40 protein-coding genes and 1 tRNA gene are annotated in these 49,149 nt (G+C 53.7%); 21 read left to right on the forward strand and 20 right to left on the reverse strand.

Annotated elements, in window-relative coordinates; translation table 11 throughout:
* Positions 1-225 precede the first annotated feature (225 nt).
* Both WKJ04_RS04945 and WKJ04_RS04950 read left to right on the forward strand, forming a co-directional pair.
* A complete protein-coding gene (locus WKJ04_RS04945) occupies positions 226-1,365 on the forward strand; it encodes an efflux RND transporter periplasmic adaptor subunit (protein ID WP_337879383.1) in 1,140 nt (379 codons plus the stop codon).
* Positions 1,366-1,368: 3 nt separating this feature from the next.
* Complete coding sequence (locus WKJ04_RS04950) at positions 1,369-4,491, forward strand: efflux RND transporter permease subunit (protein WP_337879384.1); 3,123 nt, start codon at positions 1,369-1,371, stop codon at positions 4,489-4,491.
* A gap of 38 nt (positions 4,492-4,529) precedes the next feature.
* Here the strand turns inward: WKJ04_RS04950 and WKJ04_RS04955 are convergent, their stop codons facing one another.
* Positions 4,530-6,332 carry an ABC transporter transmembrane domain-containing protein gene (locus WKJ04_RS04955; protein WP_337879385.1) on the reverse strand — a complete coding sequence of 601 codons (1,803 nt, stop codon included), beginning with the start codon at positions 6,330-6,332 and terminating at the stop codon, positions 4,530-4,532.
* Positions 6,333-6,335: 3 nt separating this feature from the next.
* The gene (locus WKJ04_RS04960) at positions 6,336-6,734 is read right to left on the reverse strand and encodes an MAPEG family protein (protein ID WP_337879386.1); all 399 of its coding nucleotides are present in this window, start codon (positions 6,732-6,734) and stop codon (positions 6,336-6,338) included.
* A gap of 257 nt (positions 6,735-6,991) precedes the next feature.
* Between WKJ04_RS04960 and WKJ04_RS04965 the strand changes: the two genes are divergently transcribed.
* The 5 genes from WKJ04_RS04965 (at position 6,992) to WKJ04_RS04985 (ending at position 11,369) form a co-directional block, all read left to right on the forward strand.
* Positions 6,992-7,267, forward strand: coding sequence for a hypothetical protein (locus WKJ04_RS04965; protein WP_337879387.1), 276 nt, complete (start codon positions 6,992-6,994; stop codon positions 7,265-7,267).
* Between the two features lie 17 nt (positions 7,268-7,284).
* Positions 7,285-8,019 carry a 5-oxoprolinase subunit PxpA gene (locus WKJ04_RS04970; protein ID WP_337879388.1) on the forward strand — a complete coding sequence of 245 codons (735 nt, stop codon included), beginning with the start codon at positions 7,285-7,287 and terminating at the stop codon, positions 8,017-8,019.
* The gene (gene pxpB, locus WKJ04_RS04975) at positions 8,012-8,731 is read left to right on the forward strand and encodes a 5-oxoprolinase subunit PxpB (RefSeq protein ID WP_337879389.1); all 720 of its coding nucleotides are present in this window, start codon (positions 8,012-8,014) and stop codon (positions 8,729-8,731) included. Before WKJ04_RS04970 ends, pxpB begins: the two co-directional genes overlap by 8 nt.
* Complete coding sequence (locus WKJ04_RS04980) at positions 8,728-9,669, forward strand: biotin-dependent carboxyltransferase family protein (RefSeq protein WP_337879390.1); 942 nt, start codon at positions 8,728-8,730, stop codon at positions 9,667-9,669. Before pxpB ends, WKJ04_RS04980 begins: the two co-directional genes overlap by 4 nt.
* A 74-nt stretch (positions 9,670-9,743) precedes the next feature.
* Positions 9,744-11,369: a methyl-accepting chemotaxis protein gene (locus WKJ04_RS04985; RefSeq protein WP_337879391.1), complete on the forward strand. Its 1,626-nt coding sequence runs from the start codon at positions 9,744-9,746 to the stop codon at positions 11,367-11,369.
* 38 nt (positions 11,370-11,407) lie between these two features.
* Here the strand turns inward: WKJ04_RS04985 and mltA are convergent, their stop codons facing one another.
* Positions 11,408-12,505: a murein transglycosylase A gene (gene mltA / locus WKJ04_RS04990; RefSeq protein ID WP_337879392.1), complete on the reverse strand. Its 1,098-nt coding sequence runs from the start codon at positions 12,503-12,505 to the stop codon at positions 11,408-11,410.
* A gap of 150 nt (positions 12,506-12,655) precedes the next feature.
* Between mltA and WKJ04_RS04995 the strand changes: the two genes are divergently transcribed.
* Positions 12,656-13,963, forward strand: a complete 1,308-nt coding sequence (locus tag WKJ04_RS04995; protein WP_337879393.1) for an SDR family oxidoreductase — start codon at positions 12,656-12,658, stop codon at positions 13,961-13,963.
* 14 nt (positions 13,964-13,977) lie between these two features.
* Here WKJ04_RS04995 and WKJ04_RS05000 read toward each other — a convergent pair whose 3' ends face one another.
* Positions 13,978-16,956, reverse strand: a complete 2,979-nt coding sequence (locus tag WKJ04_RS05000) for an EAL domain-containing protein (protein WP_337879394.1) — start codon at positions 16,954-16,956, stop codon at positions 13,978-13,980.
* A gap of 128 nt (positions 16,957-17,084) precedes the next feature.
* Here WKJ04_RS05000 and WKJ04_RS05005 point away from each other — a divergent pair, with 128 nt between their 5' ends.
* Complete coding sequence (locus WKJ04_RS05005; protein ID WP_337879395.1) at positions 17,085-17,972, forward strand: HTH domain-containing protein; 888 nt, start codon at positions 17,085-17,087, stop codon at positions 17,970-17,972.
* 5 nt (positions 17,973-17,977) lie between these two features.
* On the opposite strand, the gene WKJ04_RS05010 is transcribed toward WKJ04_RS05005, so the two are convergent.
* On the reverse strand, positions 17,978-18,382 hold the full coding sequence (locus WKJ04_RS05010) for a GNAT family N-acetyltransferase (protein ID WP_337879396.1): 405 nt from the start codon (positions 18,380-18,382) through the stop codon (positions 17,978-17,980).
* Between the two features lie 255 nt (positions 18,383-18,637).
* On the opposite strand from WKJ04_RS05010, the gene WKJ04_RS05015 reads away from it, so the two are divergent.
* Positions 18,638-18,714, forward strand: a tRNA-Val gene (locus WKJ04_RS05015).
* Between the two features lie 51 nt (positions 18,715-18,765).
* Here WKJ04_RS05015 and WKJ04_RS05020 read toward each other — a convergent pair.
* Positions 18,766-19,947, reverse strand: a complete 1,182-nt coding sequence (locus WKJ04_RS05020) for a CaiB/BaiF CoA-transferase family protein (RefSeq protein WP_337879397.1) — start codon at positions 19,945-19,947, stop codon at positions 18,766-18,768.
* 140 nt (positions 19,948-20,087) lie between these two features.
* On the opposite strand from WKJ04_RS05020, the gene WKJ04_RS05025 reads away from it, so the two are divergent.
* The 4 genes from WKJ04_RS05025 to WKJ04_RS05040 all read left to right on the forward strand — a co-directional run bounded on the left by WKJ04_RS05025 (position 20,088) and on the right by WKJ04_RS05040 (position 24,036).
* Positions 20,088-21,017, forward strand: coding sequence for a hydroxymethylglutaryl-CoA lyase (locus WKJ04_RS05025; protein ID WP_337879398.1), 930 nt, complete (start codon positions 20,088-20,090; stop codon positions 21,015-21,017).
* Complete coding sequence (locus WKJ04_RS05030; RefSeq protein ID WP_337879449.1) at positions 21,014-22,420, forward strand: 3-isopropylmalate dehydratase large subunit; 1,407 nt, start codon at positions 21,014-21,016, stop codon at positions 22,418-22,420. Before WKJ04_RS05025 ends, WKJ04_RS05030 begins: the two co-directional genes overlap by 4 nt.
* Complete coding sequence (leuD, locus tag WKJ04_RS05035) at positions 22,420-23,049, forward strand: 3-isopropylmalate dehydratase small subunit (protein WP_337879399.1); 630 nt, start codon at positions 22,420-22,422, stop codon at positions 23,047-23,049. The genes WKJ04_RS05030 and leuD overlap by 1 nt, the downstream gene beginning before the upstream one ends.
* A 96-nt stretch (positions 23,050-23,145) precedes the next feature.
* Positions 23,146-24,036 carry a DUF4437 domain-containing protein gene (locus tag WKJ04_RS05040; RefSeq protein ID WP_337879400.1) on the forward strand — a complete coding sequence of 297 codons (891 nt, stop codon included), beginning with the start codon at positions 23,146-23,148 and terminating at the stop codon, positions 24,034-24,036.
* A 266-nt stretch (positions 24,037-24,302) separates the two neighbouring features.
* Here the strand turns inward: WKJ04_RS05040 and WKJ04_RS05045 are convergent, their stop codons facing one another.
* The 6 genes from WKJ04_RS05045 to WKJ04_RS05070 all read right to left on the reverse strand — a co-directional run bounded on the left by WKJ04_RS05045 (position 24,303) and on the right by WKJ04_RS05070 (position 31,833).
* Positions 24,303-26,951, reverse strand: a complete 2,649-nt coding sequence (locus WKJ04_RS05045; RefSeq protein ID WP_337879401.1) for a TonB-dependent receptor — start codon at positions 26,949-26,951, stop codon at positions 24,303-24,305.
* A gap of 470 nt (positions 26,952-27,421) precedes the next feature.
* Positions 27,422-28,072, reverse strand: coding sequence for a glutathione S-transferase family protein (locus WKJ04_RS05050; RefSeq protein ID WP_337879402.1), 651 nt, complete (start codon positions 28,070-28,072; stop codon positions 27,422-27,424).
* A 26-nt stretch (positions 28,073-28,098) separates the two neighbouring features.
* Positions 28,099-28,773 carry a hypothetical protein gene (locus WKJ04_RS05055; protein ID WP_337879403.1) on the reverse strand — a complete coding sequence of 225 codons (675 nt, stop codon included), beginning with the start codon at positions 28,771-28,773 and terminating at the stop codon, positions 28,099-28,101.
* A 67-nt stretch (positions 28,774-28,840) separates the two neighbouring features.
* Positions 28,841-30,298 (reverse strand): sodium/proline symporter, encoded by a 1,458-nt coding sequence (locus tag WKJ04_RS05060; protein WP_337879404.1) that lies wholly within the window; start codon positions 30,296-30,298, stop codon positions 28,841-28,843.
* A 27-nt stretch (positions 30,299-30,325) separates the two neighbouring features.
* Positions 30,326-30,817 (reverse strand): flavin reductase family protein, encoded by a 492-nt coding sequence (locus WKJ04_RS05065; RefSeq protein ID WP_337879405.1) that lies wholly within the window; start codon positions 30,815-30,817, stop codon positions 30,326-30,328.
* 26 nt (positions 30,818-30,843) lie between these two features.
* The gene (locus WKJ04_RS05070) at positions 30,844-31,833 is read right to left on the reverse strand and encodes a hypothetical protein (RefSeq protein WP_337879406.1); all 990 of its coding nucleotides are present in this window, start codon (positions 31,831-31,833) and stop codon (positions 30,844-30,846) included.
* Between the two features lie 248 nt (positions 31,834-32,081).
* Between WKJ04_RS05070 and WKJ04_RS05075 the strand changes: the two genes are divergently transcribed.
* The 5 genes from WKJ04_RS05075 (at position 32,082) to WKJ04_RS05095 (ending at position 37,327) form a co-directional block, all read left to right on the forward strand.
* A complete protein-coding gene (locus tag WKJ04_RS05075) occupies positions 32,082-32,759 on the forward strand; it encodes an isochorismatase family protein (RefSeq protein ID WP_337879407.1) in 678 nt (225 codons plus the stop codon).
* Between the two features lie 33 nt (positions 32,760-32,792).
* Positions 32,793-33,773: a polysaccharide deacetylase family protein gene (locus tag WKJ04_RS05080; RefSeq protein ID WP_337879408.1), complete on the forward strand. Its 981-nt coding sequence runs from the start codon at positions 32,793-32,795 to the stop codon at positions 33,771-33,773.
* Entirely contained in the window at positions 33,773-34,747 is a 975-nt protein-coding gene (locus tag WKJ04_RS05085) for a polysaccharide deacetylase family protein (RefSeq protein WP_337879409.1), read from the forward strand. The genes WKJ04_RS05080 and WKJ04_RS05085 overlap by 1 nt, the downstream gene beginning before the upstream one ends.
* 65 nt (positions 34,748-34,812) lie before the next feature.
* Positions 34,813-35,766 (forward strand): D-2-hydroxyacid dehydrogenase, encoded by a 954-nt coding sequence (locus tag WKJ04_RS05090; protein ID WP_337879410.1) that lies wholly within the window; start codon positions 34,813-34,815, stop codon positions 35,764-35,766.
* A 397-nt stretch (positions 35,767-36,163) separates the two neighbouring features.
* Positions 36,164-37,327, forward strand: a complete 1,164-nt coding sequence (locus tag WKJ04_RS05095; protein ID WP_337879411.1) for a PIN domain-containing protein — start codon at positions 36,164-36,166, stop codon at positions 37,325-37,327.
* Between the two features lie 418 nt (positions 37,328-37,745).
* On the opposite strand, the gene WKJ04_RS05100 is transcribed toward WKJ04_RS05095, so the two are convergent.
* From WKJ04_RS05100 to WKJ04_RS05135, 8 genes are all read right to left on the reverse strand, one after another.
* Positions 37,746-38,993, reverse strand: a complete 1,248-nt coding sequence (locus tag WKJ04_RS05100) for an NAD(P)/FAD-dependent oxidoreductase (RefSeq protein ID WP_337879412.1) — start codon at positions 38,991-38,993, stop codon at positions 37,746-37,748.
* Between the two features lie 20 nt (positions 38,994-39,013).
* Complete coding sequence (locus WKJ04_RS05105; RefSeq protein ID WP_337879413.1) at positions 39,014-39,625, reverse strand: isochorismatase family protein; 612 nt, start codon at positions 39,623-39,625, stop codon at positions 39,014-39,016.
* Positions 39,626-39,635: 10 nt separating this feature from the next.
* On the reverse strand, positions 39,636-40,478 hold the full coding sequence (locus WKJ04_RS05110; RefSeq protein ID WP_337879414.1) for an alpha/beta hydrolase: 843 nt from the start codon (positions 40,476-40,478) through the stop codon (positions 39,636-39,638).
* 1 nt (position 40,479) lies between these two features.
* Positions 40,480-41,940: an aldehyde dehydrogenase family protein gene (locus WKJ04_RS05115; RefSeq protein ID WP_337879415.1), complete on the reverse strand. Its 1,461-nt coding sequence runs from the start codon at positions 41,938-41,940 to the stop codon at positions 40,480-40,482.
* A 46-nt stretch (positions 41,941-41,986) separates the two neighbouring features.
* Positions 41,987-43,423 carry an aldehyde dehydrogenase family protein gene (locus WKJ04_RS05120; protein ID WP_337879416.1) on the reverse strand — a complete coding sequence of 479 codons (1,437 nt, stop codon included), beginning with the start codon at positions 43,421-43,423 and terminating at the stop codon, positions 41,987-41,989.
* 15 nt (positions 43,424-43,438) lie between these two features.
* The gene (locus WKJ04_RS05125) at positions 43,439-44,707 is read right to left on the reverse strand and encodes an acyl-CoA dehydrogenase family protein (RefSeq protein WP_337879417.1); all 1,269 of its coding nucleotides are present in this window, start codon (positions 44,705-44,707) and stop codon (positions 43,439-43,441) included.
* A gap of 66 nt (positions 44,708-44,773) precedes the next feature.
* Entirely contained in the window at positions 44,774-45,514 is a 741-nt protein-coding gene (locus tag WKJ04_RS05130) for a hypothetical protein (RefSeq protein ID WP_337879418.1), read from the reverse strand.
* Between the two features lie 49 nt (positions 45,515-45,563).
* Entirely contained in the window at positions 45,564-47,246 is a 1,683-nt protein-coding gene (locus WKJ04_RS05135) for a nitrilase-related carbon-nitrogen hydrolase (RefSeq protein ID WP_337879419.1), read from the reverse strand.
* A 158-nt stretch (positions 47,247-47,404) separates the two neighbouring features.
* Between WKJ04_RS05135 and WKJ04_RS05140 the strand changes: the two genes are divergently transcribed.
* Both WKJ04_RS05140 and WKJ04_RS05145 read left to right on the forward strand, forming a co-directional pair.
* The gene (locus WKJ04_RS05140) at positions 47,405-48,121 is read left to right on the forward strand and encodes a hypothetical protein (RefSeq protein WP_337879420.1); all 717 of its coding nucleotides are present in this window, start codon (positions 47,405-47,407) and stop codon (positions 48,119-48,121) included.
* A gap of 8 nt (positions 48,122-48,129) precedes the next feature.
* The coding region (locus WKJ04_RS05145) for an MFS transporter (RefSeq protein ID WP_337879421.1) at positions 48,130-49,149 on the forward strand (1,020 nt) is incomplete at its 3' end.

Consider the following 49,149-nt stretch of genomic DNA (forward strand, 5'->3'; position numbering starts at 1 on the left):
GCCATCTGTTGCTCCTTGATTTTTTGTTTTGCCAGCAGTTTGCCTGAAGCCGCCGGAGGTTGCCAGCCATAATCAGTCTATCTGACTGATCTGTTGAGTATTTATTCAGCAGTCACAGTGGATCTCCTGGTTACAACTTGTAACTTATTTCCGAGGTTTGTAATGGGCCACTGATTTATAGTGCAGGCAATAAAAAAGGTTTTAAATTCGGGTTGGGTACTGATAATGAAAAAATTAACACTCTCTGCGCTGACACTGGCGTTAACCTGCACCCTGGCGGCGTGCTCCAAGCCAACAGCGTCACCGGCAGCGACCGAAGCAGAACTGCCACTGCAGCTGGTCAGTCAGGACTTATTGCAACTGACACAGGCACAGCTGGCCTTAGGCCCGGTCATTTCCGGCTCGTTGCAGCCGGTGACCAAAGCGGCGTTGAACGCCGAAGTGTCAGGCATCGTCATGCAAGTGCTGAAAGACAATGGCGATGCAGTGCAGGCCGGCGATGTGCTGGTGAAATTAGACCCCACCATTTATCGCGACAAATTGCTGTCTGCCCAGGAAGCGGTGCGCTCTGCTGAAGTCAGCCTGGCGCAGGCCAATCGTCAGCTCAAACGTATGCAGTCCCTGTCCAAACAGAATCTGGTCACGCAGGAAGGGCTGGAATCCGCCGAAAACAAAGCCAATCAGTCGCAGTCAGACCTGGCGTCCGCGAAAGCGCGGCTGGTCGAAGCCCGTCAGCAGCTGGAAAAAACAGAGGTGCGTGCGCCATTTTCCGGAGTGGTGGCGCAGCGGTATGCCTCAGCCGGTGACACAGCGCAGGTGGGGAAAAGCCTGATGCTGTTGATTGACCCGGCCAGTATCCGTTTTGAGGGCTTTATTGCTGCCGACCGGGTAGGCCAGGTGAAGATGGGTCAGCAGGTCCGCTTTAAAGTGAATGGCTACCAGGGCAAATTTTTCACGGGCACAGTCGAACGTATTAATCCGCTGGCCAATGAAAACACCCGGCAGGTACAAATTCTGGTACAGATGGAAAAAACCGCCGAACCTCTGGTGGCTGGTCTGTATGCCGAAGGCCATATCGAGTCGGATAACCGCCAGGCACTGATGGTGCCGCAGTCGGCTTTGGTGAAAGAAGGTGACCATGCCTATCTGTGGCAACTGAAAGACAACCAGCTGAACAAAGTGCCGGTGGAGCTGGGTGAACAGGACATGCGTCTGGGCACTCAACAAATTCTCTCTGGCATCAGCGCTGGTGCCACTGTGCTGCGTCATCCCCAGGGGGCGTTAAAAGAAGGGGCTAAAGCTGAACTGGTGCCCGCGTCCGGTGCCGCCAGCCAAACTGCGGCTCAGTCTGGTTCAGGGGTATAAGCCATGTTTTTATCCGATTTCAGTATAAAACGCCCTATGGTGGTGGTGGCGGTGACGCTGGCCATGATGCTGTTTGGTTACTTTGCAATGACCAACTTAAAAACCAACCAGTTTCCGGATGTGCAGCCACCTGTGCTGGTGATGACCATTCCATACCCTGGCGCGTCGCCTGAAACAGTGGAACGGGAAATTCTCAACCGGGTCGAAGACTCGATGGCGACTATTACTGGCATGCGGGAGCTGCGCTCCTATGCACGCGATTCCAACGCGGTGATTGTCGCTATTTTTGAGTTTGATAAAGATCTGATTGAAGCGTCGCAGGAACTGCGCGACGCCGTGGCGGTGGTGCGGGATAAACTGCCAACCGAAATGAAAGAGCCGTTTTTGCGGCGTGAAGACCCGAATGCGATGCCCATTTTATCCTTGGCACTGTCGGCGACTTCCATTGATGCGATAGAGCTGTCGCAAATTGCTGAACACCAGATAGCCCGGGAAATCCGGGCTGTGCCAGGGGTGGCGCTGGTCAACCTGGAAGGTGAAAAAGAGCGGGAAATGACCATTTTCCTCAACTCCAACGCCATGCGAGAAGCAAACGTCTCGGCGATGGAAGTGGTGAATGCATTAAGGGCACAGAATATTGCCGCACCGGTCGGCCGGGTGGTCAATGGCATGCAGGAGCAGGGCATTCGTATTCAGGGCCGGCTGCGTGACGTGCGTGAATTTGAACAGATGGTGGTCAAACGCAATGGCGACCAGGCCATTCGTTTAGCCCAGGTCGCCGATGTAGTGGATGGGGCCGCTGAACAGCGCCGCATCTCCATTTTTAATGGGGTGGCTTCGCTTGGCATTAATGTGGTGAAAGCCCGGGATGCCTCGACCATTGCCGTGACCAACGAAATTAAAGCCAAACTGGAAGCGCTGAAAAAAACCTTACCGGCCGACTTTGAGCTGGTGGTGGTGCGTGACTCCGGTGAAGATGTGTCTGCCAGTATGCGCAATGTCACCGAAGCTTTGTCGGTTGGGGCCTTGCTGACCATAGTGACGGTTTTTGTGTTTTTAAACAGCTGGCGGTCCACCCTGATCACCTCACTGGCGCTGCCCACCTCGGTACTGGCGTCTTTTATAGCGGTCTGGGCTTGCGGTTTTACGCTGAATTTTATGACCTTGCTGGGGTTGTCTCTGGCCATAGGTATTCTGATTGACGATGCCATCGTCGTGCGGGAAAACATTGTGCGCCATATGGAAATGGGCAAAGACAATATGACAGCAGCGCGTGACGGCACCAAAGAAATTGGCATGGCGGTCATCGCCACAACCATGTCCATTATTGCGGTGTTTATTCCTATCGCTTTTATCGACGGCATTACCGGCCAGTGGTTTAAACCTTTTGCGCTGACGGTTGCGTGCTCGGTGCTGGTTTCGTTGTTTATCTCTTTTACGCTGGACCCGATGATGTCGGCTTACTGGCATGACCCGGATCACGATAAAAATGCCAAACGCCGCGGTATGGGCGCTGTGCTGCAAAAGTTTAATCTTTGGTTTGACCGCCAGGCCGAAGGCTATTCCCGGGTGATCCGCTGGGCCTTGGGGCATCGCAAATCCATGTGGCTGCTGGCGTTTGTTGCCTTCTTTGGGGCCTTAGTGGTGCAGGGCAAATTTGGCGGTTTTGGTTTTATGCCGGAAACCGATGATGGCGGTGTGATGATTTCGGTGCGGGCACCGTCTGAAGCCAGCCTGGATTACACCAGCATTAAGGCCGAACAGGCAGCCGCTATGGCCAGAGCCTTGCCGGAAACTCAGTACACTCAGACCACAGTGGGCACTTCGGGGAATATCACCAGAGCGCAGATTTTTGTCCGGCTGAAAAAAGAATACGAGCGAGACCGTTCGTCGCGTGAAATTGCGGCTGAACTGCGCAGCAAAATAAAAACCCTGGTGGGTGCTGAATATTCAGTGTCAGCTGATCTGAACGGGGGCGGCGGGGATGGCAAGCCATTGCAAATCCAGTTCCGTGGCCCGGACAGCAAAGTGCTGGAAGCGCTGGTGATGGATTTTGTCGGCAAATTAAAAACTGTACCAGGTGCAGTGGACGTCGGTTTGTCTGCTCAGGATCCAAAACCTGAACTGCAAATTGAATTTAACCGCGGCCTGGCATCCAGTTTGGGCTTGTCGATGGGGGACGCCACCAATGCATTACGTCTGGCCTTTGCCGGTGCTGAAATTGGGGATTGGATAGATCCAACCGGTGAAACCCGTAATGTGTATGTGCGCATCCGGCCAGAAGAGCGTATGACAGTGCAGGATCTGGAACGTTTGCCGCTGCTGTCCAGCAGAACTGGGGCCATGATCCCGCTGGAGCAGGTGGCCACAGTGACTGTGGGCAAAGGCCCGGCCGTGATTGAGCACTTAGACCGCGAAAGTATGATGGCGGTCAGTGCGAACGTGCAGGGCCGCAGTTTTGGTGAAGTGGACGCCGATGCACGTAAACTGCTGAAACAAATTCCGTTTCCACCGGGTTATGACGTGATTCGTGGCGGTCAGAGCCGGGACCAGGAAGAAGTCTTTGGCGGTATTCTGTCGGCTCTGGGGTTGGCGGTGTTGCTGATGTACCTGATTTTAGTGGTGCAGTTCCACAGCTTCCTGGCACCTGTCTCTATTATGATGTCGTTGCCATTGTCATTGATCGGCGTGGTGCTGGCGCTGTTGATTGCCGGTTCCACCCTGAACCTGATGAGTCTGATTGGGGTGGTAATGCTGATGGGCATAGTCGTGAAAAACGCCATTCTGTTGATTGACTGCGCCCGTAAAAAGGAAGCCGAAGGCTATAGTCTGGACGAGTCTCTGGTGATGGCTGGCCGCGAACGCCTGCGGCCCATTCTGATGACCACCTTTGCACTGGTGGCAGGTATGCTGCCGGTTGCTATCGGCTTTGGTGAAGGTTCCGCCTTTTACAAACCTTTGGGGATCGCCGTCATTGGGGGCGTCATTACATCCACCATCCTGACCTTGCTGGTGGTGCCAACTTTCTACGATAGCCTGGAAACGGCCAAGCGTAAGTTGAAAGCCCGTTTCAGCAGGAAGCCGGCCACACCACAAGCCAGTCACAGTAGCGCGCTGGGGTATTAACCAGCGCCATCTGGCCAGATGACTGTGACTCACTAACGCTAATGACTAAACTGCAAAGCGGCCAAACGGGCATAGAGCTCACTGCTTTGCAGCAGTTCGCTATGAGTGCCCTGTGCCACCATGTGGCCGGCGTCCAGTACCACTATGCGGTCGGCCGCCAGCACGGTCGCCAGCCGGTGCGCTATTACCAGGGTAGTACGGTTTTGCGCCGCGTTATTCAGCGCCTGCTGCACCTGGCGTTCACTTTCAGCGTCCAAGGCACTGGTGGCTTCATCCAGCAATAACACCGACGGGTTACTTAAGATGGCGCGTGCTATGGAAATACGCTGGCGCTGACCACCGGATAACCGCACACCCCGTTCGCCTAAATAGGTGTTATAGCCTTCAGGCAAGGCCGAAATAAAGTCATGGGCTGCTGCCATTTTTGCTGCATCCTGTACTTCTTGCTCAGACGCGTCAGGGCGGGCATACCGGATATTCTCCAGCACAGAGCCTGCAAAAATCACAGTATCCTGCAGTACGATGCCAAAAGGCTGACGGGCATCCGTTAAACGTACATCTTTTAAATCTGTGCCGTTAAACTTCACCTGGCCACTTTGTGGGTCGTAAAAACGCAGCAGTAACTGGAACAAGGTGGTTTTGCCAGCGCCCGAAGGACCTACCAGGGCGATATGTTCACCGGGTCTGATTTGCAGCGAAAAGTCTTTTAAGGCCAAAGTGTCGGGCCGGGCCGGGTAGCTGAAATTCACCGCGTTAAACTCAATGCCGCTGCCGGCCAGATGATGTTCAGGCACAATCAACGGCAGAGGGTCGGCTTTTTCCACCACAGGGGACTGTACATTCAGCAGTTGCATTAAGCGCTCGGCCGCACCGGCAGCGCGCTGTAAGTCGCCCCAGACCTCGGCAACAGCACCAATAGCTCCTGCTGTTAATACCGCATACAGAATAAACTGCGATAACTCGCCGCCTGTCATTTCATTGGCCAGCACCGCCTGGGCCCCTAACCACAGCACAAAAGAGATGGCACCAAATACCAGTATGATAGCGACCAGCGTCAGCACGGAGCGGGCGCGAATACGGGATAAAGCGGTGGTAAAAGCCGTTTCGACCGCAGCGGTAAAACGCTCCGTTTCACGCTGTTCCTGCCGGTACGACTGCACTGTGGGAATCGCGTTTAACACTTCACCGGCCACAGCGCTGGCATTGGCAATACGGTCCTGACTGTCGCGCGATAATTTGCGAACTGTGCGGCCCACTAAGAAAATCGGCACAATCACCAGCACTAAGGTCAGCAGAATATAAGCGGCTAAGGTGGCACTGGTGACAAAGAGCATCACCAGACCGCCGAGTAACAAAAAGCTGTTGCGCAAACCCATCGACAAACTGGTGCCGACCACAGCCTGAATTAAGGTGGTGTCTGTGGTCAGGCGTGACAAGACTTCGCCGGTTTTGGTCAGTTCAAAAAACTGCGGGCTCATTTTCACCACGTGGGCATACACGGCGCTGCGCACATCCGCCGTGACCCGTTCACCCAGCCAGGACACATAATAAAACCGCAGCGCTGTCGCGACAGCCAGCACCACAGAAAGGCCAAACAAGGCCAGAAAGTACTGGTCGATATGGCCTGCCTGATCACTGGAAAACCCGGCATCAATCAGATAACGAAACGCCACAGGCAAGGTCAGAGTGGCGATGGCGGCGACAGTTAAAGCAATAAAAGTCAGGACCCAGCGGCCGGCGTAAGGGGTTAAAAAAGGCAGCAAGCTTAACAGTGGGCCCATTTTTTTGGCAGGAACCACCACGTCAGGCTGTGCTTCAGTCACGAGGGATGTGCTGCTCATGATTTATAAACCCGCCATCATACGCAGCACTGCAGCGACAGCAGTCCCCAGGAGCAGTAACATTGAGGCGATAAAACTTATGATAAACCCAGGGCCCCGGCTTTTTGGGTTCTTCATATAACTGACAGCATACAAGACCCGACCCGCTAACCAGACGAACCCCAACAACCCGGCCCAGAGTGGACTGACATAGTGACTGAATAACCAAAGTGCAGGTAAAAACAACACCAGCTGCTCCAGTGTATTCATCTGCACCCGGTACACCAGCTCAAATGCGGCATGGCCTGTGGTCGCAGGCGCTGCGACGCCATATTTCCTGCGCGCCGCACCAACAGCCAGAACGCTGTAAACAAAGAATAAAAGTGCCAGCACAGTCACCAGTGCAGGAAGATGTAAAGCCATGATAAACCTTCAGTCAGGGATGGCGGATTGCCTTTGATGGTTATGGGGCTGCGGCCTGATGAATTCAACAGCCCCGGAGCCCGGCGCCAAACACAGCTGGTGTCCACAAGCACTGCGAAAAGGTGCGGGTTTTATGGTTCCACCGGCCATTTCACGGCCATGTGGCGGGGAAGGCGTGTAGTCAGGCAGTGTTCATTCCCCGTGGATTATTGCTTTTAGCGAAGTGCTTGATTAAGGTGTGAAAAAAGGAGATTACGATGAAAACGAAAAATTTAAAGCCGGGCAGAGCACTGGATAAAATTCAATGGAACCGTGAGATGACGACGCTGAAGATCCTGCTGGTGCTGATCCCCTTATTGGTGGTGCTGGTCGGTATAGCCGTTGGTGCCCTTGTTGCGTATTACCCGGTGAATGAGATGCCTTTGACCTTACCTTATCTCTATGCGGCAGTACTGCTGATTGCCGGGCTGGCACTGTCCTGTGGTTACCCGGTCGTGAAGTTAAATCAGCTGTTGCGTCAGCAGCCTGTCTAAACCGAAACCAATACAGCATGCTGAAACTGAACTGCGACCTGGGCGAAAGTTTTTCCCTGTACCGGCTTGGTCAGGATGAGGCCGTTATGCCGTTGATTGATCAGGCCAATATCGCCTGCGGCTTTCATGCCGGAGACCCGTCCGTGCTGCGAAAAACGCTGGAGCTGGCGGTAGTGCATCAGGTGGAAATTGGTGCGCACCCCAGTTATGACGATAAAGCTGGTTTTGGCCGCCGTTCCGTGGCTATGGCTGCGGATGAACTCAGAGATTTGCTCTGGTACCAGATCGCGGCTGTCGACGGGGTTGCCCGTAGCCTCGGTAGCAGGGTCAGTTATGTCAAACCCCATGGCGCTTTGTACAACGATATGATGCGCTCGCCGCCGCTGCTGCAAACGGTGATGACCGCTGTGGCGGCGTATCACAGCCAACCGGCCCTGATGCTGCTGAGTGACAGCCACAGAGACAGCTATCAGCAACAGGCGGATCAGCTTGGGCTCAGGCTCTACTTTGAAGCTTTTGCCGACCGCCGTTATCAGGCCGATGGCAGCCTGACACCACGCAGTCAGCCCGGCGCCGTGCTCACTGAACAGCAGGCGCTTTCCCAGGTACAGTTGCTGTTAACCCAAGGGCAGGTCGAAGCGTCGGATGGCAGCAAAATGAGCTTGCAGGCTGACAGCCTCTGCGTGCATGGCGACACCCCTGCTGCTCTGGCCATGTTGCAACAGATCCGTCAGAGCCTTTGCCGTGATTGAACTGAAGGCCTGTCTGGCGGGCGAAGCGGCGGTGATGCTTTACCTGCAGCAAAGGCCAGGCCCTGAATGCCTGCATACGCTGCACGTTTTCTGTCAGCAACTGCGTGACCGCTATGCCGACGCCATTACCGAAACGCAGCCCAGTTACCACTCTTTGCTTGTTCAGCTGAATCCTGCCCTGTTGGATCCTTTGGAATTTATAGCCGGTTTGCCAAAAACACTGACGCCTGTCAGGCATCAGGCAATATCCACCGGGCGGTTGATTGAATTGCCTGTCTGTTATGGCGACGAGCTTGACGGCGGTCCGCTGGATTTAGTCGAGGTCAGCGCCTTTACCGGCCTGACTGTGCCGCAGGTGAAGGCGCTGCATCAGAGCCAGCGGTATCTGGTGTACGCCATTGGTTTTGCACCGGGTTTTGCTTACCTGGGCCAATTGCCACAACCACTGCGAATGCCAAGACGGGCTACACCCAGAGCCCAGGTTCCGAAAGGCGCTGTGGCCATTGCCGAGCAGCAGACAGCTGTGTATCCGGCGGTATCACCCGGAGGCTGGAATTTGCTTGGGCTTTGTCCAGTGCCGCTGTTTCAGCCACAGCGGGCAGGCCAGGATGAAGCCATGCCTTTTAGCCATGGCGACGAAGTCAGGTTTTATGCCATCAGCCAGCAGGAATTTTTCGCCTTGGGTGGACCCCGTGACTGGGTGTTGAAATGAGCGGCTTTGTGGTAGAGCACGCAGGCATTCTGACCACTTTGCAGGATGCTGGCCGTGTCGGCGGTGCCCGTTACGGCCTGACCCAAGGTGGCGCTGCGGACAGCTTTGCGTATCAGGTTGCAGATGTACTGCTGGAGCAGCAATCCAGCTGCCAGCTGGAAATCACCTTGGGTGGCTTGCAGCTTCAGGCATTGCAAAACATGGTGATCGCAGTGACAGGTGCAGAATTGCCGCTTTGGTGTGACGACGCGCCTTTAGCCTGGTGGCGCAGCCATCGTATTCAAGCCGGGCAGCGGCTGCACTTTGGCATGGCACGAACCGGTGTCCGAAGCTATCTGGCGGTGGCAGGGGGGATCCGGCTGCCCAAGGTGCTTGGCAGCAACAGCACAGTGCTGCGTGAAGGTGTGGGTGGCATTGCTGGCAAGCCGCTGCAGGCCGGGCAGTTTTTACCGGTCAAAGCCCGGCTTCTGCCAGGCTGCTATGGGTTACCCCGTTCGCTGTGGCCTGATTACACTGCGCCTTTAACCCTGAGGCTGATCCCCGGATTTCAGGCCGATCTGTTCAGCCAGAGCCAATGGCAACAACTGATGGAACAAAGTTATACCATCAGTGCAGCCGCTGACCGGATGGGGTACCGGCTGACAGCGCCGCAACCCTTGCTGTTGCCGGCCATGCCACTCTGGTCTGAAGGGACTGTCTATGGTGCGGTGCAGTGCCCGCCGGATGGTCACCCTATTGTGTTGCTGAATGACCGCCAGACCCTGGGGGGGTATCCCAAACCCGGTGCGATACTTCCACTGGATGCCGCCTGTCTGTCCCAGCGACGCAGCGGACAATCACTCAGATTTACCCTGCTCGTACCCACGGAACTGCCAGCGCTGCGCGCCTCACAGCATCAGTTGTGGCAAGAATTGCGCCTGCAGCTGTTCTGCTGTTAACCCATTCAGGGTTGCACTTGCCTGACGTTGCATTAATGTTATAGCCATGAAAATGCGATAAAGGAGACACACTGATGTGGTTACGACAATTCAGGATTGGGGCCCGTTTGATCGGGGGTTTTGCTATTCTGGGCTTACTGGTGCTGTTACAGGGCAGCCTGGCGCTGGTGAATATGAGCCAGATGCGTCATACAGCGGAAGAAATTGAAAGCAATGTTATCCCCACGCTGAATGCGCTGTCCGGACTGAATACCCATATGATGCGGGTGCGGATCTTTACCTTCAGGTTGATGCTCTCGGAAACGCCTGAACAGCAACAACAGAATCTGGCCATGCTGGAGTCTATTAAAGCTGAAGTGGCCGATGAAGAAAAACGTTATCAACAATTGATTTCGCTGGACGGAGAGCAAGCTCTGTACGATGAATTTCACGAAGCCAGGCAGGCCTATATGAACGGCCAGCAACGGCTGATTGAACAGGTGCTGTCAGGAAACCGAACTGAGGCTATCAGGATCAGCAATGAGGAACTGTCCGGTCACTCGGACCGGATGACCAAAGCGCTGCTTGCGCTGAGCACTCTGAACAGCACCCATGCCACTGAGCAAACTGACATCTCGGCGGCTAATTTCAGCAATGCGCGCCTGCTGATCATCGTGGCGATCGTTGTGGCACTGTTGTTGGCAACAGTGATTGCCACGGCTCTGACGGGCAGCATTAACAAACCCATGCTGCAGGCTGTTGAGGCGGCGGCAGTGGTCGCTGAAGGTGATTTAACCCAAACGATCAGGACGGAAGGGAAAGATGAAGCCACGCAGCTGATGGCGGCATTACACAAAATGCAGCAGAACCTGCGGGATGCGTTGTCGCATATCCGTTCATCGTCGGCTCAGCTGGCCTCAGCGTCGGAAGAGCTGAACTCGGTGACTGAAGATTCCAGCCGAGGGCTGCAGCAACAAAATGATGAAATTCAGCAGGCGGCCACCGCCATTACTGAAATGAGTTCAGCGGTGGATGAAGTGGCTGCGACGGCCACTCAGACCGCAGAAGACTCCAGTGAGTCGGCCCGGTTGGCGCAGCAGGGACAGCGTCAGGTCAATGAAACAGCCAGTGCCATCGGCCTGATGAATGAAGACGTTGCACAGACATCCGCCCTGGTGAAGGAGCTTGCTGTGCAGGCGCAGGATATAGGCAAGGTGCTGGATGTTATCCGCGCCATTGCTGAACAAACCAACCTGCTGGCGCTGAATGCCGCTATTGAAGCGGCCAGGGCCGGTGAAGCGGGCCGCGGTTTTGCGGTGGTGGCCGATGAAGTGCGGGCTTTGGCTCATCGTACCCAGGTATCGACCAAAGAAATTGAAGCAATGATAGCCAGGATCCGCGGAGGGACCAATGATGCGGTCAGTTCCATGCAGCACAGTGCGGAAAAGGCAGCACAGGCGCTGCAGGTTGCCCGGGCCGCCGGCGATGCGTTGTCGGTGATCACCGAACGTATCAATAAAATCAGTGACAGCAATCTGGTGATTGCATCGGCCGCAGAAGAACAGGCCAAAGTGGCGCGGGAGATTGACCGCAACATTGTCAATATCAGCGACCTGGCCGCTCAAACGGCAGCAGGTGCCAACCAGACCAGTGCCTCTGCCCATGAGTTGTCACGGCTGGCTGTGGATCTGAATGGACTGGTGACCCGGTTTAAAGTGTGACAGCAGGGCCCCGCAAGGGGCCTCGCTTCGGCCCGGCCTTAATTGGGGCCGGTTAATAACCAGATTTTGCCATAGTGCTTCAATGCATCGGCACGGTGCTGCGCCTGCTCCCCAATGCCCTGATATAAATCGATCCGGCCCGGAGTTTTAATGGCGGCACCTTTGTCCTGAGCCAGCAGCAATTGATACTGATGCCGCAGCAGCTGCCCTTTATTGTCCAGCACGGGAATTTGCGCCAACAGCACCGAACCGAGCGGAATATAAGCCGGGTCTACTGCGATTGAATGCAAAGGCGTCAGCGGTACGTTGGCGGCGCCGACCGGTTGACTCGGTCCCTGTTGGAAAAAAGTGTAACTGGGGTTTTGCCGCATCAGCTCACGCTGACGATCCGGATGGCGGCTTAACCAGTCTTTAATTGCGCTGGCCGACATCTGTTCTGGTGTGTATTCCCCCATTTCGATCAGCACTTTGCCCAGACTGCGGTAAGGCTGGCCGTTACCGCCTCCATAACTCAGCAGGTGCTGCCTGCCGGTTTCGTCCTGCACCATACCAGAGCCTTGCACCTGCATAAAAAAGTTATCCACCAGGCTTGGACTGTAAAACAGCTCCAGTTGCATGCCTTGTAAAGCACCGTCGAAGTCTATCTGCTCGCGAGTGGGCAGCGGTGACAGGCCTGCAGGCTTGCGGTAAATCGGGTACTTGTAGCGGGCAGTGGCTGTGCGGCTGACCTGAAAAACCGGCACATAATAACCGGTGAATTGCACATTGCCGCGGCCATCTTCGCCAGCCAGTTGCCAGGCGGTCATGCGGGTCTCTGCCCCCAGTTCCGCCTGCCGCTTGAGTTGCAGCAGGCTTTGTTGCAGCTGAGCTTTACTGAGTGACAGACCCGGCAGCTGGTAGTCGGCCGGTACTGACGGTTTGCCAAGGTAAATCAGTTGTTGGTCAATGCCCGCTAACAGCTCCGGCGTCAGCCAGTCTGTTTTGATTTGGATGCTGCTGGCCTGATAAGTAGCAGGCAAGCGGGCTGCCCGCTGATCAAGGCCATTGTTGGCAAATTGATTCGACTGATGAATACCGGAAGAACCGGCACAACCGGCCAGCACAGCAGCCAGGGCACACAGAATGACTTTTTTCATCGTTTATCCTTTTTTTGCCCGCAGTCTAGGGGATTTTTCCTGTGGATGGAATGGGGGCTTGGCTGCAGCACTGACTCGGGAAGCGCACACTCGTCAGACCTGTACGGATTCTGTTAAGCTGAAGCCCATTTTTCCGCTTAGGGTTTGAGCATGCTTGAAACTTTGGTGTACAAACTGATGGGGCGGCGTCCGCCTGTGGTATTACAACGTTCGGCCAACACTGAGCTCAGGGCCGGTGACTATGGTTTTTACAGCCATCAGCAGCGGCTGGCGCTGAACGATTTACCCCAGATGGATCCGGTCACCTGGCGGTTGCTTGAGCCTGACAACGCCAAAGCGCTGCAGTCCACAACAGGGCTGGTTGCTGTGTTGCTGGATTGCCGCCAGATCCAGCAGGTGGATGAATTGCAAACACTGCTGGTTTTGGTGCAGCAGTTGTTGCCTGTCCTGCAGAACCAGAGTCCGATCCTGCTGGTGTCAGACAGTCAGGCTGCCATAAGTGCGAGCCACAGTGCCTGCCAGTCGGCGCTGACAGGTTTTGTCCGATCTCTGGCCAAAGAGCTGGGTACCAAAGCGTGCCGGGTGAATCTATTGGATCTGTACGGCACGGATTGGCCTGCGGCCAGTGCGTCGGTGCAGTTTTTTTTAAGCCCGGCGTCGGCCTATATCAGTGGGCAGGTGCTAAAGCTGGGGGAAGAAGCACAGGCACCAATGCAGTGTTCAGTGCAGCCTCTGGCCGGTAAAACGGCCTTGGTCACAGGTGCTGCCAGGGGCATTGGCAAAGCCATAGCCAGCCAGCTGGCTGCCGAAGGGGCTTTGGTGGTTGGCTTGGATTTACCTGCGGCGGCGCCAGCGCTGGACGCGGTGATGCAATCGTTGCGGGGGCAAAGCATTGCATTGGACCTGACCGGTGCTGAGGCGCCTGCCCAACTGCTGGCGCAGCTGCAAGAACGTCGCCTCAGTCTGGATCTGGTGGTGCATAACGCCGGGGTGACACGTGACAAGACCCTGAAGAATATGGCACTGGCCGACTGGCAACTGGTGCTGGAATTGAATTTAAATGCGCAAATCCGCCTGAATGAAGCGCTGTTGGGCTCGGCCCAGTTAGCTGCAGCCGCATCTTTTGTCAGTCTGTCGTCCATTAATGGCCTGGCCGGGCAACGTGGGCAGTGCAATTATGCCAGTGCCAAATCAGCATTGGGTGGTTATATCCAGCGCATGGCGCGCACCTACCCGATGCATAGGTTTAATGCGGTGGCGCCAGGTTTTATCCGCACTGAAATGACGGAAAAAATGCCCTGGCTTATTCGCGAAATAGGTCAGCGTTTTAATTCGTTGGGGCAGGCGGGCGAACCATCGGACGTGGCTCATGCCGTCTGTTTTTTACTGCGCCCGGACAACAAGGCCTGTAATGCACAGGTGCTTCGGGTGTGTGGCCAGAGTTTAGTGGGCGCCTGAACAGCGCCTCTGGTTCAGGGGGCGCCTGTGCAGCGCCATTCGGCGGGCGGTAGCCAGTGATGGCGCCAGTGCTCAAAATCGGCGGCTGGCATGGGTCTGGCAATGCCATACCCCTGGGCCAGTTCACAGCCAAGCGCCAGCAGCGCCTCGCCGTGCTCCGTGGTTTCCACCCCTTCAGCCACAATATCCCGTTTAAACTCGGCAGCCAGCACCAGAATGCCCCGTAAAATAGCCAAATCATCCGGGTCAGTCAGCATGTCGCGGACAAAGCTCTGGTCAATTTTCAGCACCTGAGCCGGTAAACGTTTCAGGTAAGTCAACGACGAATACCCGGTACCAAAGTCGTCCAGTGCAAAACTGACACCGGCGCGCAAGCAGGCCTGCATCACCGCCTGCACATGGCCCAAATCGTTTAATGCGCCGGTTTCCAGTATTTCCAGCTGCAACAGTGCAGGGGAGACCTGCTGGTAACGGCGTAGCAATTGCTGCAGCCGGTTGACGAAATCCGGTTGCTGTAAATGGTAAGCCGAGATATTGACGCTGACCGGCAGGACCCAGCCCTGTTGTTGCCATTCGGCCAGTTGCCGTATGGCCCGCTCCATCACCCAATAGCCCAGAGTCACCCCCAGGCTGTGCTGTTCAATGGCAGGCAAAAACAAACCGGGCGGCACCAGGCCTCGTTCGGGGTGGCGCCAACGGATCAGTGCTTCCGAACCAATCAGCTCACCGCTGCGCATATTCACCTTGGGCTGATAAAACAGCTCAAACTGCTCCAGTTCCAGCGCCTGACGGATATCCTGCAGGGTTTCCTGATGACCACGCATGCTGCGGGCTTTGTCGACATCAAATAACTGATAACGGTTTTTGCCATCTTGTTTAGCCTGGTACATCGCATGGTCGGCCTGACGGATCAATTGCTCTGCATCCACGGCTTCGGGCTGTGGCGCAAAGGTAATGCCAATGCTGGCGGAAACGGACAGCATCCAGTCGTCTATCTGCACTGGTGTGGCTATCTGTGCCAACAACTGCTCAATACGCTGACAGCCCTGGTTGTGGTCAGTCAGTGCTGGCAGCAGCAGGACAAATTCATCTCCGCCGATACGCGCCAGCGTTTCATAGCGGTCCAGTTGTTTACGCAGTCTTTGGGCGACCTGCAACAGCAGCTTATCGCCGGTCGCATGGCCATGGCGGTCATTAATTTCTTTAAAGCCGTCCAGGTCCAGATAAGCAATCGCCAGCCACTCGTCTTTATCCCGCATCTGCAGCAACTGTTGTAATTGCTGGATCAGCGCATTGCGGTTGGGTAAACCGGTCAGCTGGTCGAATAAAGCAATTTTTTCCAGTTGCTGTTGTTGCTGGTGTTGTTGAGTGATATCGCTGAGCAGCCCGACATAATGCCGCACCTGTTGCTGCTCGTCCCGCACTGCACTCATGGTCAGGCTTTGCATATAATCTTCGCTGTTCGCCCTGCGGCTCCAGACTTCACCGGCCCAATACCCCTGTTCATGCAGTACCTGCCACATATGCTGGTATGTGTGTTCATCCTGCCGGTCGGATTTCAACAGGCGGGGAGTGCAGTTTTTAGCCTGTTCCGGACTGTAACCTGTGATTTGGCAAAAGGCCTGATTGACGTCAATGATCACCCCGTGCGGATCGGTGATCATAATACCTTCGCGGGCGTGGGTGAACACACTGGCGCTGAGGCGCAGCTGAGTTTCTGCATTGTGCTCAGTGGTAACGTCCCGCGCTGTGCCTACTACCCCCAGGCTTTGTTCATTGAGGTAGACCGGGGTTTTATAGACATCCAGCCAACGCGGTTCGCCGTCAATCATCAGCTGACGCAACACCTGATCCGGCAGGTCCTGCTGCAATACATTTTTATCATGACTGATATACATCAGCGCCTGCTGAGGGTCGAACAATTCGCTGTCCGATTTCCCCTGGATCTCCTCAACGTCCCGTTGCAGCATCATGGCAAACCGGCGGTTGACCGCCAGATAACGCCCCTGTAAATCTTTGAACCACACCATCAGCGGCAGGCTGTCAAACAGGGCACGCAGGTATTGCTGTTGCTGCTGAAGCTCTGCAATCAGCTGTTGTCGTTGTTCTTCCTGATGGATTTGCTGAGCTTCGGCGTCCACCAGACATGCCAGAATACTGCCTGGTGGCACCTGCTGGCCCCGCAAAGGTTTACTGGTTTTGGGTTGGCCAAATTGCTGCAAAAAGGTGCTGAGTTCAGAGGGGGTGGCACCAAGCAGGCGCCTGTACAGCTGCCGGCTGCGGTACAGTGTGATACACAACACCAATGTGACAGAAATAAACGCCAGCCGTAGCCAGAAGGCTTGCATCATGGCATCACTGACGGCCTGGCGGGTCCGTTGTTCCAGCCTGGTCTGGGTGTCGGCCAAAGGTTGCATAACACTGGCTTTGAGCTGAAATTGTTCATCAGAGAGCAGCCTGAATAAACTGTCCTGCTGCACCTGCCGGCGCTCGGACGGTTCGAGTCCGGGCATGTCCAGTTGGCTCATCTGCTGACGTTCGATCCGGATCAATTCTTCTGCCCGTTTCTTTGCCAGCATCACTGCGCTTAATTCGTCCGCGCTAAAGCCAGCGTCCTGCATCAGGGTTAACAGCGCCAGGCGACGGCCTTTGAGCTGCCACGCCTGCGTCGATTGTGGCAGCTCCCAAAACACCGGCTGCTCCGGCCGGGGGGCATAGCCATCCTGAATGGCAAGGATTTCATCGTAATAGGTTTTATAACGGGGGTCCGCCGTGGCTATATACAAGAGTGCCATCCGGGTCAGGTCATCTGACGACTGCCGGAACTCCTGGATTAATCGGGGAAACGTGGCCCGGCTCTCGTTCGCCTGGTCTATTTTTTTTTCGGCCCAGACATAACAGATAAACAACAGGATGCAGCAGAGCAACAACAGACCGCTGACAACAAAACTGCGGTTTAACGCCCGGCTGGCTTCGGAAACAGTGTAGGGCACATTAACTCCACGGCTGACTTCGGGTTGACATTACGGCAAGCTCTTGATAGAGCTGAACTAATACTTAATGAGTAAGGTCAGGAAAGCAAGTTTCAGCACAAGAAAGAACAGACACCGGGGGATGCGGGATGGCAAGTGAGTTTCAACTGGCACAAAACCGATGGCAGCAGCACTGGGCTGGTTTGACTGCAGAGCAAAAACAACAGTTACGAATGGATGCGGCGGCTGATGCACTGGCGCTGGACCAACAGCGATTCAGCATGGCGCAAAAGAAGTTATGGCAGCAAGTGGCAGTGGAGAAACTGCCCGTGTCATTGCAACTGGCAGGGCGGCTGACCCGTCTGTACCTGCAGGCTCCAACAGACACAGCCAACAGCGGCAATCTGATGCGGACACTGGCAACTGAGCTGGTGCCAGGCCAGGATTTCAGAAGCCAAAGCTGCGCCTTGTACTCTGATCATAAGCTGCTGTTTCAGGCACCGGCCGCTGAACAAATCCCGCAGTTATTTGCGCGTTGGGGTCAGCCTGCTCCCCGCACTCTGGCAGGCATAGCCAGCCAGTACCAGAAGTGGATGCAATTGCAGCCTTTCAGTGCAGGGAATCAGCTGCTGGCGTTGCTGTGGCTGAAACTGATGCTGCGGCAGTTGCATCCGTCCTGGTACGAGCTGCCGCTGGAACAACAACTGAAAAAACAGCAGGCCGAATACCAGAAATTATTGTGGCAGGATGGCGCCGCACAGGAGTGGACTGACTGGTTGCAGCAACAGCTGCATGTGGCCATTCGCGCGGCCTTGCCAGAAGAGCCGGCGCCAAAAATACAACGCAACTGGTTTGACACCGAAGATGAGATAGTGCGGCAGCTGAAAAAAGACAACAGACTCAGTGCCCGGCAACTGGCATTGCAACTGGGCTTAAGCTGCAGGGCCATTGAAAAACAGCTGGCCAAGCTGAAAGCCCGCGGCCAGTTGCAGCGTATAGGGCCGGCTAAAGGCGGGCGTTGGCTGATCCAGAATTAAGGCGGTCAGAGAGTTTTCGTCATAAAGTATTTGGCCCCTGTAAACGGATACTGCTGCTGGGTCCACTGCACTTGATAACCCTGTTGTTCGTAAAAGGGCCGCGCCTGAAAATCCAGCGTATCCACTACCACAAAACGACACCCCCGCTGCACTGCCAGCTGTTCGGCGCGTTGCAGCAGAGCACTGCCCAAACCCTGACCACGTTCGGATTCTGCCAGCCAGAATGACTCCAGATAAAACCAGTTGCCAAAGGTTCGCCCGGCCAGCACTGCCACCAGCTCGCCTTCAGCATTGAGCTTTTTCAGTCCCAGCGGCTGGCGCAGTGACGCATCCCAATGCAAGGCGTTAAATTCAGCAATTTTCTGCCGGGCCAGCTCGGCCAGTTCGGTACTGTGTTCTTCAATCCACATACAGCTATTTCTTCAGTTCGTTCAGGCTGTCGCATACTAAAACAGTTTCGTTGCCCTGATAACATCAGGGGGATTAAATTTTGTGCGCCGGACGCACCTGAAAGCAGCGGTGCCTGACCAAAGAGTACTGCCGGTGACCAAAGGCGTTTAATTTTGCAGCAAACGCACTCTGTTTCAGAAAAAATACTTGCAAGCCAAGGCGCTGCTGCATAACATAGCCGCCGTTGCCGCAGCAAAGCCTGCCGTAAACGACCTGCGTTCTTAGCTCAGCTGGTTAGAGCACCACCTTGACATGGTGGGGGTCGGTGGTTCGAGTCCACTAGAACGCACCATATTCCAACAAAAACGCCGCTTTAAAAGCGGCGTTTTTGTTTCTTCGTTTCTCAGCCCCTGACCACCTTGTCTGCAATCAACTGCTGAATTTGTGCATGCGAATAACCGAGGCTGGTCAGCAGCTCTGGCGCGTGCTGGCTTTCTTTCGGCGGGTGATGCCGCAGGCCAAATTTGCTTTGGTCCATCTGAACAGGCAGGGCCGGCAGTTTAATTTCAACGCCATTTTCCAGCTGCACCGCCAGCAGGCCGCCGTCATTCAGGTGCGGGTCGCTGACTAAGTCCATCGGCTTGTTCACGGGCGCATACGGCAGGCCAATGGTGTCGAGCTTTTGCATCAATACCTCTGTTGGTAGCTGGGCAAAAGCGATGGTCAGGCGCGGAATAATGATGCTGCGGTGATCAAAGCGGCCACTGTTGCTGTCCAGCCGGCTGTCGCTGGCAAAATCAGTCAGCCCAAAGGCTTCACAGAATTTGCCCCATTGGGTGTCGCTGACCACAGCCACAAAGACTTTTTCATTGTCGGCGGTGGTGAAGGAATCGTACACGCCCCAGGCTGACTGGCGTACCGACATGGGCGGGGGCTCCACACCACTGATGGCGCCTTGCGCAATATGCTGGCCAACCAGAAAGGCGGTGGTTTCAAACAGCGCACTTTGCACTTTGCGGCCGGCGCCGGTGCGCTGTTTTTCCTGCAGCGCCGCCAGAATACCAATCACACCAAACATGGCCCCTGTAATGTCAATCACCGAAGCGCCGGCCCGCATGGGTTTGTCCGGCAGGCCTGTCATGTAGGCTAAACCGCCCATCATTTGAGCCACTTCATCCAGCGCAGTGCGGTGCTCGTAAGGCCCGCTTAAAAACCCTTTTAATGAGCAGTACACAAGACCGGGTTGTCTAGCGGCCAGGCTGGTGTAATCCAGGCCATATTTCCCCAGCGCGTCAGGGCGGAAGTTTTCAATCACCACATCGGCGCTGGCAACCAGCTCTTTGACTAACTGCAACCCCTGAGCTGTGTCCAGATCAACGCAGAGGCTTTTTTTATTGCGGTTATACATAGGAAAATACCCGGCGCCCGAGCCTTTCAGCCGTCGGGTATTGTCGCCTTTCAGTGGCTCCACTTTAATCACTTCAGCGCCTAAATCGGCCAGGATCAGGCCCGTGGCTGGCCCCATCACCATATGGCTGAATTCGACAACTTTAATCCCCTGTAAAGGTTGAACACTGCTCTGCATCTTGGTCCGTCCGTCTCTGTCGGCTAAATAAAGCTGGTTGTTAAAGAGTTAATGATATAATCTTATATCAAATGTTGTGTGGGCGTAAGTGCTAATTCGTTTGAACAGCAGATCCAGAGGCAGGGTGGTAACGAAAATCCATGAAGAAGGTCGATATTCTGATCAGTGAAGTGGGGCCGCGTGACGGCCTGCAGAGTCTTGCCGGCATTATGCCAACAGCGGCAAAAAAGCAGTGGATCAACGCCCTGGCAGCGGCCGGTATCCAGGAAATTGAAGTGGGCTCTTTTGTGCCAGCGTCTGTATTGCCACAGCTGGCTGATACCGCAGAGCTGGTGGCGTATGGCCGCACCATTGCCGGCCTGCAGATTGCTGTATTGGTGCCAAATTTACGGGGGGCCCAAGGTGCTATTGCGGCAGGGGCTCACAAAATCAGCATTCCGCTGTCGGTCAGCGAAGCCCATAGTCTGCGCAATGTGAAACGCACTCATGCCCAAATGCTGGACGAAATTGCCGCCATTGCAGAGCTGGTTCAGGCTCAGCCTTCAGCCACCCGCCCTTATTTCGAGGTGGGCCTGTCGACCGCATTTGGCTGCAGCCTGCAGGGACCAGTACCGGAGCTGCTGGTGGTTCAGCTGGCCGAAGCCGCACTGAAGGCCGGTTGTGATGAAGTGGGCTTGTCCGATACCACAGGCAGTGCCAACCCGGTACAGCTGCGGCGCCTGATCACCCAGGTCTGGTCGGCGGTGGGCAAGGACAAATTGTGTGGTGTGCATCTACACAATACCCGCGGCCAGGGCTTAGCCAATGCGTTGGCGGCCATAGAGATGGGCATCACCACCGTCGATGCGTCGATGGGCGGTATTGGTGGTTGCCCGGCGGCACCGGGCGCCAGCGGCAATATTGTGACGGAAGATTTAGTGTTTTTACTGGAGGCCATGGGGCTGGAAACCGGCATCAATTTTGAGGCTTTATGTGCCGCCCGCGCTGTGTTTGCTGACGCGATGCCAGGCACAGAGCTGTATGGTTTTACGCCGCTGGCCGGTTTACCCAAAGGATTCGAGATCAACTGATGGCACATACCTTATTCGATAAATTATGGGCTGAACACGAAGTGATGGTGCTGGATGACACGCTGTCATTGCTTTATATCGACCGCATCTTTTTGCATGAACGGACCGGCTCTATTGCGCTGGAAAGCCTGACTGCGGCAGGCCGTCAGGTGCGCAGCTCAGAGCAGGTGTTCTGCAGCATGGACCATATAGTCGATACCCATGCTGGCCGCACCGACAATACGCTGGTGCCCAGTGGTAAGCAGTTTATTCAGTCTACCCGCCAAGCCACGCAAGCGGCCGGGATCCGGCTGTTTGATATAGACGACCCACTGCAGGGCATAGTGCATGTGATCTCGCCGGAACTCGGCATAGTGCAGCCTGGCTGCACGCTGATCTGTCCGGACAGCCATACCTGCGCGCAAGGTGCATTGGGGGCGCTGGCCTGGGGAGTTGGTTCCAGTGAAGCTGAACATGCGCTGGCGACCAATACGCTGGTGGTAAAAAGGCCCAAGACCATGAGGGTGAATCTGACAGGTGTGCTTGCACCAGGTGTAACGGCGAAAGATGTGATTCTGCAGCTGATTGCGTTGTACGGCGCTGCAGGCGGTACAGGTTATGCCATTGAATTTGCCGGTGAGGTGATCGATGCGATGGGTGTCGAAGCGCGGTTAACCCTGTGCAATATGGCGGTGGAGTTTTCGGCTTTTACCGCCCTGATTGCGCCTGATCACAAGACGTTGGAGTACATTGAAGGCAAACCCTATGCGCCACAAGGCGATAGCTGGCTGCAGGCCAAAGACTACTGGGACAGCCTGTTCAGTGACCATGACGCCCGTTTTGACAAAGAAATCAGCCTGGACTGCAGTCAACTGGCCCCTGTTGTCAGTTGGGGCACCAGTCCGCAACACGCCTGTGCCGTCACAAGTTCTGTCCCTTCAGTCCCTCAAGATTTGCCCGTCAGCGACCAGAGCAGTTATCTGCGGGCCTATCAGTATATGGGTCTGCAACCTGGTCAGGCACTGAGCAGCCTGACTATTGATGCGGCTTTTATCGGCTCCTGCACCAACAGCAGGATCAGCGATTTACGGGAAGCGGCCGCCATTTTGCGTGGCCGTAAAGTGGCAGCCGGTGTCAAAGCCATCTGTGTGCCGGGCTCCAAAAGCGTGAAGCGAATGGCCGAAGCGGAAGGATTGGATCAGGTGTTTGTTGCCGCCGGTTTTGAATGGCGCGAGCCGGGGTGCTCCATGTGCTTTTTTGCCGGTGGCGAGAACTTTGGCTTTCAGAAACGGGTGGTCAGCAGCACCAACCGCAATTTTGAGGGCAGACAGGGGCCGGAAACCCGCACCCATCTGGCAAGCCCTGTGACGGTAGCGGCTTGTGCTGTGGCTGGCCGGATTGCTGACCCAAGGGAGTATTTGTGATGACGCCTTTAATCACCCATACCGGGGTTGCTGCAGCCATCTTACGCAGCAATATTGATACCGATGCCATAATACCGTCGCGGGAAATGAAATCCGTGTCCAAACAGGGGCTGGGTGAAGGGCTGTTTGCCGGCTGGCGTTATACCCAAGTGGGTGGCCGTGAGCCCAACCCGGACTTTGTGCTGAACCTGCCTCAGTACCGTGGTACCAGTATTTTACTGGCAGGTAAGAATTTTGGCTGTGGCTCGTCGCGCGAGCATGCGGTCTGGGCGCTGGCTGAATACGGTATCCGCGTGATTATAGCGCCAAGCTTTGGCGCCATTTTTTATGGCAACTGCATTCGTAACGGCATTTTGCCTGTCACCCTGACTGACGATGCCATCAGCGCCATCGCTGCACAGATCCAGGACCCGCAGCACCAGAAACTGACAGTCGATGTTGCAGGGCAGCAGGTGACCGCTGTGGATGGCACTGTGCATCGCTTTGAAATTGCCAGAGCCAGCCAGCTGATGCTGCTCGAAGGTCTGGACCAGATTGGGTTAACCCTGAAGCAGGGCGACATGATCACTGCCTTTGAATCAGGCTACCGCCAGCGGCGCCCTTGGTTATTTGAGTTGAGAGCCCGCTGAGCCGGGCCGTGACAGCGGCAATCAGCGGCTGCCAGCTTCAGCTGTTGGCTGGCCTGAGTCGTATTGAACTAGTGAACACAAAGGAAGGAATAGCTTATGCGTCCACATGTAGAAATGGTTGATGAGAAAGATTTGATCTGGCACCCCTCCGAACTGGTGGGTGGCACAGGCTCCGCGCGCCAGCGCCATTTAAGTTATGACGAAGAAGATGGCTCGGTCTCAGCCAAGGTGCTGTTTGACACCGACTGGAGCCGGCCTGCCGGTGTGCATGTGGCACAAACCGAATGGTATGTATTGAGTGGGGAAGTTCGTATAGGGGAGGAGCTGCTGACCGAAGGCGGCTACTGGTGTACTCCGCCTGGGGTGTTGTGTCCGGCTTTGTCGGTGAAAGCCGGCACAGAAATTTTGTATTTCCGCGAATTCGGCACCTGGGAATTTGAAGTGGCTGATAAAGACAAAGACACAGTGCGTCCGGACCAACAGCTGGTGATCAAACACAGCGACAAAATGGACTGGATCCCGGTGGAAATTGGCAGCCCGATGGACTTTGAAGCCGGCGGCACGCCGGTGGCGGGTCTCTTTATAAAAATGTTGTTCCGCGACGAAAAAACCGACTTTTATACCAGACTGATCCGCGCTAAACCGGGCTGGGTAGAGCATCCCCTGGCTCATCACCCTGTGTATGAAGAAGCCTACACCTTGCAGGGCACCTTTGATTTTAACTTTGGCGAGCAGTGGCCTGGAGTGTATTTCTTCCGTCCGGCGCTGGTGCGTCACGGTGACTTTCGCGCCGGCCCGGAAGGGACCACCTGGTTGTTGCGGTGTGACGGTCGGTTAGTCGACTGGTACACCGAAAATGCCAAAATGGAAATGCATGGCGACCCGGTGAATTGGGGGCCGGATTTCCCGGGGACTCAGGCGCCGGTACCGCTGCAGCCAGTGCGTTCACGCTCTGTCGGCCCGATGAAAGACCCCTACTACAGCTGATACTCTGCAGTCAGCCTTCGTTGCGAAGGCTGACTGGTTCTGCCAAAGCATAGTGAATCCAGCCCCCCAGCATAAAACTTCCGCGTTCAGTACAATGACATCAGATAATTCCGCCACGAACTTGCCATACTGTTTTGCAGAAGTTTCGGCTCCCTAAGCCAGAGCCGCGCTGGTTGGCATGGGGCTTCGCCGTTAAAGACAGGCCGATCCGGACAAAAAAAGAGCACCATGGGTGCTCTTAGTGACAAACAGATCCCTGGGAAGCTTCAGAACTTGTAACTGACTCTGATCCCAGCGGTTCTGCGCTGAGGCAAGGTGGCTACGACGGCGTAAGGCACTGACTGACCATTAGGGAAGAAACCAAAGTCCACGTTACCGACAGCAGATTTAATCTTGTCGTCGTCAAACAGGTTTTCCACATAAGCGGTGACTAGCCAAGCCTGGTATTGGGTTCCGGCCGACAGATCCCATTCCCAGTAGGCAGGCAATTGCGTATGTTGAGCACGTTCCACGTTACGCTCAGAGCGGTACTGGCCAAACAATTCAACAAAGCTGGCTGCGCCGCCTATATCAAAGGAATAACGGCCTGTAATAGTTCCAGAGTGTTTAGATGACAGAGGCAAAGGCTGACCCGAGAAATCGGCGTCTGCATTACCGGCAATCATTTTATCGACGTCACTGACTTTGGCGCCAGCCAGGTCAGCTTCGGCCAGAATGTTGGTCAGGTTAAAATCTGTGTACTCGGCATCAGAGTACAAATACGCCATCGACAGGCGAAAGTTATGGCTGACCTGCCAGACTGACTCCAGCTCTATGCCTTTGACCTGACTTTCCCCGGCATTAATCACCGACACAACCGCCAGCCCCATCTCATTGGTCAGCGTAAAGGGAGTTTGTTGGTCTGAGTATTTCCAGTAGAAGGCGGCAAGGTTAACGCTGGCGTTGTTCTCCAGCGAATAGGCTTTGGCACCTACTTCATAGGCGATCAGCTTTTCTGGTTTGTATACACCGTCGGTCACATCACCGTTTGCATCCGTGGTTGCAACACCACTTGGCTTAAAGCCTTTAGATACAGAAGCATAGGTAAAGACGGTTTCGTTCACTTTGTAATCGATACTGGCCCGTGGCAGGAACGCCGTATTACCAATGCTGTTTGAGGTGTGATACGCCGGATTCGGCACCATGGTCTGGGTCACCGGGTCAAACACCACACTGTTGTCCATCATAAAGGCATCGTAAGTGCGGTTGTCTGCGTTGCCCGTGTAGTCAATGGTTTCGTCAAGGTAACGGCCTTCAAATGACAGATTCAGATCGTCAGTGACAGCCCAGTTTACCAACGCCGCCACTGACCAGTGGTCGGTGTCTCGGGTTAAAGGAGTCACCACATTCTGGCCGTCAGGCAGAGGTGCGTTTTTGATGTCTTTGATAAAACTGGTAAAAGGGGAGCGGGCTAAGGTTTTAATCACCGTTGGCTCGTGCGCCCCTTGCCGTAACCAGAACTGAGTGCCGAAGGCTGTACGCATGTTTTCCTGCCAGAGCAGCGCTGAGGTGACCCAATTGACAGCCCCGGTTTCGCCACTTAAGCGGAATTCCTGACTGTACTGCTCCAGTTCAAAGGCAGTGTTGACGTCCGCCTGAAAGCCATACTGTGACCAGGCAGCAGGCCCCAGGTTTGGTGCTGCATACAAGGAATAATCGGTTTTGTCGAAGTCTTCCTGAATATCGGACTCGCTTTTGGTATAACCGGTCACAGAGCTGAATTCGATGCCATCGCTTGACCAGAGATACTCCAGGGAGGCCCGGCTGTTTTTAATATCTGTGCCTGTGTAATCCTCGCCCGTCAAGGGGTTCAGCGAAAGGTCAATCAGACTGGCGTCGCCTGTGATCGTGCCCCGGACCATAGCGCGACAGTCTGGCTGCACAGGATACCCCATCCGCGTAATAATGCTGTTAAAGCTGTTCCAATAGGGGTAATCGTAGGCCGATGAACAGTCAACAGCCTGACCGTTGGCATCCCAGGCGTAAGGCAGCATCTCTGCACCTTGCGCGGTGTTCACTGACCCTGTGGCAAAGATATTACCGGGCGTATTTTCTGGCAGCATACTGCGGATAGTAAAAGTAGGGCGCTGGCCATAATGTTCATCGGAGTGCTCGGCACGGAAATACACGGAAATTTCATCCGTTGGCAGGTAAAAGGCGGAAAACGCTGCGCCCTGAGCCTCTGAACCGCCAAGCAGATCCCCACTGTTCGGGTTGGAATACTGGCCGTCGCTGCTGGAATCAATCAGTTTAATTTTGGCCGCCAGCTTGTCAGTGAGCCCACCTTCGACCGTCACAGCCAGATCATGGGTACTATCTTGTGCCAAATGCACATCCACTTTGGTTTGCGTATCAAACCCCGGTCTTTTGGTCACGTAGTTAATGGCACCGGCAAAAGCACTGCGACCATAGTTCACACTTTGTGGGCCTTTGACCACTTCCACCTGCTGCATATCCAGCAGCTTCATGTTTGCTGTCATACCGCCACCCGACAGGGTCATGGTCTCGGAGGACACGTCAATGCCATCAATCAGTACCGCGACGTTTGGACGCCCCCTGTCTATGGTCAGGCCACGAATACTTGGACGGGTGTCGTTTGGGCCGGCACCAATGTCGAAGGTTAAACCGTTAATCAGTTTGGCAACATCTTCAGAAGACTGAACGCCTTTTTCTTCAATTTGTTGTGATGTCACTGCAGAGATAGCTAAAGGAATGGTTTCGATGGTTTCTGCGATTTTCCGGGTTTTTACCTGGATACGTTCAATCGCTGCTTCCTGGTTCTCCGCGCTTTCCTCAAGAGCCATGGCGGTGCCATGCACTCCAACCTGGGTAAAGAGTGCAGCTATTGCCAGACTAAGTTTTTTCTTGTGATGCATGTTCCACTCCTGAAGTGAAAAATTCCCATTCGGCCTGTGCTTTTTTGTTTTGTTTGCTCAATAAACAACCTGATGCAATTCCAATCTACATACTTTGTTATATTGATGCAATATTAAAACAAATATATTGATATACCAATATGGCAAAAAGGCGGGGTTATTTCCTAACTTCATGAATTAGAACGAATTAAAATTTCAAAAAAAGATCACTTTTTACGAAAAAAAATGTCAAAGCTTGTTTGAAACTTGCTTTTTTGCCTTGTGTTTCCGCTCAAAATTTGAGCGAATTCAGGGCGGAATACGTACTGTCCGACAGGCCTCTGGCTTCGGCTGAACCAGACCCTATTTACCACCAATATGCGGGAAACTGGCAGCTAAAGGAAGGGTTGTGTGACGGTTTTATGTAACAGCGTGTGGCTGACTGTGGCGGGGCAGGCCACTTTGCAACAGTGGCCTTCTGAAGAGAAAAATCAGCGGTTTTTAGCTGCGATAAAAGCGTCTAAAGCCGTTTTCATTTCGGTCATTCCCTGTGTGAGGGCCGCATCCTGGTTCACCCAAAGCCACCAGTCCGACAAGTGTGCAAAGGGCTTTAAACTATCGCTGCAACCAAACAACTTTGGGGTTTCAATGGCAAACAGCAGGTTGGTGGCCAGCGCAATATCACCAATAGTCAGCGCACGCTGCCGAAAAGGTGGCAGTGACGCCAGCAGGCGATCGCCTTTGTTCAGTTCCTTCTGCAGGCTGGTCATTTCCTGAGCCGCATCTATGGCTTTGCCAGTCAGCAGGCTGACGAACATTGGAAATAAGGCCGGTGACAAATGCAGGTCGGCATAACGGGCCAGCATAGTGATATGGGCCATGCCCAGCGGATCGGCCGGTCGCAGGCTTGGCTGCGGGTAGACTGCTTCCAGGTACTCCATAATGGCCCAGGATTCACTCAGGCTGCTGCCATCGTCCAGCACCAACACCGGAATTTTTCCCAAGGGGTATTGGTCAGCAAATTCCGGTGTGCGCAGCGCCGGGTTGGTTGGCGCGCCTATAGTGATCGGCAGCTGCTTTTTACGGATCTGAATGCGCACCCTGGTGGAGTACGGCGAAAAATCGCTGCTTAGTAAATGCATGGCAAAGGCTCCGTTGTGAACAGCTGTTAAGGGTTAATTAAATGCATGCCCAGTGCGGTGTTTAGCAGCAGGCCAAGCCAGATCAGATAAACAAAAGGCCGGGCTCTGGCCAGACATCCCTGAATCACAGCGTCCAGGTGCGGGTTTGGGCCTTGCTGCAGCATCTGCATAAAGGCAGGGCCAAAAGGTTTCAGCATGAGGCGGATCCCCAGGCCACAGCCAACCAGCGCGGCAAATACAATGAGTTTCCAGGCGATGAAATCGGCCAGTATCAGACTCTTGTCACCCAATAGCGACTGAATGGCGAAATACAGGCAGGCCGCTATCACCAACAGGCGGAAGTTAAAGTCGAAGCGGGTAAGCCATGACAGATAGCTTTTGTCATGGCCAAAGTGGATGGCGAGCACCATGCCAAGCCAAACCAGGCAAAGTAACCAGGTGGCCACCATAGCCCAGGCCGGAACCTGCATTAAGCCGATGGTATAAGCCATATGAATGCCTGGCCCTAACATCAGTGCCATACAAATACGCGGGCCTTGATCCACACCCATCATGATTTTCAGCGCCGTTAAACGCTGTTCGGCACTCTGGCCTTCTTTGGCGACAAAACGAGACGCGTAAAAGGTGCCCAAATCGCCACCCAACCAATAGACAAACAGCACAATGTGCAGCAGTTTTAACATTAAATAAGTTTCGGCCATATAAAGCTTCTGATAACTAAGTGAACAACAAAGCGGCCTGTGACGAGCCACTCCCCAAAAAGGACCTCTAAGTTTTGGCGGCTTGTGTCAGCCGGACAGTGCTGGGTTCACGGCCCATCCAGGCCAGTAACAAAGCCACCGCAAAAGGCAGCACCCGCTCCAGATAATCGCCCGGCGGGCTGGGTAACCAGTTAAAGATCACCGTCAGCACAAAACCGCAGGCCACCGACAGCAGGCAATAAAGCGGCGCTATGCGACAGCCCGACAGCAGCACGATCAATAAGGGACCAAACGCGGCACCAATGGCCGACCAGGCAAAGAGCACCCGGCTGAAAATAGCGGCGGGTGCATACAGCGCAATCAGGGCTGACGCCAGACAAATCATCGCCACTGCCATACGCGAACGACGCAGCGCTTTGTCCGGGCTCAATTTTTTGTTCAGGTCATAAGACAATGAAGAGGCCGATACCAGTAACTGGCTGTCAGCGGTCGACATAATGGCGGACAGCACAGCGGCAGTCACAATACCGACCAGCACCGGGTTAAACAGCTCGCCGCTGACCAGAAAAAACACCTGCTCCGGGTCCTGGGTTGTGCTGTGCGTATCCGCCAGCAGCACGCGGGCACAGAGGCCAAGCAGCAACATGCCACCAAACACCGAGGCTGGCCATAAAATGCCCACCCACTGGGCCAGTCGCAGATGACGCCGGCTGCCGTGAGGGTCGTCACGCAATGCCATAAAGCGGTTGACCACATGAGGCTGCCCCGGGTTGCCTAAACCCACCCCCAAAGTGCCCAGCAAAAAGCCCACGGCAACAATGCCGGAATGCCCGCCTAACCAGGACAACTGCTGTGGTGTACTGTGCAGTTGCAGACCCCGCCATAACTCACTGAAACCTCCCACCTGCAACAAGGCGGCAGCCGGCAGCAGCACAGCCACCAGCATCATCAGAACACCTTGCACCGCATCCGTCACACAGGCGGCCCAGAACCCTCCGAGCAGGGTATAGACCAGAATAATGGCCGCCCCCAACACCACAGCAGTTCGCATCTCGATGCCAAAGGCACTGGCAAAGGTACCGCCAGCCGCCTGAAACTGCGACGCCACATAAAAAGTGAAACTGAACACCACAATAAAAGAGCACAGCATGGTCAGTGGGTTACGGTAAGGTCCGGCACTGTGAATAAGCACATCCGTCAGGGTGACCACCTGATGTTCCCGGCTGAACTGCCGTAAACGGGGTGCCAGCCAGAGCCAGTTAAACAGGTAGCCGGCAAGGATAGCGGGAAACAGCCATAACATGCTGAGCCCCCAGACATAAGTGGCACCGCTGGCTCCTAACAAAGACCAGGCTGACGCCGCACTGGCTGACGAGCTGATGCCTGCCACTACAGGGCCAAGGTTCTGGCCGCCCAAAAAGAAATCTTCCGTACTTTGGCTGCGTTTGCTGGCCCAAAGACCAATGGCAATCAGTACCAGGTTGTAGGCTACCAAGGTCATAAAAACCGCTGTGCTTTGTTCCATAGAGCCTCTTTACGCTGGAGTTACCTGTCAGCCACGCACCACTTTGGCGTAACTGCCAGAGTGAAAGATCAGCGGCTGATTGCAGTCACTGGTTTCATACTGCAGCACCCGGCCGACCAGGATCACATGGTCACCACCGTCGTACTGGTGCTGGCAAACACACTGAAAACGCACGCTGTAATCGGGCAGCAGCGGCACTTCGGCCAGACCTTCGTCCAGGCTCAGCTCGGCAAACTTATCCACCCCTTGTTGGGCGAAATGGTTGGACAAGGCCTGTTGGTGTTCGCCCAGCACATGCACAGCGAAGTGTTTGCCTTCGCCAAACGAATCGATAGAGCGGGCCTGTTTTTTCAGGCTCCACAACACCAGCGGCGGGTCCAGCGACACCGAGTTAAAACTGCTGGCGGTAACGCCAATTTTTTCACCCTTATCATTTTTGGTGGTGACAATGGTGACACCGGTCGGAAATTTGCCCAGTGCCCGGCGAAAATCTGTAGGGTCGAACTGTGGTTGGCTCATACAGGCTCCATCAAAAGGCGAAAGCGTTATTTAATGTATTTTGCGCTTAACACATTCGCACCCGGCGTCCAGTCCAGTACACCAAAGCAGGTGTATAACTCGTCGTTGGACTGATAAAACTGCCAGACACCACAAAGGTCGAATTTGTCGTTAATCAGCGTGTCGCGGCTTTTCAGCTTGAAGGCTTCACCATAAAAGTGCTGAGTACTCCACAAATAACGGCCATAAGCGCGGCCATTGCCAAACACATCCGGGCCTTCAAAGGTATGGACTGCATCCACCCGCGAGCGCTTGTAGTTAAAGCAGCGTTCAATAGCGCCTGTCATACGGACTGTCACTTCGGCGCTGCGCAGATTCAGCGGCTGGTAGTCGATGACTATATGGGTCTGGCCTAAACGCTGCTGCTTGTTGTCGTACACCTCAAAGCTGCCTGTCCACTGGCCTGCTTCTTTTACCGGCAGAATAAAAGGCTGAATCGCGGCCTGGCGTTCTGCCGCCAGAAAGTCGGCCACTTTTTGTTGTTCAGCCGGGTTATTGGCGTGGTCCTGAGTCACGACATACAAGCCGTTAAATACCGCCACCAGCGTGTCGGCTTCAAACAGCTGCGACGAATACACCTGCAGGCCATGTTCCGGCAGAATTAAATTCACTGTACGTAAATCAGTGTTCCAGCCGGGTGAGTAGTAGTTGGAGTCGACCAGCAAACCATAAGGCTTACCTGCACCGACAAAGTCGGGGCCACAATAAATGCGGTCTTTGTCGGAATCGATCACGCCAAATTCAAAGCGGGCACCGGCTGTGTCAAAGCGGTTCCGTAAAGGGCCGGAGTTCTGAAAATCCGTTTCCATCCAGTAAGTGACTTTGTCGCCTTCAAACACACTGGCGCGGTTGACCTTATTAAAACCCGTGTGGCTGCCGTTGGCGTCAAAGACGGAAGGCAAACCATGCCATTCACCGGTAATAGCCTGTTGAAATTTACTGGGTTGTTGCTCGCTACTCTGCTTATTGTCTGGCATAGTGAGTTCTCTGTGATCCGTTTTTGCTTCAGCCTGTAATCAGGTGCCTGTACTGGTTTTTTGCCTTTACTACAGCCATCACCGCAGGAATTCGGGCTTCCCGGCCAGCTCTACAGTACGCACACCTCAAGTTGCTTTATCCTATATTAGATATAATGCTATATCAATGTCTCTTTTGTATTGATTTATCGATGGCTGATCGCGTTTAATAAATTCACAGACCGATCCGAAGCTGATGGAGGCTCTTTATGGAACTGTCGTCAAAAACTGCCAGAGAAATTTACGCCGACGTAAAAAACAACCCAGGCCGCAAGAAGTTTGGTTTTGGTAACAAAGCTGTGCTGGTGAATATCGATCTGCAAAAAGCCTATACCTGTGTGGGTGAATACAAAACCGCCTACGAAACCGACCCGCATCAGCTGCATTATGTCAACGAGCTGGCCAAAGCGTTTCGTGCCAAAGGCTGGCCTGTGGTCTGGACTCATGTGGCTTATATGGACGATGCCTGTGACGCCGGTGTCTGGGGCACCCGCACCAATACCGAAGATTCGCTGCAAAATATTAAGTTTGGCTCACGCCGCGCCGAATTTGACGACAGGTTAGACATCGACAAAAGCAAAGATGTGATTTACCTGAAAAAAATGCCATCGGCTTTTTTTGAAACCCAGCTGCAATCGCTGTTGGTCTGGCATCAGGTGGACACAGTGATCCTGACAGGGGGTTCTACCTCAGGTTGTATCCGCGCTACTGCTGTGGATGCCTTGTCCCGTGGCTACCGCACCATAGTGCCGGAGCAGTGTGTGGCCGACAAACACGAAAGCTACCACTTCGCTAATCTGACCGATTTGCTGCTGAAATACGCCGATGTAGAAGATGTGGGCAGCGTATTTAAGTGGTTAGACGGCACCCAGACAATTGCTGATTAAGCCGCGGGAGCACCAGTAAGGAAATCAAAAGCAATGAAAGCAAACCCGCAGTTTTATGATTATTGGCCCTATGAAGGACGACCCAAAATTCAGTGGCCCAATGGCGCCAAAGTGGCGTTTTGGGTGGCCCCTAATATTGAATTTTACGAGTTAAATCCACCAGTTAACCCGCATCGGGCCGCCTGGCCACAACCTTATCCGGCGATACAGGGTTATGGTATCCGTGACTACGGCAACCGCGTTGGCCATATCCGCCAGATGCAGCTGTTGGATAAATACGGTGTGTGTGGTTCTATTTCGCTGTCGACCGCACTTTGTGATCACCACCCGGAAATTATCCAGATGTGCAAAGAGCGCAACTGGGAGTTTTTCAGCCATGGCATTTACAACACCCGTTATACCTACGGCATGACGGAGCAGCAGGAGCGCGAGATGATCCGCGACTCTATGCTGAGCATTTACCGGCACACAGGCCAGCACTGCGCCGGTTATCTGGCACCAGCGCTGTCGCATTCCGAACACACGCTGGATTTATTCGCCGAAGTGGGCACTGAACTGTTTGGCAAAGAGTCCGGCCATTGGCAGGGCAAGGAAACTGGCGGCATTTACACCTGCGATTTATTCCACGACGACCAGCCCACTCCTATTCATACCCGCAGTGGCAAGCGTTTTGTCTCTATTCCTTATTCGCTGGAAATGAACGACACCATTGCTTATGTGGTGAATAAAGTGGAGCCACGCCGTTATGGCCAGATGCTGAAGCAAAACTTCGACCGGCTTTATCAGGAAGGTGAAAGGTCGGGCACTGTGATGTGTATTCCAACCCACAACTATCAGGTCAGCTGCCCACACCGCTTAAAAGCTTTTGAAGAAGCACTGGATTACATTACCAGTCACCCCGATGTCTGGGTAACCACAGGCCGTGAAATTGCCGACTACTACTTACAGCATTATTACGATGCCGCAGTACAGAACATCACTGAGCAGCATGCCGTATTGGGAGGGAAAGCCTGATGACAGACAAGAGCTTGCCAGAAGATTATATGCAGTACCCACAGCGCCACTATGGCATGGACCACAGCTTTTACCCCTGGTCCATGTTGCATCAGCGCAAACATATGGTCTGGCCACAAGGCAAAAAGCTGGCGCTCTGGCTCAATATCAGTGTGCAGTTTTTCCCTATGGATCAAAAGGGCAAACCTTACAAAGTGCCGGGTGGCATGACTATGCCTTACCCCGATTTACGCCACTACAGCCTGCGTGACTATGGCAACAGAGTTGGCATTTTCCGTTTGTTACAGGCTGTGGATCAGTACGGCATAAAACCCACTTTTGCTGTGAATAGCCGTCTGGTTGAACAGGCCCCTTTGCTGCTGCATAAACTGGCAGAACGTGGCGACGAAATTTTATGTCACGGCTGGGATATGGACAGCATTCACTGGGGCAATAGCGCCCAGGCCGAAGCCAATAACGAAGCGGCTTTGATTGAAAAATCGCTGAAGCTATTGCGTGAATTTACCGGCCAGGCTGTTACCGGCTGGCTGAGTCCGGCGCAAAACCAAAGTGAAAACACAGCCCGTTATTTGGCCAACAACGGCATTTTGTATTGTGGCGACTGGGTCAATGACGATATGCCCTATTTCTTTAATAAAGAGCGCTTTAATCCTGAACATAAAGGCAGTCAGGGCAAGCCGCTGCTGAATATTCCACTCTCTACCGAGCTGGACGACCAGTTTATTCTGCAAAATAACCTGCACTCCGAAGCCTCGTATCTGCAGCAAGTCTGTGATGCCTGCGACCTGTTATTGGCCGAAGCAGAGCAGTATGGCGGCCGCCTGCTGGCACTGAATATTCACCCCTGGTTATTGGGGCAACCACACCGTATCGCTTATTTTGAGCAGCTTCTGGCCTATCTCAGCAGCAAACCGGACATTTGGCTGGCGAGCGGCAACGAGATTTATTCGGCCTTTAGCCAGCAAACTGCGTAAACTACAACAGGCCTTTGCCTTAGCATGGGCCTGTAATTTTCTTCTTCAAGCGAGCATAAGTTTTTATGAACACGGTATTTTTGGATCGCGACACCTTCAGCCCCGGCATCAATTTTTCCGCCATAGCACAACAAGCCGACAGCCTGACCTGCTACGGCATGACGCAACCAGCCGAAGTGGTGACACGGTGTCGCGACGCCGAGGTGATTATTTCCAACAAAGTGCTGCTCAATGCCGATACGTTAAGGCAATTACCTGCGCTGAAGCTGGTGTGTATTGCCGCCACAGGCACCAACAATATCGACTTAAAAGCCGCGCAGGAGCTGGGTATAGCAGTGACCAATGTGGCTGGTTACGCCCGCCATACAGTGCCGCAGTATGTGTTTGCGCAAATACTGGCGCACTACAGCCAAACCGAACACCACAACCAAAACACAGCACAGGGCCTGTGGCCACAAAGCCCAACTTTTGTCGTTTTGGGCAACCCTATGTACCAGCTGGCCCATAAAACTCTGGGTTTAGTCGGCTACGGCGCACTCGCCAAAGGGGTGGAGAAAATCGCCCAGGCTTTTGATATGAAGGTCATTATCAGCGAACACGCCGGTGCCGCCACAGTGCGCCCCGGCCGCGTCAGCTTTGACGAACTGCTCGCCACAGCCGACATTATCAGCCTGCACTGCCCACAAACTCCGGACACAGTAGGGTTAATCAATGCCGCCGCCCTTGCCAAAATGAAGCCAAACGCCATGCTGATCAACACAGCCCGCGGCGCTTTGGTCGACAACCAGGCTTTGCTTCACGCATTACAGAACAAACAAATTGGCTACGCCGTACTCGATGTTTTAGAGCAGGAACCGCCACCAGCCGACCATATCCTGCTCAACGCCAAACTGGATAACCTGAAAATCACCGCTCATATAGCCTGGGCCTGTCAGGAAGCCCAGCAGGATCTGATCAATATCATTGGCCGCAACATGCAAAGCTTTAAAGCCGGCGGGCGGGATAATAGGGTGGTGTAGGGAAGGGCTGGGTCGTTTCTTAATTCCCATAAGGTGGTTGGCAAACCAGCCACCGGCAACTACTGCGTTCGCCCGTTCGCGCCTCCCGCGCTCACTTTTATATCGCTCACTACGCAGTTACCCATGTCTGTTTTGCTGGATGGCGGGTTTGTGCCGAAAGCGGACTTGCCGAACTTTAAGTACTTTAAAAATATTCTGTTCACATCTTGATGCTGCCAACTCTTGTCAGACGGATTAATCCGCATTTGTAGCAACCGCAAATACCTACTGTCCCAATAACTCATTGTAAGTTATGAAAAATCGATGTAGTGTTCTGCACATTAAATTTATAAAGACGGAAAAGACAGTACTTAAATACAGATGTTTCTGTCGAATCAGCGTTGGCCACCAAACACACATGACCGCAACCAAAGAAGAAACATGCATCTTAATCGTTGATGCCAATATTCTTGTCCAAGATTTTTGGCTAGAAGGGTTTGTATGGGGCTATCTCGTCAAACGAAACTTTCTTTCTCATAAGCTAGCTGTCCCGCGAATAGCTCTAGAGGAGGCTGCTGCCAACATTGAACGCCGCGCTCGAGACCTGCTGCAGCGCATGTCGCAAGCTGGCGTGACAACTCGGCTGGAATCTCAATACCAGCTACTTTTCAATAGGAAAAAAGTGGGGAAAGAATCTCCTGCTAAGCTCGGGAAGCGCTATAAAGATCATATGCTTGCGTTTCTGAAGACGCACGGTGGAATCATAGTTGAGCCGCCCGATGTACCTCTGTCGCTTCTCCTTCAACGCTCAATTGAGCGCCGAAAGCCTTTTAATTCTGGTGACAAAGGGTTTCTGGACACTCTGATATGGTTAAATACTCTGGATGTAGTCAAGGATTACAAGCGAGTTTCGTTTGTCTCCTCAAACACTGCTGATTACGCACAGGGGGACAACCTTCACCCTGATCTCGAGCAAGATCTCATACCTGTTCTCCCTAAACATCTCCACTTCAGATACTTCAAGAATCTGAACGAGTTCATTGCTTTCATTGATCGGGACGGAGAAGCTGGTGCGGAGGCTCTGCGAAATGCACTTATGTCTGACGGCTACAGTGGCTTTAAGTTAGACAGTTGGATAAGGGAAAACATCGACGATTTGCTCAGCCAGAACGATCTAGATGGAATTGAGTGGACCGCACTTCCATATTGGGCTGAAGACCCGAGGCTCATTGAGCTGGAAGATCTGGTTGGCATCGAAATTCATAACGAGCGAGCTCTAGGAATCGATCGAGTTGAATTATTATGTGATCTTGCATTAGTCGGCATCTTTCAATGTAGCATCTTGTTCTCAAGCTGGAAGAACATAATCCATCCTTGTCAAGTGCAGTGGATAGATGATGAATCAAGTGACATGTGGACCGAGGTGGGCGTCCGCAGCGTCGGCACTTTCTTGATAAGAATTGTCTTTGATCTTAATTTGGCGACAATTGTCGAACATGACGTCGTGCCCATCGCTCACAACGTCAATGAAGCTATCGCCAGCCTCGAGGAGATCAGATATGAGGCTGAAGAGAATGGCTAACAATTCATTCAAACCGATGCCGATTCTGCAGTGAATCAAATACCGACATCCTCCGCTACCTGAGCTTTTAATCAGGCTGTTCTGTCAACTCCAAAGCCTGAAAATATTCAAGAGCATCAGCCGCGACACTAGCTTTTTATCTATTTTGCAGCTTTCAGCAAAGTCGGCCAATTGATAGGCGCAAATATGCTGTGGTTCAAACTTTGTCCCATCGTCATGACTCACTGATGCTTAAACTGTGGGGAAAGGTTATAGGCTGGTTTTAACAAACTGCCACTATAATCACCAATAACGGTGAATATAGTGCTGTGGTGGCAGACTACTTTTATTAATCACCGATAATGGTGATTAATTGGGGCTGTAAACTAAGAAAAAGAGGCCAAGCGGCCCCAGCAGTCTAAATCACTAAGCAAACACATCATTCCACCAACAATGATTCCCTTACACAATTCAGCATGCCGCGTTCCATGATAAAAGCTTTGGCTTTGATTGGGTCGGCGGCGGTTTGCATAAAGTGTTGCTGGCGCTGGCGTTGAATATCCGGGTCGGTCGATTCCATCAGCTTTTTATTGGCTATGGTGTGTTCCTGCACAAAACGAACTGCCAGGTCTTTGCGTTGGCGGTTGTATTGTTCAAACAGCGGGATGTAGTCGGCGCCTTCCAGCATAATGGCGGTGAGTTTTTGCGCCAGATTAAAAGCGTCGTGCAGGCCGCCGTTCATGCCCATGCCACCCAAGGGGTTGTTCAGATGGCAGGAATCACCGGCCAGAATAGCGCGGCCGTTAAAGTAGGTTTCGGCTACACGCTGATGCACGTTGTACAAGGTGCGGTGGCCAATATGGTAGTCACCTTCTTTGGCGTACAAATGTTGCAGCCGCTGCTGGATATAGTCATCCGTCAGGTATTTATCTAAATTGGTTTCTTTTGGATCGGTTGGCCAGAGCACACGCCACAGCTTGTCGGTGCGCAGGATCACACACCATTCATCCGGGTCCGACACGTAATTGACATAGGATAAATTGTCGAACACTGTCTCAAAGGGGAAGTTGGTGCTGGCCACCAGAAACTTTTCGTCGTAGGTAAAACCACCAAAACCTATGCCGGCCGATTTACGCACATTACTGGACGCGCCTTCACAGCCCACAATAAAGCTGCCTGCAAAACGCAGTTCCTTGCCCAGATGATTCACCACAGCGGTCACGCCATTGGCGTCTTGCTCGAAGCTCATCAACTGGTGCGAAAACAAAGTGGTGACGCTGGGGCATTCTTTTAATTTTTCCTGCGCCAGATGCGTCATTTCGTATTGTTCTAACTGCAGGCGAAACGGAAAACGGGTTTCGTCGGCAATCAGCTGCATATTAAACTCAGCCACTTCCTGGGTTTTGCGGTCGCGGTACTGGTAACGGTCCACCACCAGGCCTTTGGCGATCATGGCCTCTGCAAGGCCCACTTCGTCCAGCATTTCCAGTGACGGCGGGTGAAAAGTGGAAGCGCGCAGGTCTATAGGTAAGCTGGCTTCTTTTTCCAGTAATAGCACCGGAATATGGCGCTGGCCTAAATACAATGCCAATAAGGAACCCGCAGGGCCTGCTCCGGCGATAATAATAGGGCCTCGGTGGCTGGTTGCAACAGGGATTGCAGATGGTGTTGCAGAGGAAATTGCCATAATACTGCTGTCCTTTGTGGTTAAGCGGAACGCTGTTGTGAGGTGGAAAGTAAGGTGGAAATAATCTGGCTGCAGCTTTGTACGTCGGCATACTTGGCGTGCATATCGTGCAGATTGGCTTTGTGGGCATCCGGATTACGGTCGCCGACAGCTTCTTCAGCCACCACCACAGGGTAGTTATGCTGCAGGCCGTCTACGACTGTAGCGCGCACACAGCCGCTGGTGGTCAGGCCCGTGACGACTAAGGAATCGGCTTTTAATGCCAGCAGTTGCTGGGCTAAATCAGTGCCAAAAAAAGCGCTGGCCCAACGTTTTTCCAGCAGCATTTCGCCGAGTTGTGGCTCTAGTCTTGAATCGACTTTGACCCAGTGCGAATCCGGGGTCAGTAAATTCAGCGCCTGAATACGGGCGCGAAACACGCTGGCCTGAGCCGGGCCGTGGTAGACCACAGTGGTGAAAATCACCGGTAAGCCTGCCAAGCGAAAAGCATCCAGCAGCAGCTTGTTATGCGCTACCACAGCTTCGCATTCAGCACCCAAAGGGCAGCTTGGGTCGGTAAAGCCGTTGATCATATCCACTAAAATCAGCGCTGGTCTTTGGCCTAAACCTATTGAGTTGCGTTGTAAATCCATGCCATCTGCCTTAATTAGTCGTTGGGTTCAATTGGCTACAAAAGTTTCTGATCAACTGCGCCAGTTGCTCGCTGTGGGTTTCACAGATATAAGTGGAGGCATCGCCCATATTCGCTGCCTGACCTTTGGGCAGCAGCGCTACCGTAGGCTCCACCAGAGGCCGCAGCACGTCACGTTCACCGGCAAATACCAGAGTCGGGCATTGGATAGCTGCAATTTGTCTGGCGAAATCCTGCGCCGCCACCGCCTGATAGGCTTTTTTGTAGTTGTCGCCTAAACGCAGCGCCAGCAGGCATTCGCGCAGGCTAAGTTCAAGCGGCACAGTCTTGTCTTTACCGCGAATTTTCTGCCAATACCGCTGCAAAAAATCACCGGCTTCATCTGTGCTGGCCTCCACAACAGATGCAGGCAGCGCCAGTTTTTGTGCATCGCTTAAAAGCGTCGGACCAGAGAATATCAGCGCCCGGCAATAACCCGGCTGGTCGTGTTCCAGCTGAGCCGCCACCGCCACGCCTGTGTGGTGACCAAAGACCACAGGCTGTTGCGGCTGCAATTGCTGCAAACAAAGCCAAACGCTCTGGGCATAAAGCGCCACGCTATGCTCAGGTGCTTCATCGCTATGGCCAAAACCAATAAAATCCGGCGCTATACAATAAAAATCCTCTGCCAGCAGCTGCATCAAAGGCCGGAACATTTCGCTGCTGCTTGGGGTTTGATGCAGCAGCACTAACGCAGGTTTGCCCTTGCTGGCCGGAGTATGCAGATAATGAATTTGCCCCAGCTCGGTGTCGGCGTATGCTTTGCGGATACTGCTCTGTGTGGTGTGTGGCCGCGCTCTGTTTATAAAGGTCATGTTAAAGCACCGCATTCAGTTCGATACTGACCCATTTCAGCTCAGTAAATTCTTCAGTGGAATAAGCGCCACCACTGCGGCCAAGGCCTGACAGCTTACTGCCGCCAATAGGCGCCAGTGCATTACTCTGAAACGAATGCATGCCGATATGCACTGAGCCAGCGTCAATTTCTTTGGCGGCGCGCATCGCGGCATAAATGTTTTTGGTCAGCACCGAGGCCGACAGGCCAAACTGTGAGTCATTGGCGAGCGCTATGGCATGGTCCAAATCCTCAGCCATCACCACATTGGTTAAAGGGCCAAAAGACTCATCGCGCCAGGCGCTGCAATGCAGCGGCGAGTTCAACAGCACAGTGGGCTGAAATACCAGGCTGGGTTCGCCGTTTGGGTAAGGCAGGGTTGTACCGCCGGTCAGAATTTCTGCGCCAGCGGCCACAGCTTCGGCTATATGCTGGCTGATTTTATTTACCGCAGCACGGTTAATCAGCGGGCCATAAATGGTTTTGGGGTCGCGCAAATCGCCAATTTGCAGCTGTTCGGCGGCAGTTTTTAACGCGCTGATAAAGTCGGCATAAATGGCTTTGGCCACTATCACTCTGCTGTTGGCCATACAGATCTGGCCAGCGTGGGTAAAAATGCCTTGCGCTACTATGGCGGCGGCTTTGACCGGATCGACATCGTCCAGCACTAAAGCGGCACTTTTACCGCCTAATTCCAGCTGAGCCCGCACCATACGTTTCATCGCCGTGGCGCCAATATGAATACCGGTTTGGGTTGAACCTGTCAGTGCTATGCAGTTCACGTCCGGGTGTTCCACCAGAGGTGCGCCACATTCAACACCAAAACCGGTCACCACACTGACCGCATCGGCCGGTACTCCGGCTTCCAGCAATATTTTGGCAAATTCAATGGCGATGACCGGGGTTTGCTCTGAGGGTTTAATCACCACGCTGTTACCAGCCGCCAGCGGAAAAGCGGCCATTTTGGTCAGCAGCGACAGCGGCGCGTTGTAAGGTGAGACCACAGCCACTACACCAACAGGATGGCGAAACACCATAGACAGCCGCTCTGGGTTGTCATTCGGAAAAGTATCACCGTATAAACGCCGTGCTTCGCCCGCCGCTGTGCGCAGTAAATCCACAGTGTAATTAATTTCAAAAGTCGCTTTGGTGATGGCGGAGCCACTTTCGTCGATCAGAATATCCAGCAGCCGGGTTTTGCCTTCTGCGGCCACTATGTCGGCGGCTTTCAGTAAGGCGGCTTCGCGTTGCCTGGGGGCCAGCGATGACCAGATTTTAAAGCCATTGCGCGCTGTTTTGACTGCCAGCTCGACATCCGGCTGGCTGGCTTGTGCAGCGCGGGCAAACAGCTGCTCAGTTTCAGGCGCCAGCACATCGAAATACAGGCCAGTCTGAGGTTTTACATCCAGGCCGCCAATGAAAAGTTCTGTCTGTTTGATCATGGATACTCTCTTTTTTTCACATCGCCGGTGAGCTGGCTGCGGCGTTTCAGGCCACGCCTATCACCCGGGTGCCACGGAAAAACTCAAAGGTTTCTTTGGTGCCTTCATCGCCGAGGCCACTTTTGCCCCAAGCGGCACGGGGCAAATCAGCACGCAAAGCAAACAGCGACACACCGTTAATTTTGATCACACCAGCGCGTAAGGTGCGGGCCATTTGCCAGGCGGATTTTTCTTCGCCAAAGACATAAGCGGCCAGACCATAAGCAGTTTGGTTGGCCAGTTGGGTCGCTTGTTCAGGGGTGTCGAAACTATGCACTGTGGCGACTGGGCCAAAAATCTCTTCCAGACACTGCTCACCGCTCAGGCCTGTGATCAACGTGGGTGCCATAAACCAGCCGTTCAGCCCGGCAGAAATGGGAGTAGGGCAAATAAGTGTTGCGCCCAGTTCAGCGTATTCAGTCATACGTTGCTGCACATGCTGCCAATGGCCCTGATGCACTAAAGGCCCCATCTGGCTGCTGGCGTCTGTGGAGGCGCCAATCTTGAGTTTGGCCAGCCGCTGTTTAACTTTATCCAGCAAGCTGGCTTCAACAGAGCTGTGCACAATAAGGCGGCCAAGCGCCCGGCACCACTGGCCGTTTAAGGTGATGAGGCCTGTGATAATGCCATCGGCGGCGGCGTCCAGATCGGCACTTTCCAGCACCACCAGGGCATTATTGCCACCCAGTTCCAACTGGGCAGGTTTAATATGCGCACCACAAACTCCACCCACAGCAGCACCACCCATGGCGCCGCCGGTAAAGGAAACCGCAGCAACACGATCATCTGCACACAAAGAGGACCCTACAATTCCATCGCCATGTAACAGCTGAAAAGTGCCGTGCGGTAAGTCGGCATCGACAATAGCCTGAGCTATGGCCTGAGCTGAACCTGCCGCCCATTCCGACGGTTTGAAGATCAAAGGGCAGCCTGCCGCCAGCGCACTGGCAATTTTATGGCAGGCAATACCGGAAGGCGCATTCCAGGGCGCAATAATGGCAGCAACGCCGAGCGGCAGCCGTTCCAGGACAATGCGGTTTTGGCTTTGGCCTTCAAACTCTTGTTCGGCAGGTAAAGCGCGCAGCAGTTGGGCGGCATTGCTAAACGCCATAGCGCAGACTGCGGCAAATTGTCTGGTCAGGCTTTGCACTACACCGGTTTGTACTGAGTCACACCACTCAATGTGGCTGGCGTGCTGGCCAATATTCTGAGCAATTTTATCCAGATAAGCAGCGCGCTCTGCGTAACTTAATGTCGACCAGCGGCCGCTGGCAAAAGCCAGACTGGCGCTGTGCATGGCGGTATTGATTTGTGCGCCTGAGCTGCTGTATTGCCAGCCAATTTGCTCGCCGGTATTGGCATTGTGCAAAGGCCGCAGCAGGTTCAGTTCAGGCTGCTGCCACTGGCCGTTGATATAGTTTTGTGGTTGCGGTAACTGGTTCATTTTTTGTTTGCTGCCTTAACGCTTTACGCCAAATTGAGACTGCTCAGCACCTTCCACTTCCATTTGCGCAGCCATCAGGCGGCCGCGTTCAGCCGGGAAAGCCTGCACCAACGCCATTGCCATTTCACGTAAACCGTGTGCACTGGGGTTAGAAAAGCCTGTGCCTGTGGTGCCTGTGCATTTCAGTGCATTCACGGCCAGACTAAAACCGGCTTCAGCCACTACGCCTTTGCATAAGCGCCAGCGCTTCACCACTTCTTGTTTGGGTAAAATTTCTGGTTCGGCGGTTTCCAGTTCCAGCTGACGGCGTAACCACAAAGTGGCGGTTTCTAACTCGCACATCATTTGGCCTATCAATTGCTGGTGCATTGGCGAGCTGGCGATGGATTTATCGGAGTCGCCAAACTTGCTGCTGGTCAGGGTCTGCAGTGTCTGCTGGTAAATAGACCAGGCCTGACCTAAATACACGGCTATGCTGGCGAGCTGATTGCCAACAAAGCTGCCACGGCTCATTTGCATACAGCGCACAAAAGCACCGGGAATGGTTAACGCATCGTCGTCCGCCACAAAAACATCTTTTAAAATCAGGCCATGAGTGGCCGAGCCGCGCATGCCAATGGCGTCCCATTTTTGCCGTTCGCTGACACCCTTTGCGTCTTTCTCGACAAAAAAGGTGGTGAGGCCGCTGGCATCTTCATAGCCTTCCAGACTGGCGGTCACCAGATATTGATCGGCAATGCCGGTGGCACAGCCAAAAGCTTTGACCCCGTTTAACAGGTAGCCGCCTTCGACTTTTTTCGCTTTGGTGGATATGGTGATGGCGGCTTTTTCTGACTTCACTGATTCGCTGGCAAAGTTCGCCAGCCATTTACCATCCTTGCCCATAGTGGTCAGCACTTTTTCAGCAAAGGCTTTGACCTGTGGTGCTTCGTCTTCGGTAAATAAACCTGCCTCTAAAGCTTCCAGCGCTAACAAACCCCTGGATGCCGAAGAGCAATGGAAAAAGAAGCAAAGCGCGGTGGAGGGGCAGGCAGTGCCCAAGGCAAAAGTCGCAGCCGCCATATCACGCAAACCACCGCCCAGACCACCGTATTGTTCCGGGATAATAAGCCCAAGCAAACCGGCGTCACTGAAGGTTTTGACATGTGGCAGATGAAACTCTCCATTGCGGTCTACCTGCGCAGCCGCCTCTTTGATCAGCGGAAGTATGTTCTCAACGCGCTGCGCTCTGGCCTTTTCTGCTGCTGTCATGTTTTCAACAAAATGTTCGGCTGTTAATTTCATCGGACTTCCCTTCGTCTGCTGCTTGCTCGTTCGTCTTGGGTGCTGGAGCTCTGTTGTGTGTATTGGTTATTCACCACGCAGAATGGCGCGCAGCTGTTCGCTGTCTGGCGTGCCAATCAGGCCTTCAATGCGCTGCCACACCGGGTCAATCTCCGGGCTGAAAATAGCGGCGCGGTTGGCTTTGTCCCTTGCCGCCAGTTCAGCTGCAGACACAGGGCTGTCGACACCTTTGTCGACTAGGTCATACCAATAGTCCCGATAAGCTGCGACATGGCTGAACAGGGTTTTAAAGGCGGGTTCTGTGGCGCGGTGCACCAGCATCCAGGGCGACATAATGGCGCGCTGGCGTGGTGAAATATGAGCGTGTTCTATGCCTTCTATGGCTTCGGCGGCGTTAAATAGGTCGGTTAAGGGCCAGAACACCTGATTCAGGTAGTGGGTGTGAGCACCTAAATCGACCCGTGGTGTTAAATCCAGGTGGAAGGCAAAATGTTCACCTGCTTTGACCGAGTCGAGCGTAAAGTGCGGCACTGCGCTGTCCGCTGGCATAAAGCCGTACAGCATGTGGGAGTCCAGCTGAATTTGGGGCACCACTATGGAGCAGGTCACCAGCTTGGCCAGCGGGCCACCTTCAAAAATTCGTACTTTGCCGACCGCACCCTGCGCCATAGGCAGATGGCTGACTAAGGTCATAAAAGGGCCGCCGTCGCTGGCCAGTACTTCGTGCATGCCATATTTGGCGACTATGTTGTCGACAGTGCTGTCGGATAACTGTTGAGCTAAAGACAATTCAGTAGTTTGTGACATGGTTTTTCTCTGTGTTTTTGTCTGAGTCGTGGTCTGAACCTGCAGGGGCTTACAGCATGGCCTGCATGAGTTTCCATGGACGATTTTTAATTAAATCAGTGTTTTGTGAACACACTTTATTATGAGCGGCACGAGGATGCACAGTAGCGCTGGTGACATAATGCCCTGCCTGACCACTGACCTGAACCCCGGCACTGAGCAGGCCGTCAAACTGACGCTGTTGCCATGGCGTCATAATGGTGAATTCTGTTTGCAGTACGCAGATCAGATTGTGCTGGGGCAGGGTGCTGGCTGACACCAGATTGACACGGTTTTCTGAGGCGCGTTCCAGCAAACCGGTTTTGCATTGCCAGCTTTCCTGCTGACGCACAGGGGCCAGCACCACTTCACAGCCTTGCATGGCGATCAGACGGAAACTTTCCGGATAAATGGCGTCATCTTCCAGCACAAGCGCCAGTTTGCCGTGAATGCTGTCATAGACTGCAAATTGGTCGGTTAAGGCCGACCAGGCAAAACGCTGCGAAAAATGCACCTGAGCCTGGATCAGTTCTAAACCTTTGTGGCTAATCAGCACAGCACAATGCGCCAGTTTGTCACCATGCTGGCGCACTATGCTGGTGGCGACGTATTGATCCGGCGCGCAGGCGGCAGTGAGACTGGCTACCACCTGTTCACTCATCGCCACTTGCTGTTCAGCGTAGTGGGTGCCAGCCAGCCAGAATAATTCGGGTAAACAAATCAGCTTATGCTGAGGATTGGCTTGTACGGCTGAAACTGCTTCGGCCAAAGCCTCAGTGCCTTTGGCGGCAATGCTGATAGCGGCAACGGATAAATCCAAAGCGCCGGTAAATTCGGGTAAAGGCTGCTCAGCCGGGTTTTCGCCCAAAGCCTGATACAGCTGTGGGCGGCGTTGTTTAAAGATGTCGGTGCCGTCCGGCCTGGTTTTGTGATCCGCAAGGGACGGGTCTATATCGGCCCAAATCACTTCTTCGCCTTTGCCGGCTAGTGCCAGCACAGTGCCGTCTGGCGCCACTATCTGGCTGTCTCCTGCGCCATTAAGGAAATGCAGCGGAATACTGGTGGCTTCCGATACTGGCACTAACAAAGCTTCCGGGATCAGCGGGCCCACTTTATTGGCTGCTACTACGAAAACTTTGTTTTCTGCTGCCCGCACCGGGATATGCAAATCACCTTCATCCAACGCAAAGGAGTTTAAGCTGTTGCAGAGAATTTGTGCGCCGCGAAGGGCCAATCCTCTTGGGGTTTCGTTGATCACACCATCCATGCAGGAGTACATGGCGAGTTTGCCAATAGCGGTGTCGATCACAGGCCCGACAGTGTCGGCAGGGTCGAGAAAATCATTTTCATGCCCGACCAGCACTTGCTTGTTGTTTTGCGCCAACAACTCGCCCTGCGGCGAAATCAGTAAGCTGGTGCCGGTGCAGTGCAGCTCGCCACGCTCAGGGCGCTTTACTGTGGCATTCAATACCAGATAAGCCCTGGATTCGGCCGCTGCGGCTTTGATGCTGTTGATAAAGTCACCATCCAGACTAACAGCCACTTCATAACAGTGGGCCTGATTGTCATACCAGGAGTTGTGATTCACAAATTCCGGCAACACGATGAGATCAGGTGAACATAAAGCGGCTTGTTTGATCATGCGCAGGCAGGTCGCTAAATTGTCCTGCACGTTATTAGTCACAGCAAATTGGGCAGCAGCAACACGGATCATGGATATTCCTTTTTAACTTTGTTGGTCATAGCATCTGTTGTATTTGGTCTTGCGTTGATGCAGCCATGACATAAAATCACTCTACTTTGAATTAATTGATATATCAATATAACATGCGCTAAGCTGAGTGAGAAAATTTACTCAGGGCAGGAGAACCTATGACGGACGAGTTTGAATACAGCATGGCGTTGGCCTTGTTTGATTTTGTGCCAGTGCTGCTATCCAGCGCGGGTTTACTTTATCTGGCGAGGACTTTGGGCCTGATTAACCCGGCCATCAAATGGCAGGCTTTGGCTTCGGCTGTACTTATTATTGCCGGTGGTTTTTGCAAGGTGTTCTGGAAATTCCTGATCGCCGCCACAGATGTGCATTACCCGGTACTGAATAATATGTTTTTTATTTTGCTGGCCCCTGGTTTTACCTTGCTGACTTACTACTTATGGGCAGCCCGGGCTTTTTATCAACAGCGTGTAGTGTCGCGTTCAGCCATCGCCTGGCCCTGGTTGATTATTGCAGTTTTTGCCGTGGTGGCCGGTTATCTGGCGCTGACTTTTCCTGAACAGCGCAGATGGTTCTTAGCCTTGCTGGTGCTGGTGACAGTGTCCAATGTGGTCTTTATCTGGCACGCGGTACGGCATAGCCTGCAACTGAAACTTCGCGGCAGCGCCTGGTTATTTGTGCTGAATTTAGTCGGGGTTTTTGTGCTGGCCGGCCTGGCCCGCGCCGGACATCAGCATGAAGCCGTGCAGTGGGTGGAGCAAATACTCAATGCCTTTACTCAGGGGGCGCTGTTAGCCGCGGCCTGGATGCTGTATCAAACCCATCGTCAGGTGCCATCGCAGGCCCCTCGTTTTAGCCACAGTGCACAGTTATAGGAAGCAGCATGTCAGAGTCAGTGATCGAAAAAAAATACTTAGGCATCCGGGTCAACGATGGCGTCACCGGCTGGCATATGTCGACCTTCTACCTCACCTGCGTCGCCACCATTTTACTCGGCACTTTTATTAATGCCTTTCAGCCATTTTTGTTTAACGAAATTATGCATATTCCAACCGACGCCCAAGGTGTGGTCAGCGGCAAGCTGAACTTCTGGGGCGAAATGGCCATTATTGGTTCGGTCGGGGTGTGGGGCGCTTTATCGGACAAACTGGGCCGCCGCTTAATTATGGTGCTGGGCTTTTTGCTGGTGGCTGTCGCCATGTACCTCTACCCACATGCCCAAAGCGTCAATGAGCTGATTATCTACCGGGTGATTTATGGCCTGGGTATCGCATCAGCCACCTGCATGATTGTGACCTTACTGGCTGATTACGCCAAAGACATTAACCGTGGCAAAGCGGCCGGGTTGCAGGGGGTGTGCAACGGTGTCGGCGCCGTCATTGCGCTGTTTGTGTTGCTACGCTTACCAGCCATTTTTCAGCAGCAGGGCATGTCGGCTGTTCAGGCCGGTACCCAAACCTATCTGATTGTGGCAGGTTTTTCAGTGGCGGTTGGATTGTTGTCAGTGCGTGGCTTAAAGGCGCATCAGCCGGCAGAACAAACCCATAAACAAAGCATTTGGTCTTTGATGGTGGACGGCGTCAAAGCCGCCCGTGAACCAGGCATAGCTTTGGCTTATGGCGCGGCATTTGTGTCACGGGCCAACCTGACTATTGTCGGCGCCTTTATGACCTTGTGGTTGTCGCATTACGGCACTGAACAGGCTGGCATGTCGGGCGCTGAGGCGCTGAAAAAAGCCGGCATTATTGTGGCGATAGCCCAGAGTGTGGCACTGTTTGGCGCGCCGCTGTTTGGTATTCTCACCGACAAACTGAATCGGGTGACGGCGCTGCTGATTGCGCTTTTTATCACCTTTGTTGGTTATTGCAGCACTTACCTGATTTCCGACCCTTTTGGCTCAGGC

Origin of the sequence: Rheinheimera sp., assembly GCF_037442345.1 — a bacterium.
Lineage (GTDB): Bacteria > Pseudomonadota > Gammaproteobacteria > Enterobacterales > Alteromonadaceae > Pararheinheimera.

What these genes read in the sequence shown, in the direction of transcription:
- WKJ04_RS05140 (WP_337879420.1), top strand. Translation starts at nt 47,405, where the DNA reads ATGACGGACGAGTTTGAATACAGCATGGCGTTGGCCTTGTTTGATTTT.
- WKJ04_RS05010 (WP_337879396.1), bottom strand. Translation starts at nt 18,382, where the DNA reads ATGTGGATTGAAGAACACAGTACCGAACTGGCCGAGCTGGCCCGGCAG.
- WKJ04_RS04960 (WP_337879386.1), bottom strand. Translation starts at nt 6,734, where the DNA reads ATGGCTTTACATCTTCCTGCACTGGTGACTGTGCTGGCACTTTTATTC.
- WKJ04_RS05040 (WP_337879400.1), top strand. Translation starts at nt 23,146, where the DNA reads ATGCGTCCACATGTAGAAATGGTTGATGAGAAAGATTTGATCTGGCAC.
- WKJ04_RS05080 (WP_337879408.1), top strand. Translation starts at nt 32,793, where the DNA reads ATGAAAGCAAACCCGCAGTTTTATGATTATTGGCCCTATGAAGGACGA.
- WKJ04_RS04985 (WP_337879391.1), top strand. Translation starts at nt 9,744, where the DNA reads ATGTGGTTACGACAATTCAGGATTGGGGCCCGTTTGATCGGGGGTTTT.
- WKJ04_RS05060 (WP_337879404.1), bottom strand. Translation starts at nt 30,298, where the DNA reads ATGGAACAAAGCACAGCGGTTTTTATGACCTTGGTAGCCTACAACCTG.
- WKJ04_RS05095 (WP_337879411.1), top strand. Translation starts at nt 36,164, where the DNA reads ATGACCGCAACCAAAGAAGAAACATGCATCTTAATCGTTGATGCCAAT.
- WKJ04_RS05085 (WP_337879409.1), top strand. Translation starts at nt 33,773, where the DNA reads ATGACAGACAAGAGCTTGCCAGAAGATTATATGCAGTACCCACAGCGC.
- WKJ04_RS05105 (WP_337879413.1), bottom strand. Translation starts at nt 39,625, where the DNA reads ATGGATTTACAACGCAACTCAATAGGTTTAGGCCAAAGACCAGCGCTG.
- WKJ04_RS05130 (WP_337879418.1), bottom strand. Translation starts at nt 45,514, where the DNA reads ATGTCACAAACTACTGAATTGTCTTTAGCTCAACAGTTATCCGACAGC.
- WKJ04_RS05135 (WP_337879419.1), bottom strand. Translation starts at nt 47,246, where the DNA reads ATGATCCGTGTTGCTGCTGCCCAATTTGCTGTGACTAATAACGTGCAG.
- WKJ04_RS05125 (WP_337879417.1), bottom strand. Translation starts at nt 44,707, where the DNA reads ATGAAATTAACAGCCGAACATTTTGTTGAAAACATGACAGCAGCAGAA.
- WKJ04_RS05070 (WP_337879406.1), bottom strand. Translation starts at nt 31,833, where the DNA reads ATGCCAGACAATAAGCAGAGTAGCGAGCAACAACCCAGTAAATTTCAA.
- WKJ04_RS04945 (WP_337879383.1), top strand. Translation starts at nt 226, where the DNA reads ATGAAAAAATTAACACTCTCTGCGCTGACACTGGCGTTAACCTGCACC.
- leuD (WP_337879399.1), top strand. Translation starts at nt 22,420, where the DNA reads ATGACGCCTTTAATCACCCATACCGGGGTTGCTGCAGCCATCTTACGC.
- mltA (WP_337879392.1), bottom strand. Translation starts at nt 12,505, where the DNA reads ATGAAAAAAGTCATTCTGTGTGCCCTGGCTGCTGTGCTGGCCGGTTGT.
- WKJ04_RS05050 (WP_337879402.1), bottom strand. Translation starts at nt 28,072, where the DNA reads ATGCATTTACTAAGCAGCGATTTTTCGCCGTACTCCACCAGGGTGCGC.
- WKJ04_RS05065 (WP_337879405.1), bottom strand. Translation starts at nt 30,817, where the DNA reads ATGAGCCAACCACAGTTCGACCCTACAGATTTTCGCCGGGCACTGGGC.
- WKJ04_RS04955 (WP_337879385.1), bottom strand. Translation starts at nt 6,332, where the DNA reads ATGAGCAGCACATCCCTCGTGACTGAAGCACAGCCTGACGTGGTGGTT.
- WKJ04_RS05100 (WP_337879412.1), bottom strand. Translation starts at nt 38,993, where the DNA reads ATGGCAATTTCCTCTGCAACACCATCTGCAATCCCTGTTGCAACCAGC.
- WKJ04_RS05055 (WP_337879403.1), bottom strand. Translation starts at nt 28,773, where the DNA reads ATGGCCGAAACTTATTTAATGTTAAAACTGCTGCACATTGTGCTGTTT.
- WKJ04_RS04950 (WP_337879384.1), top strand. Translation starts at nt 1,369, where the DNA reads ATGTTTTTATCCGATTTCAGTATAAAACGCCCTATGGTGGTGGTGGCG.
- WKJ04_RS04970 (WP_337879388.1), top strand. Translation starts at nt 7,285, where the DNA reads ATGCTGAAACTGAACTGCGACCTGGGCGAAAGTTTTTCCCTGTACCGG.
- WKJ04_RS05115 (WP_337879415.1), bottom strand. Translation starts at nt 41,940, where the DNA reads ATGATCAAACAGACAGAACTTTTCATTGGCGGCCTGGATGTAAAACCT.
- WKJ04_RS05045 (WP_337879401.1), bottom strand. Translation starts at nt 26,951, where the DNA reads ATGCATCACAAGAAAAAACTTAGTCTGGCAATAGCTGCACTCTTTACC.
- WKJ04_RS04965 (WP_337879387.1), top strand. Translation starts at nt 6,992, where the DNA reads ATGAAAACGAAAAATTTAAAGCCGGGCAGAGCACTGGATAAAATTCAA.
- WKJ04_RS04995 (WP_337879393.1), top strand. Translation starts at nt 12,656, where the DNA reads ATGCTTGAAACTTTGGTGTACAAACTGATGGGGCGGCGTCCGCCTGTG.
- WKJ04_RS05120 (WP_337879416.1), bottom strand. Translation starts at nt 43,423, where the DNA reads ATGAACCAGTTACCGCAACCACAAAACTATATCAACGGCCAGTGGCAG.
- WKJ04_RS04980 (WP_337879390.1), top strand. Translation starts at nt 8,728, where the DNA reads ATGAGCGGCTTTGTGGTAGAGCACGCAGGCATTCTGACCACTTTGCAG.
- WKJ04_RS05005 (WP_337879395.1), top strand. Translation starts at nt 17,085, where the DNA reads ATGGCAAGTGAGTTTCAACTGGCACAAAACCGATGGCAGCAGCACTGG.
- WKJ04_RS05020 (WP_337879397.1), bottom strand. Translation starts at nt 19,947, where the DNA reads ATGCAGAGCAGTGTTCAACCTTTACAGGGGATTAAAGTTGTCGAATTC.
- WKJ04_RS05090 (WP_337879410.1), top strand. Translation starts at nt 34,813, where the DNA reads ATGAACACGGTATTTTTGGATCGCGACACCTTCAGCCCCGGCATCAAT.
- WKJ04_RS05025 (WP_337879398.1), top strand. Translation starts at nt 20,088, where the DNA reads ATGAAGAAGGTCGATATTCTGATCAGTGAAGTGGGGCCGCGTGACGGC.
- WKJ04_RS05075 (WP_337879407.1), top strand. Translation starts at nt 32,082, where the DNA reads ATGGAACTGTCGTCAAAAACTGCCAGAGAAATTTACGCCGACGTAAAA.
- WKJ04_RS05110 (WP_337879414.1), bottom strand. Translation starts at nt 40,478, where the DNA reads ATGACCTTTATAAACAGAGCGCGGCCACACACCACACAGAGCAGTATC.